The 56,616-nt window shown below is 39.3% G+C and carries 72 protein-coding genes and 2 other annotated features (1 of these 74 only partly in view); of the genes, 70 read left to right on the top strand and 2 right to left on the bottom strand.

Annotated elements, in window-relative coordinates; translation table 11 throughout:
* The 68 genes from BAMA_RS19855 to BAMA_RS19520 all read left to right on the top strand — a co-directional run.
* On the top strand, positions 1-40 hold the final stretch of the coding sequence (locus BAMA_RS19855; RefSeq protein ID WP_034642667.1) for a protein-arginine kinase activator protein McsA. 509 nt of this gene lie to the left of the window's left edge; the window shows 40 of its 549 coding nt (coding positions 510-549); the start codon falls outside the window, past its left edge; the stop codon is at positions 38-40.
* A gap of 4 nt (positions 41-44) precedes the next feature.
* Positions 45-1,118, top strand: coding sequence for a protein-arginine kinase McsB (locus tag BAMA_RS19850; protein WP_034642665.1), 1,074 nt, complete (start codon positions 45-47; stop codon positions 1,116-1,118).
* A gap of 13 nt (positions 1,119-1,131) precedes the next feature.
* On the top strand, positions 1,132-3,567 hold the full coding sequence (gene clpC, locus BAMA_RS19845; RefSeq protein ID WP_034642662.1) for an ATP-dependent protease ATP-binding subunit ClpC: 2,436 nt from the start codon (positions 1,132-1,134) through the stop codon (positions 3,565-3,567).
* 95 nt (positions 3,568-3,662) lie between these two features.
* Positions 3,663-5,039: a DNA repair protein RadA gene (gene radA, locus BAMA_RS19840; RefSeq protein ID WP_034642660.1), complete on the top strand. Its 1,377-nt coding sequence runs from the start codon at positions 3,663-3,665 to the stop codon at positions 5,037-5,039.
* A gap of 3 nt (positions 5,040-5,042) precedes the next feature.
* Positions 5,043-6,116, top strand: coding sequence for a DNA integrity scanning diadenylate cyclase DisA (gene disA / locus BAMA_RS19835; RefSeq protein WP_034642657.1), 1,074 nt, complete (start codon positions 5,043-5,045; stop codon positions 6,114-6,116).
* Positions 6,117-6,274: 158 nt separating this feature from the next.
* On the top strand, positions 6,275-7,381 hold the full coding sequence (locus BAMA_RS19830; RefSeq protein WP_034642653.1) for a PIN/TRAM domain-containing protein: 1,107 nt from the start codon (positions 6,275-6,277) through the stop codon (positions 7,379-7,381).
* A 16-nt stretch (positions 7,382-7,397) separates the two neighbouring features.
* Positions 7,398-8,075 carry a 2-C-methyl-D-erythritol 4-phosphate cytidylyltransferase gene (gene ispD, locus BAMA_RS19825; RefSeq protein ID WP_034642651.1) on the top strand — a complete coding sequence of 226 codons (678 nt, stop codon included), beginning with the start codon at positions 7,398-7,400 and terminating at the stop codon, positions 8,073-8,075.
* 119 nt (positions 8,076-8,194) lie between these two features.
* Positions 8,195-8,671: a 2-C-methyl-D-erythritol 2,4-cyclodiphosphate synthase gene (gene ispF / locus BAMA_RS19820; RefSeq protein ID WP_034642681.1), complete on the top strand. Its 477-nt coding sequence runs from the start codon at positions 8,195-8,197 to the stop codon at positions 8,669-8,671.
* 89 nt (positions 8,672-8,760) lie between these two features.
* A complete protein-coding gene (gene gltX, locus BAMA_RS19815; RefSeq protein ID WP_034642677.1) occupies positions 8,761-10,218 on the top strand; it encodes a glutamate--tRNA ligase in 1,458 nt (485 codons plus the stop codon).
* A gap of 47 nt (positions 10,219-10,265) precedes the next feature.
* Positions 10,266-10,492, top strand: a binding site (T-box leader).
* Positions 10,493-10,670: 178 nt separating this feature from the next.
* Positions 10,671-11,333, top strand: a complete 663-nt coding sequence (cysE, locus tag BAMA_RS19810) for a serine O-acetyltransferase (RefSeq protein WP_034642649.1) — start codon at positions 10,671-10,673, stop codon at positions 11,331-11,333.
* Positions 11,314-12,711 carry a cysteine--tRNA ligase gene (gene cysS, locus BAMA_RS19805; RefSeq protein ID WP_034642647.1) on the top strand — a complete coding sequence of 466 codons (1,398 nt, stop codon included), beginning with the start codon at positions 11,314-11,316 and terminating at the stop codon, positions 12,709-12,711. Before cysE ends, cysS begins: the two co-directional genes overlap by 20 nt.
* A 6-nt stretch (positions 12,712-12,717) precedes the next feature.
* Complete coding sequence (locus BAMA_RS19800; RefSeq protein ID WP_034642645.1) at positions 12,718-13,119, top strand: Mini-ribonuclease 3; 402 nt, start codon at positions 12,718-12,720, stop codon at positions 13,117-13,119.
* A gap of 1 nt (position 13,120) precedes the next feature.
* The gene (rlmB, locus tag BAMA_RS19795; RefSeq protein ID WP_034642643.1) at positions 13,121-13,864 is read left to right on the top strand and encodes a 23S rRNA (guanosine(2251)-2'-O)-methyltransferase RlmB; all 744 of its coding nucleotides are present in this window, start codon (positions 13,121-13,123) and stop codon (positions 13,862-13,864) included.
* A gap of 3 nt (positions 13,865-13,867) precedes the next feature.
* Positions 13,868-14,380, top strand: a complete 513-nt coding sequence (locus tag BAMA_RS19790; RefSeq protein WP_034642640.1) for an NYN domain-containing protein — start codon at positions 13,868-13,870, stop codon at positions 14,378-14,380.
* Between the two features lie 67 nt (positions 14,381-14,447).
* Entirely contained in the window at positions 14,448-15,122 is a 675-nt protein-coding gene (locus BAMA_RS19785; protein ID WP_034642639.1) for an RNA polymerase factor sigma-70, read from the top strand.
* 136 nt (positions 15,123-15,258) lie between these two features.
* Entirely contained in the window at positions 15,259-15,405 is a 147-nt protein-coding gene (gene rpmG / locus BAMA_RS24200; protein ID WP_084158064.1) for a 50S ribosomal protein L33, read from the top strand.
* 32 nt (positions 15,406-15,437) lie between these two features.
* Complete coding sequence (gene secE, locus BAMA_RS19780; RefSeq protein WP_034642637.1) at positions 15,438-15,617, top strand: preprotein translocase subunit SecE; 180 nt, start codon at positions 15,438-15,440, stop codon at positions 15,615-15,617.
* 122 nt (positions 15,618-15,739) lie between these two features.
* Entirely contained in the window at positions 15,740-16,273 is a 534-nt protein-coding gene (gene nusG, locus BAMA_RS19775) for a transcription termination/antitermination protein NusG (RefSeq protein WP_034642636.1), read from the top strand.
* A 163-nt stretch (positions 16,274-16,436) separates the two neighbouring features.
* Positions 16,437-16,862 (top strand): 50S ribosomal protein L11, encoded by a 426-nt coding sequence (gene rplK / locus BAMA_RS19770; RefSeq protein ID WP_001085872.1) that lies wholly within the window; start codon positions 16,437-16,439, stop codon positions 16,860-16,862.
* A gap of 174 nt (positions 16,863-17,036) precedes the next feature.
* Positions 17,037-17,729: a 50S ribosomal protein L1 gene (rplA, locus tag BAMA_RS19765; protein WP_034642634.1), complete on the top strand. Its 693-nt coding sequence runs from the start codon at positions 17,037-17,039 to the stop codon at positions 17,727-17,729.
* A gap of 49 nt (positions 17,730-17,778) precedes the next feature.
* Positions 17,779-17,919, top strand: a sequence feature (ribosomal protein L10 leader region).
* A gap of 40 nt (positions 17,920-17,959) precedes the next feature.
* Positions 17,960-18,460 (top strand): 50S ribosomal protein L10, encoded by a 501-nt coding sequence (rplJ, locus tag BAMA_RS19760; RefSeq protein ID WP_034642632.1) that lies wholly within the window; start codon positions 17,960-17,962, stop codon positions 18,458-18,460.
* Positions 18,461-18,527: 67 nt separating this feature from the next.
* Positions 18,528-18,890, top strand: a complete 363-nt coding sequence (gene rplL, locus BAMA_RS19755) for a 50S ribosomal protein L7/L12 (RefSeq protein WP_034642630.1) — start codon at positions 18,528-18,530, stop codon at positions 18,888-18,890.
* A gap of 63 nt (positions 18,891-18,953) precedes the next feature.
* Positions 18,954-19,553, top strand: a complete 600-nt coding sequence (locus BAMA_RS19750; protein WP_034642628.1) for a class I SAM-dependent methyltransferase — start codon at positions 18,954-18,956, stop codon at positions 19,551-19,553.
* 286 nt (positions 19,554-19,839) lie between these two features.
* Positions 19,840-23,373 carry a DNA-directed RNA polymerase subunit beta gene (gene rpoB / locus BAMA_RS19740; protein WP_034642626.1) on the top strand — a complete coding sequence of 1,178 codons (3,534 nt, stop codon included), beginning with the start codon at positions 19,840-19,842 and terminating at the stop codon, positions 23,371-23,373.
* A 37-nt stretch (positions 23,374-23,410) separates the two neighbouring features.
* Positions 23,411-27,022, top strand: coding sequence for a DNA-directed RNA polymerase subunit beta' (gene rpoC, locus BAMA_RS19735; RefSeq protein ID WP_034642625.1), 3,612 nt, complete (start codon positions 23,411-23,413; stop codon positions 27,020-27,022).
* Positions 27,023-27,408: 386 nt separating this feature from the next.
* Positions 27,409-27,831 carry a 30S ribosomal protein S12 gene (rpsL, locus tag BAMA_RS19730; RefSeq protein ID WP_034642624.1) on the top strand — a complete coding sequence of 141 codons (423 nt, stop codon included), beginning with the start codon at positions 27,409-27,411 and terminating at the stop codon, positions 27,829-27,831.
* Between the two features lie 29 nt (positions 27,832-27,860).
* Complete coding sequence (gene rpsG, locus BAMA_RS19725; protein WP_020062289.1) at positions 27,861-28,331, top strand: 30S ribosomal protein S7; 471 nt, start codon at positions 27,861-27,863, stop codon at positions 28,329-28,331.
* Between the two features lie 207 nt (positions 28,332-28,538).
* Positions 28,539-30,617, top strand: coding sequence for an elongation factor G (gene fusA, locus BAMA_RS19720; protein WP_034642623.1), 2,079 nt, complete (start codon positions 28,539-28,541; stop codon positions 30,615-30,617).
* Positions 30,618-30,736: 119 nt separating this feature from the next.
* Entirely contained in the window at positions 30,737-31,927 is a 1,191-nt protein-coding gene (gene tuf, locus BAMA_RS19715) for an elongation factor Tu (protein WP_034642622.1), read from the top strand.
* Between the two features lie 395 nt (positions 31,928-32,322).
* Complete coding sequence (gene rpsJ, locus BAMA_RS19710) at positions 32,323-32,631, top strand: 30S ribosomal protein S10 (RefSeq protein WP_001040596.1); 309 nt, start codon at positions 32,323-32,325, stop codon at positions 32,629-32,631.
* Between the two features lie 34 nt (positions 32,632-32,665).
* Positions 32,666-33,298, top strand: a complete 633-nt coding sequence (gene rplC / locus BAMA_RS19705) for a 50S ribosomal protein L3 (protein ID WP_034642620.1) — start codon at positions 32,666-32,668, stop codon at positions 33,296-33,298.
* A 25-nt stretch (positions 33,299-33,323) separates the two neighbouring features.
* Positions 33,324-33,947, top strand: a complete 624-nt coding sequence (gene rplD, locus BAMA_RS19700) for a 50S ribosomal protein L4 (RefSeq protein ID WP_034642618.1) — start codon at positions 33,324-33,326, stop codon at positions 33,945-33,947.
* A complete protein-coding gene (gene rplW / locus BAMA_RS19695) occupies positions 33,947-34,237 on the top strand; it encodes a 50S ribosomal protein L23 (protein ID WP_034642616.1) in 291 nt (96 codons plus the stop codon). Before rplD ends, rplW begins: the two co-directional genes overlap by 1 nt.
* A gap of 28 nt (positions 34,238-34,265) precedes the next feature.
* Positions 34,266-35,096: a 50S ribosomal protein L2 gene (rplB, locus tag BAMA_RS19690; RefSeq protein ID WP_034642614.1), complete on the top strand. Its 831-nt coding sequence runs from the start codon at positions 34,266-34,268 to the stop codon at positions 35,094-35,096.
* A gap of 60 nt (positions 35,097-35,156) precedes the next feature.
* Complete coding sequence (gene rpsS, locus BAMA_RS19685) at positions 35,157-35,435, top strand: 30S ribosomal protein S19 (protein WP_034642611.1); 279 nt, start codon at positions 35,157-35,159, stop codon at positions 35,433-35,435.
* A 17-nt stretch (positions 35,436-35,452) separates the two neighbouring features.
* A complete protein-coding gene (rplV, locus tag BAMA_RS19680; RefSeq protein WP_034642608.1) occupies positions 35,453-35,794 on the top strand; it encodes a 50S ribosomal protein L22 in 342 nt (113 codons plus the stop codon).
* Between the two features lie 3 nt (positions 35,795-35,797).
* Positions 35,798-36,457 (top strand): 30S ribosomal protein S3, encoded by a 660-nt coding sequence (rpsC, locus tag BAMA_RS19675; protein WP_034642607.1) that lies wholly within the window; start codon positions 35,798-35,800, stop codon positions 36,455-36,457.
* Position 36,458: 1 nt separating this feature from the next.
* Complete coding sequence (gene rplP / locus BAMA_RS19670; protein WP_034642604.1) at positions 36,459-36,893, top strand: 50S ribosomal protein L16; 435 nt, start codon at positions 36,459-36,461, stop codon at positions 36,891-36,893.
* Positions 36,883-37,083 (top strand): 50S ribosomal protein L29, encoded by a 201-nt coding sequence (rpmC, locus tag BAMA_RS19665; RefSeq protein ID WP_000855718.1) that lies wholly within the window; start codon positions 36,883-36,885, stop codon positions 37,081-37,083. Before rplP ends, rpmC begins: the two co-directional genes overlap by 11 nt.
* Positions 37,084-37,103: 20 nt before the next feature.
* Positions 37,104-37,367, top strand: coding sequence for a 30S ribosomal protein S17 (gene rpsQ / locus BAMA_RS19660; RefSeq protein ID WP_011983253.1), 264 nt, complete (start codon positions 37,104-37,106; stop codon positions 37,365-37,367).
* Between the two features lie 43 nt (positions 37,368-37,410).
* Complete coding sequence (rplN, locus tag BAMA_RS19655) at positions 37,411-37,779, top strand: 50S ribosomal protein L14 (protein WP_034642597.1); 369 nt, start codon at positions 37,411-37,413, stop codon at positions 37,777-37,779.
* A 37-nt stretch (positions 37,780-37,816) separates the two neighbouring features.
* A complete protein-coding gene (gene rplX / locus BAMA_RS19650; protein ID WP_034642596.1) occupies positions 37,817-38,128 on the top strand; it encodes a 50S ribosomal protein L24 in 312 nt (103 codons plus the stop codon).
* Positions 38,129-38,154: 26 nt separating this feature from the next.
* Complete coding sequence (gene rplE, locus BAMA_RS19645) at positions 38,155-38,694, top strand: 50S ribosomal protein L5 (RefSeq protein ID WP_034642594.1); 540 nt, start codon at positions 38,155-38,157, stop codon at positions 38,692-38,694.
* Positions 38,695-38,727: 33 nt separating this feature from the next.
* Complete coding sequence (gene rpsN, locus BAMA_RS19640) at positions 38,728-38,913, top strand: 30S ribosomal protein S14 (RefSeq protein WP_001085700.1); 186 nt, start codon at positions 38,728-38,730, stop codon at positions 38,911-38,913.
* 29 nt (positions 38,914-38,942) lie between these two features.
* The gene (gene rpsH, locus BAMA_RS19635) at positions 38,943-39,341 is read left to right on the top strand and encodes a 30S ribosomal protein S8 (RefSeq protein ID WP_034642592.1); all 399 of its coding nucleotides are present in this window, start codon (positions 38,943-38,945) and stop codon (positions 39,339-39,341) included.
* A 27-nt stretch (positions 39,342-39,368) separates the two neighbouring features.
* The gene (gene rplF / locus BAMA_RS19630) at positions 39,369-39,908 is read left to right on the top strand and encodes a 50S ribosomal protein L6 (protein WP_034642590.1); all 540 of its coding nucleotides are present in this window, start codon (positions 39,369-39,371) and stop codon (positions 39,906-39,908) included.
* 40 nt (positions 39,909-39,948) lie between these two features.
* Positions 39,949-40,311 carry a 50S ribosomal protein L18 gene (rplR, locus tag BAMA_RS19625; RefSeq protein ID WP_034642588.1) on the top strand — a complete coding sequence of 121 codons (363 nt, stop codon included), beginning with the start codon at positions 39,949-39,951 and terminating at the stop codon, positions 40,309-40,311.
* Positions 40,312-40,332: 21 nt separating this feature from the next.
* A complete protein-coding gene (rpsE, locus tag BAMA_RS19620) occupies positions 40,333-40,833 on the top strand; it encodes a 30S ribosomal protein S5 (protein ID WP_034642587.1) in 501 nt (166 codons plus the stop codon).
* A gap of 16 nt (positions 40,834-40,849) precedes the next feature.
* Positions 40,850-41,032, top strand: coding sequence for a 50S ribosomal protein L30 (rpmD, locus tag BAMA_RS19615; RefSeq protein WP_020062307.1), 183 nt, complete (start codon positions 40,850-40,852; stop codon positions 41,030-41,032).
* A gap of 33 nt (positions 41,033-41,065) precedes the next feature.
* Positions 41,066-41,506, top strand: a complete 441-nt coding sequence (rplO, locus tag BAMA_RS19610) for a 50S ribosomal protein L15 (RefSeq protein ID WP_034642585.1) — start codon at positions 41,066-41,068, stop codon at positions 41,504-41,506.
* Positions 41,506-42,807 carry a preprotein translocase subunit SecY gene (gene secY / locus BAMA_RS19605; RefSeq protein WP_034642584.1) on the top strand — a complete coding sequence of 434 codons (1,302 nt, stop codon included), beginning with the start codon at positions 41,506-41,508 and terminating at the stop codon, positions 42,805-42,807. The genes rplO and secY overlap by 1 nt, the downstream gene beginning before the upstream one ends.
* Positions 42,808-42,867: 60 nt before the next feature.
* Positions 42,868-43,518, top strand: coding sequence for an adenylate kinase (locus BAMA_RS19600; protein WP_034642582.1), 651 nt, complete (start codon positions 42,868-42,870; stop codon positions 43,516-43,518).
* Positions 43,518-44,264 (top strand): type I methionyl aminopeptidase, encoded by a 747-nt coding sequence (map, locus tag BAMA_RS19595; protein ID WP_034642581.1) that lies wholly within the window; start codon positions 43,518-43,520, stop codon positions 44,262-44,264. Before BAMA_RS19600 ends, map begins: the two co-directional genes overlap by 1 nt.
* A 67-nt stretch (positions 44,265-44,331) precedes the next feature.
* On the top strand, positions 44,332-44,550 hold the full coding sequence (gene infA, locus BAMA_RS19590) for a translation initiation factor IF-1 (RefSeq protein ID WP_001029884.1): 219 nt from the start codon (positions 44,332-44,334) through the stop codon (positions 44,548-44,550).
* Between the two features lie 35 nt (positions 44,551-44,585).
* Entirely contained in the window at positions 44,586-44,699 is a 114-nt protein-coding gene (gene rpmJ / locus BAMA_RS19585; protein ID WP_000868344.1) for a 50S ribosomal protein L36, read from the top strand.
* Positions 44,700-44,720: 21 nt separating this feature from the next.
* Positions 44,721-45,086, top strand: coding sequence for a 30S ribosomal protein S13 (gene rpsM, locus BAMA_RS19580; protein WP_034642577.1), 366 nt, complete (start codon positions 44,721-44,723; stop codon positions 45,084-45,086).
* A 25-nt stretch (positions 45,087-45,111) separates the two neighbouring features.
* Positions 45,112-45,501, top strand: coding sequence for a 30S ribosomal protein S11 (gene rpsK / locus BAMA_RS19575; protein WP_034642576.1), 390 nt, complete (start codon positions 45,112-45,114; stop codon positions 45,499-45,501).
* Positions 45,502-45,682: 181 nt separating this feature from the next.
* Positions 45,683-46,627 carry a DNA-directed RNA polymerase subunit alpha gene (locus BAMA_RS19570; protein WP_034642575.1) on the top strand — a complete coding sequence of 315 codons (945 nt, stop codon included), beginning with the start codon at positions 45,683-45,685 and terminating at the stop codon, positions 46,625-46,627.
* Positions 46,628-46,663: 36 nt separating this feature from the next.
* Complete coding sequence (gene rplQ, locus BAMA_RS19565) at positions 46,664-47,026, top strand: 50S ribosomal protein L17 (protein WP_000331490.1); 363 nt, start codon at positions 46,664-46,666, stop codon at positions 47,024-47,026.
* Between the two features lie 108 nt (positions 47,027-47,134).
* Complete coding sequence (locus tag BAMA_RS19560) at positions 47,135-47,977, top strand: energy-coupling factor ABC transporter ATP-binding protein (protein WP_034642574.1); 843 nt, start codon at positions 47,135-47,137, stop codon at positions 47,975-47,977.
* Positions 47,953-48,819, top strand: a complete 867-nt coding sequence (locus BAMA_RS19555) for an energy-coupling factor ABC transporter ATP-binding protein (RefSeq protein WP_034642573.1) — start codon at positions 47,953-47,955, stop codon at positions 48,817-48,819. Before BAMA_RS19560 ends, BAMA_RS19555 begins: the two co-directional genes overlap by 25 nt.
* 2 nt (positions 48,820-48,821) lie before the next feature.
* A complete protein-coding gene (locus BAMA_RS19550) occupies positions 48,822-49,616 on the top strand; it encodes an energy-coupling factor transporter transmembrane component T family protein (protein ID WP_034642572.1) in 795 nt (264 codons plus the stop codon).
* A gap of 14 nt (positions 49,617-49,630) precedes the next feature.
* Entirely contained in the window at positions 49,631-50,374 is a 744-nt protein-coding gene (truA, locus tag BAMA_RS19545) for a tRNA pseudouridine(38-40) synthase TruA (RefSeq protein WP_034642673.1), read from the top strand.
* Between the two features lie 157 nt (positions 50,375-50,531).
* On the top strand, positions 50,532-50,969 hold the full coding sequence (gene rplM, locus BAMA_RS19540; protein WP_034642569.1) for a 50S ribosomal protein L13: 438 nt from the start codon (positions 50,532-50,534) through the stop codon (positions 50,967-50,969).
* Between the two features lie 21 nt (positions 50,970-50,990).
* A complete protein-coding gene (rpsI, locus tag BAMA_RS19535; protein ID WP_011983273.1) occupies positions 50,991-51,383 on the top strand; it encodes a 30S ribosomal protein S9 in 393 nt (130 codons plus the stop codon).
* 168 nt (positions 51,384-51,551) lie between these two features.
* The gene (locus BAMA_RS19530) at positions 51,552-51,977 is read left to right on the top strand and encodes a DUF2521 family protein (RefSeq protein ID WP_034642565.1); all 426 of its coding nucleotides are present in this window, start codon (positions 51,552-51,554) and stop codon (positions 51,975-51,977) included.
* 67 nt (positions 51,978-52,044) lie between these two features.
* Positions 52,045-52,758 (top strand): N-acetylmuramoyl-L-alanine amidase CwlD, encoded by a 714-nt coding sequence (cwlD, locus tag BAMA_RS19525; protein WP_034642563.1) that lies wholly within the window; start codon positions 52,045-52,047, stop codon positions 52,756-52,758.
* A gap of 142 nt (positions 52,759-52,900) precedes the next feature.
* On the top strand, positions 52,901-53,968 hold the full coding sequence (locus BAMA_RS19520; protein WP_034642561.1) for an Mrp/NBP35 family ATP-binding protein: 1,068 nt from the start codon (positions 52,901-52,903) through the stop codon (positions 53,966-53,968).
* A 16-nt stretch (positions 53,969-53,984) separates the two neighbouring features.
* Here the strand turns inward: BAMA_RS19520 and gerD are convergent, their stop codons facing one another.
* Positions 53,985-54,572, bottom strand: coding sequence for a spore germination lipoprotein GerD (gene gerD, locus BAMA_RS19515; RefSeq protein WP_034642559.1), 588 nt, complete (start codon positions 54,570-54,572; stop codon positions 53,985-53,987).
* 138 nt (positions 54,573-54,710) lie between these two features.
* Between gerD and BAMA_RS19510 the strand changes: the two genes are divergently transcribed.
* Positions 54,711-55,322, top strand: coding sequence for a KinB-signaling pathway activation protein (locus BAMA_RS19510; RefSeq protein WP_034642557.1), 612 nt, complete (start codon positions 54,711-54,713; stop codon positions 55,320-55,322).
* A 12-nt stretch (positions 55,323-55,334) separates the two neighbouring features.
* Here the strand turns inward: BAMA_RS19510 and pdaB are convergent, their stop codons facing one another.
* Positions 55,335-56,096, bottom strand: a complete 762-nt coding sequence (gene pdaB / locus BAMA_RS19505) for a polysaccharide deacetylase family sporulation protein PdaB (protein WP_034642555.1) — start codon at positions 56,094-56,096, stop codon at positions 55,335-55,337.
* Between the two features lie 163 nt (positions 56,097-56,259).
* Between pdaB and BAMA_RS19500 the strand changes: the two genes are divergently transcribed.
* A complete protein-coding gene (locus BAMA_RS19500) occupies positions 56,260-56,478 on the top strand; it encodes a hypothetical protein (protein ID WP_034642553.1) in 219 nt (72 codons plus the stop codon).
* Positions 56,479-56,616 lie beyond the last annotated feature (138 nt).

Here is a 56,616-nt window from a genome sequence, read left to right as displayed (position 1 = left end):
TATTGAAACTCGGCTTAGTGAACATAGAGAGGAGGAATGATACTATGTCACTCGACCATATTATGAATGAAGCTATTAGTCCCTGGATGAGAGGAAGTGGCCCAGATTCGGATATTGTTTTAAGTAGTCGTATTCGATTGGCTCGTAATGTACAGCAGTATTACTTCCCAACTATGTTAGCAGAAGAAGCAGCGAAAGAAATGATTGATTCATTTCAATTGAAACTTGCAAAAGGTAATAATAATCCGTTTGGTACATTTGCTTTTTTTAAAATGGATGAATTAAGGCCTCTAGAGCGTAGGGTTTTAGTAGAGAAACATTTAATTAGCCCTGATTTAGCAGGGACTGAACAAGGGGCTTGTTTATTATCTGAGAATGAGCAAATAAGTATTATGCTAAATGAAGAAGATCATATACGTATTCAATGCTTGTTTCCAGGATTACAAGTGCTAGAGGCATTACAATGTGCAAACGAGATTGATAATTGGATAGAAAGTCAGTTGGAGTACGCATTCGATGAGCAAGTTGGTTATATTACAAGTTGTCCTACAAATATAGGAACTGGTCTACGTGCTTCCGTTATGATGCATTTACCAGCTCTTGTGTTAACAAGACAAATAAATCGAATTGTAGAAGTAATCAACCAACTGGGTTTAGTAGTTAGAGGTATATATGGCGAGGGTAGTGAGGCTCTAGGAAACTTATTTCAAATTTCTAATCAAATAACATTAGGTAAATCAGAACAAGATATTGTAGAAGATTTGAAGAGTGTAGTAAACCAATTAATTAATCAAGAAAGAGCAGCGCGTGATTCGATTATGCAAAGTTCAAGTATTGAGCTTGAAGATAGAGTACACCGTTCTTATGGTGTACTGGCAAATAGCCGATTAATTGAATCAGCAGAAGCGGCAACATGCTTATCAGATGTGAGGCTTGGAATTGATCTTGGATATATTCAAAATATATCACGCCATATTTTAACAGAGTTGATGGTGTTAACACAGCCAGGGATTTTACAACAGTATGCTGGTAGTCCATTACAACCAAAAGAAAGAGATTACCGAAGAGCGGCACTTATTCGTGAAAGATTACAAATTGAACAAAATCAAGCAAAATAGGAGTGTGATTGATATGATGTTTGGAAGATTTACAGAGCGAGCGCAAAAGGTATTAGCTTTATCACAAGAAGAAGCAATTCGCATTGGTCATAATAATATAGGAACGGAACATATTTTGCTTGGGCTTGTACGTGAAGGAGAAGGCATTGCTGCGAAAGCATTAATCGCACTTGGATTAAGCCCTGAAAAAGTACAAAAAGAAGTGGAAGCGTTAATTGGCAGAGGAACAGAAACAACCCAAACTGTTCATTATACGCCTCGTGCAAAAAAAGTAATTGAACTATCTATGGACGAAGCACGGAAGTTAGGTCATTCTTATGTTGGAACAGAGCATATTTTACTAGGTCTAATTCGTGAAGGAGAAGGTGTAGCGGCACGTGTATTAAATAATTTAGGTGTAAGTTTAAATAAAGCACGTCAACAAGTATTACAATTACTTGGAAGTAATGAAGCAGCATCTGGCCATGCTGGAGGTGCTTCTGCAAATGCAAACACACCAACACTTGATAGTCTAGCGCGTGACTTAACAGCTGTTGCTCGTGAAGAGCGTCTTGATCCAGTTATTGGACGTAGTAAAGAAATTCAACGTGTGATTGAAGTGCTAAGTAGAAGAACAAAGAACAACCCAGTATTAATTGGAGAACCTGGTGTTGGTAAAACAGCAATTGCAGAAGGTTTAGCACAGCAAATTGTAAATAATGAAGTTCCAGAAATTTTACGTGATAAGCGTGTTATGACTTTAGATATGGGAACTGTTGTTGCAGGGACAAAATATCGTGGTGAATTTGAAGATCGTCTAAAGAAAGTAATGGATGAAATTCGTCAAGCTGGTAACATTATTCTGTTTATTGATGAACTTCATACATTAATTGGTGCAGGTGGTGCAGAAGGCGCAATCGATGCATCAAATATTTTAAAGCCATCATTAGCACGCGGTGAATTACAGTGTATTGGTGCAACGACATTAGATGAGTATCGTAAATATATCGAAAAAGATGCAGCTTTAGAAAGACGTTTCCAACCAATTCATGTAGATGAGCCAAGTTTAGAAGAATCTGTACAAATTTTAAGAGGATTGCGCGATCGATATGAGGCTCACCACCGTGTTTCTATTACAGATGAAGCAATTGATGCAGCCGTGAAGCTTTCTGATCGTTATATTACAGATCGCTTCTTACCAGATAAAGCGATTGATTTAATTGATGAAGCAGCTTCAAAAGTACGTTTGCGTTCATATACAACACCACCAAACCTAAAAGAACTTGAAGTAAAGTTAGAAGAAGTAAGAAAAGAAAAAGATGCAGCTGTACAAAGCCAGGAGTTCGAAAAAGCAGCTTCTCTTCGTGATATGGAGCAACGTTTACGTGAAAAATTAGATGATACGAAGCGTCAATGGAAAGAGCAGCAAGGAAAAGAGAACTCAGAAGTAACTGTAGAAGACATTGCGAATGTTGTTTCGACTTGGACCCGTATTCCAGTCTCTAAACTGGCACAGACAGAAACAGACAAGTTACTAAACCTAGAAAATATTTTACACAATCGTGTAATTGGGCAAGATGAGGCTGTTGTGGCGGTAGCAAAAGCAGTAAGACGTGCTCGCGCAGGATTAAAAGATCCGAAGCGTCCAATCGGTTCATTTATTTTCTTAGGACCAACAGGTGTTGGTAAAACTGAACTTGCTCGTGCATTGGCAGAGTCTATGTTTGGGGATGAAGATGCGATGATTCGTGTTGATATGTCTGAGTACATGGAGAAACATTCTACGTCTCGTTTAGTTGGTTCTCCTCCGGGATATGTTGGACACGAAGAAGGTGGCCAATTGACAGAAAAGGTAAGACGCAAACCATACTCTGTCGTTTTACTAGATGAGGTTGAGAAAGCTCATCCAGATGTATTTAATATTTTATTACAAGTATTAGAAGATGGACGATTAACAGACTCTAAAGGCCGTACAGTTGACTTCCGTAACACAATCGTAATTATGACTTCTAACGTTGGTGCGGATGCATTAAAACGTAATAAACATCTTGGATTTAACGTGCAGGATGAAAGCCGTGATTATGCAGATATGAAAGGAAAAGTAATGGATGAGCTGAAAAAAGCGTTCCGTCCAGAATTCTTGAACCGTATCGATGAAATTATTGTCTTCCATACGTTAGAGAAAAAACATATTCGAGAAATTGTAACACTTATGGTAGATCAGCTAATCAAACGCCTGAAAGAGCAAGAAATTGAGTTAGAGTTAACAGAAAAAGCGATTGAATCTATTGCAGATAAAGGATTTGATCCAGAATATGGTGCACGTCCGCTTCGCCGAGCAATTCAAAAGCATATCGAAGACCATTTGTCAGAAGAATTATTAAAAGGTGCTATTGAGAAAGGTCAAAAAGTGATTTTTGATGCAGATGGTGAAACATTTGTCATCCGTAGTACAGAAAAGGTAAAATAAGTATAGATTAAAAAAGGGGCTAAACGATAGCCCCTATTTCTTGTATAAAGAAATAGAATTGCTACATAGGAAAGAGAAGTGAAGAATAAAATACAATGGCTAAAAAGAAAACAAAATTTGTATGTCAAGAGTGTGGATATCATTCGCCAAAGTATATGGGGAAATGTCCAGGTTGTGGTCAGTGGAATACATTAACGGAAGAAATGGAACAAGTTGTATCATCAAGACGTATTAATTATGCAAATGCAATTCAAACAGAGCTTACGAAACCTCGTCGTTTAAAAGAAGTAGAAACAAAAACGGAAGATCGTATTGAGACAAGCTTTCAAGAATTCAACCGTGTACTTGGTGGTGGGATTGTAAATGGATCTCTTGTATTAATTGGAGGGGACCCTGGAATTGGGAAGTCTACTTTGCTATTACAAGTATCATCTCAGTTAGCAGATCGTTCATATGATGTATTATATATATCTGGTGAAGAATCAGCGAAACAAATTAAGTTAAGGGCGGATCGCCTTCATGTAAATGGAGATAACTTATTTGTTGTTTCTGAGACGGATTTACAGCGAATTGCAGCATATATAGATGAAATGAACCCATCCTTTGTTGTCATTGACTCGATTCAAACAATTTATTTACCTGAGGTGACTTCAGCACCTGGTAGTGTCTCGCAAGTGCGAGAATGTACAGCCGAATTAATGAAACTAGCAAAAACAAAAGGTATACCTATTTTTATTGTTGGGCATGTAACAAAAGAAGGTGCAATTGCAGGACCACGTATGTTAGAGCATATGGTAGATGCTGTTCTTTATTTTGAAGGGGATCGTCATCACACATATCGTATTTTACGTGCTGTGAAAAACCGTTTCGGTTCTACAAATGAAATGGGCATTTTTGAAATGAAGGAACTTGGTTTGCATGAAGTGTTAAATCCTTCGGAAATCTTTTTAGAAGAAAGACCGGTTGGCGTAGCTGGTTCTACTGTTGTAGCTTCTATGGAGGGAACAAGACCTGTTTTAGTTGAAATTCAAGCGCTCATTTCACCTACAAGTTTTGGGAATCCAAGAAGAATGGCTACAGGGATTGATCATAACCGAGTTTCATTAATTATGGCAGTACTTGAGAAACGAGCGGGATTATTATTACAAAACCAAGACGCATATTTAAAAGTTGCTGGTGGTATGAAGCTTGATGAGCCAGCAGTTGATTTAGCGGTTGCGTTAAGTATTGCGTCAAGCTTTCGTGATAAGTCAACAGCTCCAACAGATGCAGTGATTGGAGAAGTTGGTTTAACAGGGGAAGTTCGAAGGGTATCTCGAATAGAACAGCGTGTACAAGAAGCAGCAAAATTAGGTTTTCAACGAGTTATTATTCCGAGAAAGAATCTAGGAGGCTGGACAATTCCTGAGGGGATTGAGGTGGTAGGTGTTTCAAATATAGGGGAGGCACTTCGCGTAACGTTAGGAGGATAGCATATGGAGGAAAACAAGCAGCGTGCCAAAAGCATCATTAATATTTTACAGCTGGTTGCACCAGGTACACCGCTTAGAGAGGGGATTGATAATGTACTTCGTGCACAAACAGGTGGACTTATTGTTTTAGGATATAATGACCAAATTAAGAGTATTGTAGATGGTGGATTTCATATTAATTGTGGGTTTTCTCCAGCGAGCTTGTATGAGCTTGCAAAAATGGATGGTGCCCTTATTTTAAACGAGACGGGGAGCAAAATCTTAATTGCAAATGCACAGCTAGCCCCGGACCCATCTATTGATTCAATTGAAACAGGGATGCGCCACCGTACTGCTGAACGGGTGGCAAAACAAACTGGAAGTCTTGTTGTAGCTATTTCACAAAGGCGTAACGTCATTACTTTATACCAAGGGAACTTACGTTATACGTTAAAAGATATAGGTGTGATCTTGACAAAGGCTAATCAGGCAATTCAAACATTAGAAAAGTATAAAGCGGTTTGGAATGAAGGTATTATTAACCTCGGTATTTTAGAGTTTGAAGAAGTAGTGACGATGTCGGAAGTTGTTCATTTGTTACATACGGTAGAAATGGTGCTGCGTATTAAAAATGAAATTAATAGTTATATTCATGAGTTAGGTACAGAAGGCAGATTAATTCGTTTGCAGTTAAGTGAGTTATTAGCAGATTTAGAAGCGGAAGCAGCTTTATTAATTAAAGATTATTCTCATGAGAAAACGCAAGATCATAAAAAAGTATTAAAGAAGTTACAGGAATTAGCAAATATACAGTTGTTAGAAGATAGTGATTTAGTGAAGCTCCTTGGTTACCCTGGTCAGACAAGTTTAGAAGAAGGTGTAACGCCACGAGGATATCGTATTGTAAATAAGATTTCGCGTTTGCCGCCTCTTATCATTGAAAATTTAATCGCTCGTTTTAAAACGTTACAAGGGGTTTGTAGAGCCACAATTGATGATTTAGATGATGTAGAAGGAATTGGAGAAGTACGAGCGAAGAAAATACGTGAAGGTTTAAAACGAATTCAAGAGCATTTGTATATGAATAGACATAACTAGAATATTACATTGATTTCACATTATGACGACAGTGACAGCTTTTTTATATGTGATATGATATATTGGTAAATAAAAGAATTTATAAAAAATGTGTCCGCTTTTGCATTCGACGTTTTGAGTAGCAAAATAATGGTTAATAATGAGTAGGAGGTGGTTGGATGTTAAGACGGATCGTACAGCTCTTCTTTTTAGTAATTGGAGGAGCACTAGGTATTTTTTTGATTCCTAAATTAATTGATATATTAAATATTGGTTCAGTACCGTGGCTTGAAGAATCTTATGCACGTGCGATTATTGGTGCAATTATTTTATTCTTAACAACGTTTTGGCTTGTAGATTATATCGTTCAGTTAATTAAACATATTGAAGAAGCTCTTGTAAAAGCTCCTGTTGGGGATGTTTTGTTTGGGACTTTAGGATTAATTTCAGGGCTTATTGTTGCATATTTGATTTTAATTCCAATCAGGGAATTTACAATCCCGGTAATTAGCACGGTGTTGCAGGTATTTTTCACGTTACTGCTTGGTTATTTAGGGTTTCAAGTTGGTTTTAAAAAGAGAAATGAATTATTAGGGTTATTTACGTTGCCGCAGCGCGCAGGGAAAAAGAAGAATACGAACAATGCAAGTGATGATGCAGAGGTGGATACACCTACATCTAATTGGAAAATTTTAGACACTAGTGTTATTATTGATGGTCGTATTGCAGATATTTGTCAGACAAAGTTTTTAGAAGGAACGATTGTTATCCCGCAATTTGTATTAGAAGAATTGCAACATATTGCAGATTCTTCTGACGCATTAAAAAGAAATCGTGGCCGAAGAGGATTGGATATTTTAAATCGCATTCAAAAAGAGTTACCGATACCGGTAGAAATTTATGAAGGTGATTTTGAAGAGATCCATGAAGTAGACAGCAAACTTATTAAATTAGGTAAATTAACAGGTGGTACAGTTGTTACAAATGACTTTAACTTAAATAAAGTCTCTGAATTACAAGGTGTAACCGTATTAAACATTAATGATTTAGCTAATGCAATTAAGCCAGTTGTCCTTCCTGGCGAAGAGCTAAGTGTATACGTTGTAAAAGATGGGAAAGAGCAAAATCAAGGTGTTGCATATTTAGATGATGGCACAATGATTGTTGTGGAAGACGGCAAGGAGTACGTTGGTTCTCAACTTGATGTTCTTGTTACAAGTGTTTTACAAACGTCTGCTGGCCGCATGATTTTTGCAAAGCGAAAGCTATTAGAAAAAGCATTATAAGCAGAGGAATACAAGTATGTATACATTAATTATTCCAGCAGCAGGACAAGGGAAGAGAATGGGTGCTGGCAAAAACAAATTGTTCTTATCAATTAACGATGTACCGATTATTGTACATACGTTACGTGCCTTTGAACAAGATGAAGATTGTAAGGGTATCGTTATGGCAATTAATGAAGCGGAGCGTCCTTATTTTGAAGAGCTTCTTCATACCTATCGTATTACAAAGCATGTGGAACTAATTAAAGGTGGAGCTGAAAGGCAAGATAGTGTATATCATGCACTGTTACATGTTAAAGATGTTGATTATGTTTTAGTACATGATGGAGCTCGCCCTTTTGTTACGAAGGAAATGATTAGCCATGTGCTAGAATGTGCAAAGCGAGAAGGTGCCTCTATTTGTGCAGTTCCTGTTAAAGATACAATAAAAAAGGTGAACGATGGGGTAGTAGTAGAAACTGTTGAGCGATCTGAGCTACGATCGGTTCAAACGCCACAAGGGTTTTATGTTCCACTTTTATTAGAAGCTCATGAAAGTGCAAAACAAGCAGGGTTTCTTGGCACAGATGACGCAAGTTTAGTAGAGCGAGCAGGAAAACGAGTAGGTGTAGTAGAGGGTAGTTACTATAATATTAAAGTAACTACTCCTGAAGATTTGTTGATTGCTGAAAACTTTATACGCGTTCAGAAGTGATACAAGCAATACTATAATGATTGACAGAAAAAGCTCGGTGGCTACCGGGCTTTTTCTCATAGAATCAAGAATATGATATGATACAACGTAGTAGTTTCGTTTAAGGAGGATTTATAATGATGTTTCGAATTGGACAAGGTTTTGATGTACATGAATTTGCAGAAGGACGACCGTTAATTATCGGCGGTATTACGATTCCTTATGAAAAAGGATTAATCGGTCATTCTGATGCGGATGTATTATTACATACAATTGCCGATGCATGTTTAGGTGCAATTGCTGCTGGAGATATTGGTAAGCACTTTCCGGATACAGATCCAGCTTTTAAAGATGCCGATTCAGCGGTACTCTTACAAAAAGTATGGGAATTTGTGAAGAGCCAAGGATATGAGCTTGGAAATTTAGATTGTACAATTATTGCACAAAAGCCGAAAATGGCGCCTCATATTGATAGTATGAGAAAACGTATTAGTGAATTGCTAGAAACATCAATTGAAAATGTAAATGTAAAAGCGACAACAACAGAGAAATTAGGTTTTACAGGTAGAGAAGAAGGGATTGCTTCTCAAGCTGTTGTATTGCTACAGAAAAAATAGTCGTTTTTTATTCCTGAGATGGATAATCGTATTTTTTTGGTGTACAATTAGAGAATATGTTGACATTAGAAATGGAAGGTGTACCAATTATGGAAAAGCAAGTGAGAGTGCGCTATGCGCCAAGTCCAACAGGACACTTACATATCGGAAATGCACGTACGGCACTGTTTAACTACTTATTCGCACGTAATCAAAACGGAAAGTTCATCATTCGTATTGAAGATACAGATGTAAAGCGTAATGTAGCTGGCGGTGAAGAAAGCCAATTAAAGTTCTTGAAATGGCTTGGCATCGACTGGGATGAGAGTGTTGACGTTCCAGGTGAATACGGACCGTATCGTCAAACAGAACGTTTAGATATTTATAAAGAGTTATATCAAGAATTACTAGAGCGCGGTTTAGCATATAAATGTTATATGACAGAGGAAGAGTTAGAAGCAGAGCGTGAAGGTCAAATTGCTCGTGGTGAAACACCTCGCTATGCAGGGAATCATCGTTCTTTAACAGAAGAACAAGTAGCAGCATTTGAAGCAGAAGGGCGTATTCCAAGTATCCGCTTCCGTGTACCTGCTGGTCGTGAATATAAATTCAATGACATGGTAAAAGGTGAAGTATCCTTTAATTCAGATGACTTCGGTGATTTTGTTATCGTAAAGAAAGACGGTATTCCAACGTATAACTTTGCAGTAGCAGTAGATGATCACTTAATGGAAATTTCTCACGTTCTTCGTGGAGATGATCACATCTCAAACACACCGAAACAAATGATGATCTATGAAGCGTTTGGTTGGGATGTGCCAGAATTTGCTCATATGACATTAATCGTAAATGAGAGTCGTAAGAAATTAAGTAAACGTGATGAGTCAATTATTCAATTTATTGAGCAATACGCAGAACTTGGATATCTTCCAGAAGCATTGTTCAACTTCATTGCATTATTAGGTTGGTCGCCAGTAGGAGAAGAAGAAATCTTCTCTCCAGCGGAATTTATCGAAATGTTTGATGCGGCTCGCTTATCTAAGTCACCTGCATTATTCGATTCACAGAAGCTAAAATGGATGAATAACCAATATATGAAAAAGCAAGAATTAGATCGTGTTGTAGAACTAAGTATGCCTCACTTAGTAAAAGCAGGTCGTATTAGTGAAAATGCAAGCGAGCAAGAATCAGCTTGGATTCGCGACGTAATTGCTTTATATCATGAGCAAATGAGCTTTGGTGCTGAGATTGTAGAGCTTTCTGAAATGTTCTTTAAAGATCATGTTGAATATGATGCAGAAGGACAAGAAGTATTACAAGGTGAACAAGTACCAGAAGTTATGCGTGCATTTGCAGCTGAAATTGAAGCATTAGAAGAGATGACACCTGCATCAGTAAAGACTTCAATTAAAGCAGTACAAAAGCAAACAGGTCAAAAAGGGAAAGCTCTATTTATGCCAATTCGTGTAGCGACAACTGGTCAAACACATGGTCCTGAGCTTCCAAACGCGATTGCACTTTTAGGGAAAGAAAAAGTTTTAAATCGTGTTCGTAAAGTAATTGGTTAACATTTTTCCGGTTTGGAAATATAATAAAATACTTTAAAATAATATAAGTAAAAGCGACGAAAAGGAGAAGTAGAAAATCAGGCTTTTCACAGAGAGAACCACCATTTGGCTGGGAGTGGTTTAAAAGCGGGTTTTTGAAGTGCCCCTTGGAGTCTTCTGCTGAACAACACGTTGTGAAAGTAAGCGGAAGCGGTGTATACCGTTATCATGGTTGAGTTTGAGGTCTTTTTTAGACCTAAACAGAGTGGAACCGCGCTGAAAAGGCGTCTCTGTCTAATGTACAGAGGCGTTTTTTTTATACCTTTTAAATGGAGTAAGGCATTTTATTGATCGTTTCACTTTATCTCGCATTAACGGGCTGTAAAAGCCCGATTGGTTCAACTAACACTCAGTGAGGGATGAAGAAAACCCCCACTGTGAAGGTTCACTTTATAAGAAGAGGGGGAACAACGATGTTTAAGAGGCTTCGTGAGGACATTGAAGTCGTCTTTGAACAAGATCCAGCAGCGAGAGGTTACTTGGAGGTTATCTTAACGTATTCTGGATTACATGCGATTTGGGCACATCGTGTTGCACACACTTTATATAAGCGGAAATTTTTCTTCTTAGCACGAGCTATATCGCAAATGGGACGCTTTTTTACTGGTATTGAAATTCATCCAGGTGCAACAATTGGCCGTCGTTTCTTTATTGACCATGGCATGGGAGTTGTCATTGGAGAAACATGTGAGATTGGAGATAATGTTACCATTTATCAAGGAGTCACATTAGGAGGTACCGGAAAAGAAAAAGGAAAACGTCATCCGACAATTCAAGATAATGTGCTAATTGCTACCGGGGCAAAAGTACTTGGCTCAATTACTATTGGAGAAAACTCTAAAATTGGTGCAGGGTCTGTTGTGTTGAAAGAAGTGCCACCGTGCTCTACGGTTGTTGGAATACCGGGTCGTGTTGTCGTCCAAAATGGTATTAAGATTGATAGAGACTTGAATCATTGCGATCTACCAGACCCAATTTTCGATAAACTAAAGATAATGGAACTAGAGATGGAACAATTAAAAGAGCAGTTATTAAAAAAAGAAAGGGAAGACAAAAATGACTATTCACATTTATAATACGCTAACTCGTCAAAAAGAAAAGTTTATTCCACTAGAAGACAATAAAGTGAAAATGTATGTGTGCGGACCAACAGTATATAACTATATTCACATTGGTAACGCAAGACCACCAATTGTATTTGATACAGTACGTCGCTACTTAGAACATCGAGGCTATGATGTGAATTATGTTTCAAACTTCACAGACGTAGATGATAAGTTAATTAAAGCGGCGAATGAATTAGGGGAAGATGTTCCAACGATTGCGGACCGTTTTGTAAAAGCGTATTTTGAAGATGTAACGGCGCTAGGTTGCAAACACGCAACAGTTCATCCGCGTGTAACAGAGAACATGGATATTATTATCGAGTTTATTGAAGAGCTAATTAATAAGGGTTACGCATATGAGTCTGAAGGTGATGTGTACTACAAGACGAAAGAGTTTGAAGGGTATGGAAAGTTATCGCATCAGCCGATTGCCGATTTACGTCACGGTGCACGTATTGAAGTTGGAGAGAAAAAGCAAGATCCACTAGATTTTGTTCTTTGGAAAGCGGCAAAAGAAGGAGAAATTTTCTGGGATAGCCCGTGGGGTAAAGGTCGCCCAGGTTGGCATATCGAATGCTCGGCTATGGCGCGTAAATATTTAGGGGATACAATTGATATTCATGCTGGTGGTCAAGATTTATCATTCCCTCACCATGAAAATGAAATTGCGCAGTCAGAAGCGCTAACAGGTAAAACATTCGCGAACTACTGGATGCATAATGGATATATTAATATTGATAATGAAAAAATGTCGAAGTCGCTCGGGAACTTCATTTTAGTCCATGACATGATTAAGCAGTACGACCCGCAATTGATTCGTTTCTTTATGCTTTCTGTTCATTATCGTCATCCAATTAATTTTAGTGAAGAGCTACTACAAAGCACAAATAATGGATTAGATCGCATTAAAACAGCTTATGGTAATTTAAAGCATCGTTTAGAAAGCAGTACAAATTTAACGGAGCACGATGAGAAATGGCTTGCTGAAATAAAGAAATTCCAGACTGCTTTTGAAGAAGCGATGGATGATGATTTCAATACGGCTAATGCAGTAACGGAATTATATAACTTAGCGAACCATGCAAATCAATACTTATTAGAACAGCATACGTCAGTTCGTGTTATTGAAGCGTATATGAAACAGTTTGAATTGCTATTTGCAATCTTAGGTTTAGAATTAGGTGCAGAAGAGTTACTTGACGAAGAAATTGAAGCGCTAATTCAAAAGCGTATTGAAGCTCGTAAAAATCGTGACTTTGCATTATCTGATCAAATTCGTGATGAATTGAAAGAGCGAAATATCATTTTAGAAGATACACCACAAGGAACGAGATGGAAAAGAGGCTAAAACAACATGATTGATGCAAAGCAGTTAAATAGCTTAGCGTTAGCTTATATGGGTGATGCGGTATATGAACAATATATCCGCTATCACCTGCTTCAAAAAGGAACAGTGCGCCCAAACCAGTTACATCGTTTAGGGACGAGCTTTGTTTCTGCAAAAGCACAAGCGAAAGTCGTCCATCATCTGTTAGAGGTTGCATTTTTTACAGAAGAAGAAGAGGCAGTATTAAGAAGAGGGCGTAATGCGAAATCAGGTACTGTTCCGAAAAATACAGATGTACAGACGTATCGATATAGTACAGCTTTTGAGGCATTAATTGGTTATCATTATTTATTACAGAACCATTCCCGTGTAGAAGAAATTGTTTTTACAGCAATTGATTTATTAGACGAGAAGGAAGGAGGAAAATAACGTGAGTAGTGAATACATTATCGGTCGTAACCCTGTAATTGAAGCGTTACGATCAGGAAGAGATATTAATAAAATTTGGATTGCAGAAGGTGCTGCAAAAGGGCAAGTACAAATTGTACTAGCGTTAGCAAAAGAAAATAAAATTATTTTACAACATGCGCCAAAGAAAAAGTTAGATCAGCTTGTTGATGGCAATCATCAAGGTGTCATTGCACAAGTAGCCGCATACCAATATGCGGAATTAGAAGATTTATTTGAGGTGGCTGCAAAGCGTAATGAAGATCCATTCTTCCTTATTCTTGATGAGATTGAGGATCCTCATAATTTAGGTTCTATTATGCGTACCGCAGATTCCGTGGGAGCGCATGGAGTTATTATTCCGAAGCGCCGAGCAGTTGGTTTAACAGCGGCGGTTGCGAAAGCTTCAACTGGAGCAATTGAATATATTCCGGTTGCACGTGTAACAAATCTATCGCGCACAATTGATGAATTAAAAGAACGTGGTCTTTGGATTGCTGGTACGGATGCAAAAGGGAAAACGGATTATCGTCAATTAGATGGTAATATGCCAATTGGTTTAGTAATTGGTAGTGAAGGAAAGGGTATGAGCCGTATCATTGGAGAGAAATGTGATTTCCTTATTCATTTACCGATGGTTGGAAAAGTTACATCTTTAAATGCGTCTGTTGCTGCTAGCTTGTTAATGTATGAGGTATATCGAAAACGAAATCCGATCGGTAAATAGAAAATGGACGATCTGTTAATTGTTGATGGTTATAACATCATCGGTGCTTGGAGCGACCTTAAAAAAATAAGGGATGTAAATTTGCAAGATGCTAGAGACTTACTCATTGATAAGATGGCAGACTACCAAGGGTATACAGGGACAAGAGTAATGATTGTATTTGATGCATACTCAGTCCACGGTATCGAGAAAAAGATGAAACAGGCACGTGTTGAAGTCATTTTCACAAGAAAAAATCAAACGGCTGATGAAAAAATTGAACAACTGGCAATTGAGCTTAGAAATATCAATACGCGTATTTATGTAGCAACATCAGATTATACACAGCAGTGGGCAATTTTTGGTCAAGGTGCCTTGCGGAAATCTGCGCGGGAGCTCGAACTTGAAGTGCAAGCAATGGAGCAACAAGTGCGCCGAAAAACGAGGGAAAAGAAAGAACAACAACCGGCTATGCGAACCATATTTAGTCCTGATATTGCAGAAAAATTAGAAAAATTAAGGCGAGGAGAGCGTTGAGTCATTGACGCTCTTTAAGTGCTTACTGTATAATATTTCTAAATAACTAGCGGTCGGAGGGATCAGAGTGGAGACAGACTTCGTAAGCATAAGTGACGTTACATTTCGAGAGTTAGAAGATGAGGAAGTAGTAGAGTTAGTGCGTCAAGGCAACATTGAGGCCCTTGAATATTTGATTCATAAGTACAAAAACTTTGTACGAGCGAAATCAAGATCTTACTTTTTAGTAGGTGCTGATCGCGAAGATATTATTCAAGAAGGTATGATTGGTCTTTTTAAAGCAATTCGTGATTATAAAGAGGACAAGCTATCGTCTTTTAAAGCTTTTGCGGAATTATGTATTACACGTCAAATCATCACAGCAATCAAGACTGCAACAAGACAAAAACATATTCCTTTGAATTCCTATGTTTCTTTGGATAAACCAATTTATGATGAAGAATCTGATCGAACTCTATTAGATGTGATTTCAGAGTCGAAAGTGACAGATCCTGAAGAAATGATCATTAGTCAGGAAGAATATATCGATATAGAATCAAAAATATCTGAATTATTGAGCGATTTAGAAAGAAAAGTTCTTTCCTTATATTTAGACGGGCGTTCTTATCAAGAGATTTCTGAGCAATTAAATCGACATGTGAAATCAATTGATAATGCCCTTCAGCGTGTAAAGCGGAAGTTGGAGAGATATATGGAAATGAGAGAAAGTACAGCTGTTAATTCGTCATCACTGAAACGTTAAGTCGTTTACAGTGATGTTTTTTTATCAAATAAATATAGCTTTCATTTGTGAGGATACACAAGGCATGTCATTGACATTGTCTTTTATTGTATGATACATTTTTAAAGACATAATGTTACAAGGTTGGTGTAACAAATTGAGAAAAAAAGTAGTACTCGCATGTGAAAAGTGTAATAATCGTAATTACTCGACTATGAAGGATACAAGCTCATTAGAGCGACTTGAGATAAAGAAGTTTTGTAAGACATGCAATATGCATTCGATTCATAGAGAAACAAAATAAAAAATCGAAATGATGCACTGGAGGTCCCATAGATGCGTTTGACGAACTTTTTTGGCGATGTAGGTCGCGAAATGAAAAAAGTGAGTTGGCCTAAAAAAGATGAATTACTTCGTTCTACAGTTACTGTAATCGCAACAGTTGTTTTCTTTGCAATTTTCTTTGCAATAGTAGATATGGGTATTTCTTCTTTAATTCGGTTAATTCTTGAATAAGAAGCACTTATACATGATATAATGTTATCTATACGAACTGTGTAAAAGCCCGGTGAACGGGTTTTTTCATTTGCACAAAAAAATGTACGTCAGGGAGGGAAAGGACACTCGTCCTAAAAATAATGGAAAAACGCTGGTATGTTGTCCATACTTATTCTGGATATGAGAACAAAGTAAAAACGAACCTAGAGAAACGTGTAGAATCGATGGGTATGCAAGATAAAATCTTCCGTGTTATTGTACCGGAAGAAGTAGAAGTAGAAATGAAAAATGGGAAAGAAAAGCTGACGAAGCGAAAAGTATTCCCAGGTTACGTGTTAGTAGAATTAGTTATGACTGATGATTCGTGGTATGTTGTTCGTAATACACCAGGTGTAACAGGTTTCGTTGGTTCTTCAGGTTCTGGTTCAAAGCCATCTCCTTTATTAGAAGAGGAAGTTGTTTCCATTCTTAAGCATATGGGAATGGATAATGAAGTGGTTGATTTCGATTTCGAGCTTCATGAAACAGTACGTGTAAATGAAGGTCCATTCGCGAATTACACTGGTGCAATTGAAGAAATTGATACAGAAAAACAAAAGGTTCGAGTTCTTGTTGATATGTTTGGTCGTGAAACTCCAGTTGAATTGGACTTCCACCAAATTGAAAAATTATAAAATGAAACTTGAAATGAATTGTAAAAAGTGATAATATCTTTAAGGTCAATACGTCTTCGATAACGGAGACGTTTTTTGAAAGCTTCTACTAGTGGTAGAAGTAAAGTGGGAGGGCAAATCACTGCCCAATTGACCACATCACGGACTTAAGGAGGTGTGTCTCGTGGCTAAAAAGGTAATTAAAATGGTAAAACTTCAAATTCCTGCAGGTAAAGCTAACCCAGCTCCACCAGTTGGTCCAGCATTAGGACAAGCGGGTGTTAACATCATGGGCTTCTGTAAAGAGTTCAACGCTCGTACAGCAGACCAAGCTGGTCTAATCATTCCTGTTGAAATTACGGTATTCGAAGACCGTTCATTCACTTTCATTACTAAAACTCCTCCTGCTGCTGTTCTTCTTAAGAAAGTAGCTGGTATCGAGTCTGGTTCTGGTGAACCAAACCGTAATAAAGTGGCAACTGTAAAGCGTGATAAAGTTCGCGAAATCGCTGAAACTAAAATGCCTGACCTAAACGCTGCTAGCGTAGAAGCTGCAATGCGCATGGTTGAAGGTACTGCACGCAGCATGGGAATCGTAATCGAAGACTAATTCGATTTGTTTTTAAGGAAGGTTGCGGGTCTGGAATTCCAATTCGCAACCTTTATTATCGTAAATGATTGTCGTTTTTTAAATAAAAGGGTTGCGCGCGCCCTCGGTCGTACCAAAATGAACGCGTAAACGTGGGAGGTTATTCCGCTAAAACCACATCGAGGAGGAAATGAAATGGCTAAAAGAGGTAAAAAGTACGTAGAAGCTGCAAAGCTTGTTGATCGTGCAACTGCTTACTCTGCAACAGAGGCAGTAGAATTAGTAAAAAAAACAAATACAGCTAAATTTGATGCGACTGTAGAAGTTGCATTCCGTTTAGGTGTAGACCCGAAGAAAGCTGACCAACAAATTCGTGGTGCAGTAGTTCTTCCACACGGTACTGGTAAAGTACAACGTGTATTAGTATTCGCTAAAGGTGAGAAAGCGAAAGAAGCAGAAGCTGCTGGCGCTGACTTCGTAGGCGATGCAGACTACATCAACAAAATCCAACAAGGTTGGTTCGACTTTGACGTAGTAGTAGCAACTCCAGACATGATGGGTGAAGTTGGTAAACTTGGTCGCGTATTAGGACCAAAAGGTTTAATGCCAAACCCTAAAACTGGAACAGTTACTTTCGACGTAACAAAGGCTGTTAACGAAATCAAAGCTGGTAAAGTAGAATACCGCGTTGATAAATCTGGTAACATCCACGTTCCAATCGGTAAAGTATCTTTCGAAGATGCAAAATTAGTTGAAAACTTACAAACAATCGCTGACACGCTTCAAAAAGCTAAGCCAGCTGCTGCAAAAGGTACTTACATGAAGAACGTAACAGTTGCTTCTACAATGGGACCTGGCGTACGTGTTGAAGTTTCAACAATCGCGTAAAAATTGGAAGTTGACTTCATAAAGAAGTTTTAATATAATCATTTATGTTGTGAATTTTAATAGTGTACCGTAGACAGTAGGTGCCGTTAAGGCTTAATTTCCTACCGAGGTGTGAATATATGAACGGAATATTTCTGTGACTATATGCCTCCATGTCTACACTTGGGCATGGAGGTTTTTTAGTGCACTTTCGGTACATCTTCTATATAATCTACAGGAGGTGTAATAACATGAGCAAAGCAATCGAGGCAAAACAACACGTTGTAACTGAAATCGCTGATAAACTTCGCGAAAGTAAATCTACAATCGTTGTTGACTACCGTGGTTTAACAGTATCAGAAGTAACAGAATTACGTAAAACATTACGTGAGGCTGGCGTTGAGTTCAAAGTTTACAAAAACTCTTTAACTCGTCGTGCTGCTGAAACTGCTGAAATGAGCGAGTTAAACGAATTCTTAACAGGACCAAACGCTATCGCATTCAGTAATGAAGACGTAGTAGCTCCTGCGAAAGTATTAAACGACTTCGCTAAAGAACACGAAGCTTTAGAAATTAAAGCTGGTGTAATTGAAGGTAAAATCGTAACAGAGGCTGAGGTTAAAGCAATCGCTACTCTTCCATCTCGTGAAGGATTACTTTCTATGCTTCTTAGCGTTCTTCAAGCTCCAATCCGCAATCTTGCACTTGCTACTAAAGCAGTTGCAGATCAAAAAGAAGAGCAAGGCGCTTAATTTTTTAAAAGATAATTATACGTTATCAATAAAACAATACAAACCTATCTAAGGGAGGATATTTACAATGACTAAAGAACAAATCATTGAAGCAGTTAAATCTATGACTGTTTTAGAACTTAACGACTTAGTAAAAGCTATCGAGGAAGAGTTCGGCGTAACTGCTGCTGCTCCTGTAGCTGTAATGGGTGGCGCTGCTGGTGAAGCTGCTGCTGAGAAAACTGAATTTGATGTAGTACTTGCTGATGCAGGCGCTCAAAAAATCAAAGTTATCAAAGTGGTTCGTGAAATCACTGGTCTTGGCTTAAAAGAAGCTAAAGAAGTAGCTGACAACACTCCAAAAGCTGTTAAAGAAGCTGTTTCTAAAGAAGAAGCTGAAGAAATCAAAGCTAAACTTGAAGAAGTTGGAGCTTCTGTAGAAGTTAAGTAATTTCGTTATTAAAAAAGCTCGCACTCATGCGAGCTTTTTTTTTAACTAGAAAGAGGTGGCCATATGGCAGACCATTATTTTTCTAACAATCCTTCTAGTAAAAGTGACCGTAAAAAAATTGAGTTTACTTTAAAGGGACATCGTTTTGTTTTTTTATCTGATTACGGTGTATTTTCTAAAAGTGAAGTGGATTTTGGTTCGCGTGTTTTAATTGAATCGTTCACTCCTCCGGATGTCGAAGGTAATCTATTAGATGTTGGTTGTGGATACGGACCAATTGGTTTATCGCTTGCGAAAGAATATCAAAAACGTATGATTCATATGATTGATGTGAACGAAAGAGCACTCGGCCTTGCGAAAGAAAACGCTGGTAACAACGGTGTAAGTAACGTTCGTATTTATCAAAGTAACGTATATGAACAAGTGGAGGGGCAGTATGCGGCGATTTTATCAAATCCGCCAATTCGTGCTGGGAAACAAGTTGTTCATGATATTTTGGAGAAGGCATATGATCATCTTTTACCTGATGGTGAGCTTTGGATTGTGATTCAGAAAAAGCAAGGTGCGCCGTCAGCGATGAAGAAATTAGAAGAAGTATTCTCAGAGGTTGAAGTGGTAGAAAAGAAAAAAGGATATTATATCATAAAATCAAAAAAACGTTGACGGTTTTTTTTGCTTGTGATACCATTATAAAATGCCAATATATGATTTTCTGGGCTGAGAACGATGTATAATTTTGTTTCTCTTGGAAAAGATAGTAAAATCAGCAGATCATGAAACAGAATGATGGTTTTCTTTAAGAAGCCATTTTTCTTTTTTGCGCAGTTGGAAATGACATCGTATCTATCTTTAAGAGGAAAGGCTAAGCAATATGCATTAGCTGTATTTATTTGTGATTTTGCACATTTTTTGTGCATTTATAATACTCATGATTTGAGGGGTGAAGCAGTTGACAGGTCAACTAGTTCAATACGGACGCCACCGCCAACGAAGAAGTTATGCCCGTATTAGTGAAGTATTAGAGTTACCAAATCTTATCGAAATTCAAACCTCTTCTTATCAATGGTTTCTTGATGAGGGTTTGCGAGAAATGTTCCAAGACATTTCTCCGATTGAAGACTTTACGGGAAATCTATCGCTTGAATTTATCGACTACAGTCTAGGCGAGCCGAAGTATTCTGTAGAAGAATGTAAAGAGCGTGATGTGACGTATGCAGCACCACTTCGTGTGAAAGTGCGTCTAATCAATAAAGAAACTGGTGAAGTAAAAGAGCAAGATGTGTTCATGGGAGATTTCCCACTCATGACAGAGACAGGAACATTCGTAATTAACGGTGCAGAACGCGTTATCGTTTCCCAGTTAGTTCGCTCACCAAGCGTATACTACAGTGGCAAAGTGGACAAAAACGGAAAGCGTGGCTTTACTGCTACTGTAATTCCAAACCGCGGAGCTTGGTTGGAATATGAAACAGATGCTAAGGATGTTGTTTATGTACGTATCGATCGTACACGCAAATTGCCTGTAACTGTTTTGTTACGTGCACTAGGGTTTGGCTCTGATCAAGAAATCATCGAGCTTTTAGGTGACAACGAGTACTTAAGTAACACGCTAGATAAGGACAACACGGATAGCACAGAAAAAGCATTGCTTGAAATCTATGAGCGTCTACGTCCAGGTGAACCACCAACAGTAGAAAATGCAAAGAGCTTGCTTGTTTCTCGCTTCTTCGATCCGAAGCGTTACGATTTAGCGAATGTAGGTCGCTATAAGATTAATAAAAAACTACACATTAAAAACAGATTGTTCAACCAGCGTTTAGCTGAAACGTTAGTAGATCCTGAAACAGGTGAAATTTTAGCGGCAGAAGGAACAATTTTAGATCGTCGTACATTAGATCGCATTTTACCTTACTTAGAAGAAAACATTGGTTTCAAAACAGCTAAACCAATGGGTGGAGTGGTAGAAGGCGCTGTTGAGCTGCAATCTATTAAGATTTATGCTCCAGATGCAGATGGAGAGCGCGTTATCAATGTACTTGGTAATGCAAATATCGAACGTGATATTAAAAATATTACGCCAGGAGATATTATCGCTTCTATCAGCTACTTCTTTAACCTTCTTTATAAAGTAGGGGATACAGACGATATCGACCATTTAGGAAATCGTCGTCTTCGTTCTGTTGGCGAATTATTACAAAACCAATTCCGAATTGGTCTTTCTCGTATGGAACGTGTAGTTCGTGAGAGAATGTCCATTCAAGATACAAATGCAATTACACCACAGGCGTTAATTAATATTCGTCCTGTTATTGCATCTATTAAAGAGTTCTTCGGTAGCTCTCAGTTATCACAGTTCATGGATCAAACGAACCCATTAGCTGAGTTAACACATAAACGAAGACTATCTGCATTAGGACCTGGTGGTTTGACGCGTGAGCGTGCAGGCTTTGAAGTACGTGACGTTCACTACTCTCACTACGGTCGTATGTGTCCGATTGAAACGCCAGAGGGACCAAACATCGGTTTAATTAACTCACTATCTTCGTTCGCGAAAGTAAATGAGTTTGGTTTCATTGAAACACCATACCGTCGTATTGATCCTGAAACTGGTCGTGTGACGAATCGCGTCGACTACTTAACAGCAGATGAGCAAGATAACTACGTTGTGGCACAGGCGAATTCACGTTTATCTGAAGAAGGAGACTTCCTTGATGAAGACGTTGTAGCACGCTTCCGTGACGAGAACGTTGTTGTAAAACGTGATCGCGTTGACTACATGGATATCTCTCCAAAACAAGTAGTTTCTGCTGCGACAGCTTGTATTCCATTCTTAGAAAACGATGACTCCAACCGTGCTCTAATGGGAGCGAACATGCAACGTCAGGCGGTTCCGCTTATGAATCCGGAATCTCCGATTGTAGGTACAGGTATGGAGTACGTATCAGCAAAAGACTCAGGTGCTGCAGTGATCTGTAAACACCCTGGTATTGTCGAACGTGTAGAAGCACGTGAAGTTTGGGTACGTCGTTATATCGAAGTAGATGGTCAAACTGTAAAAGGTGATTTAGATCGCTACAAAATGTTGAAATTCGTTCGTTCTAACCAAGGAACTTGTTACAACCAACGTCCAATCGTAAGTGTTGGCGATAAAGTTGTAAAAGGTGAAATCCTTGCGGACGGTCCTTCTATGGAAAAAGGTGAACTTGCACTTGGTCGTAACGTGCTTGTTGGCTTCATGACATGGGACGGTTATAACTACGAGGATGCGATCATTATGAGTGAGCGCCTTGTAAAAGACGATGTTTATACTTCTATTCATATTGAAGAGTATGAATCAGAAGCTCGTGATACAAAGCTTGGACCGGAAGAAATTACGCGAGATATTCCAAACGTTGGTGAAGATGCGCTTCGTAACCTTGATGAGCGCGGAATCATCCGTGTTGGAGCGGAAGTAAAAGACGGAGATCTTCTTGTTGGTAAAGTAACGCCAAAAGGTGTAACAGAATTAACAGCTGAAGAGCGTCTATTACACGCAATCTTCGGTGAGAAGGCTCGTGAAGTACGTGATACATCACTACGTGTACCACACGGTGGTGGCGGTATTATTTTAGACGTAAAAGTGTTTAACCGTGAAGATGGTGATGAATTACCACCAGGTGTAAACCAACTTGTACGTGTATATATCGTTCAAAAACGTAAAATTTCTGAAGGTGACAAAATGGCCGGTCGCCATGGTAACAAAGGTGTTATCTCTCGTATTTTACCAGAAGAAGATATGCCATTCTTACCAGACGGCACACCGATCGATATCATGTTAAACCCATTAGGGGTACCATCTCGTATGAATATCGGTCAGGTGTTAGAATTACATCTTGGTATGGCAGCAAGATACCTTGGTATCCATGTTGCAACACCAGTATTCGATGGTGCTCGTGAGGAAGACGTATGGGGAACTATTGAAGAAGCTGGTATGGCACGCGATGCGAAGACAATTTTATATGATGGACGTACTGGTGAACCGTTCGACAACCGCGTATCTGTTGGTGTTATGTATATGATCAAACTTGCGCACATGGTTGACGATAAACTTCATGCTCGTTCTACTGGACCATACTCACTTGTAACGCAGCAACCTCTTGGAGGTAAAGCACAGTTCGGTGGACAGCGTTTCGGTGAGATGGAGGTTTGGGCACTTGAGGCTTACGGTGCTGCTTATACTCTTCAAGAGATCTTAACAGTGAAGTCTGACGATGTTATTGGTCGCGTGAAAACATACGAAGCAATTGTTAAAGGCGAAAATGTTCCAGAACCAGGTGTTCCGGAGTCATTCAAAGTATTAATTAAAGAGCTACAAAGCTTAGGTATGGATGTTAAGATGATGTCTAGCGATGATACGGAAATTGAAATGCGTGATACTGATGACGACGATGATCATCAATCAGCAGATAAATTAAATATCGAAGTTGAGACAACGAAGGAATAATTGGGATAACCTGTAGACTAAAAGGGAGGTAGGCCCCTTGATAGATGTAAACAACTTTGAATATATGAAGATTGGACTTGCTTCACCTGACAAGATTCGTTCTTGGTCATATGGTGAAGTTAAGAAACCAGAAACGATTAACTATCGTACATTAAAGCCTGAGAAGGACGGTTTATTCTGTGAGCGTATTTTCGGACCACAAAAGGACTGGGAATGTCATTGCGGAAAATATAAACGTGTACGTTATAAAGGTGTAGTTTGTGATCGATGTGGCGTTGAAGTAACACGTGCAAAAGTGCGTCGTGAGCGTATGGGTCATATTGAACTTGCTGCTCCTGTATCTCATATTTGGTATTTCAAAGGTATCCCAAGCCGCATGGGACTTGTCTTAGACATGTCCCCTCGCGCGCTTGAAGAAGTAATTTACTTTGCTTCTTATGTTGTAACAGAGAGCGGAGATACACCACTTGATAAGAAGCAATTACTTTCTGAAAAGGAATACCGTGCATATCGTGAGCGTTATGGAAGCACATTCCAAGCTTCTATGGGTGCAGAAGCAATTAAGAAGTTATTACAAGATATCGATTTAGATAAAGAAGTAGACTTCTTGAAAGAAGAATTAAAAACAGCACAAGGACAACGTCGTACTCGTGCTATTAAACGTCTAGAAGTATTAGAAGCATTCCGTAACTCTGGAAATGAGCCATCTTGGATGATCCTAGATGTTCTTCCGGTTATCCCGCCAGAACTGCGCCCAATGGTACAGTTAGATGGTGGACGTTTTGCAACTTCTGACTTAAACGATTTATACCGTCGTGTAATTAACCGTAACAACCGTCTGAAACGTTTATTAGACCTTGGTGCACCAAGCATCATCGTTCAAAACGAGAAGCGTATGTTACAAGAAGCAGTTGACGCATTAATTGATAACGGTCGTCGTGGTCGTCCAGTTACTGGACCAGGTAACCGTCCGTTAAAATCACTTTCTCACATGCTAAAAGGTAAGCAAGGACGTTTCCGTCAAAACTTACTTGGTAAACGTGTTGACTACTCTGGTCGTTCTGTTATCGTTGTAGGACCGAACCTAAAGATGTATCAATGTGGTTTACCGAAAGAAATGGCGCTTGAACTGTTCAAACCTTTCGTAATGAAAGAGTTAGTGGAAAAAGGTTTAGCACACAACATTAAGAGTGCTAAACGTAAAATTGAGCGTGTACAACCAGAAGTTTGGGATGTTTTAGAATCTGTGATTAAAGAACACCCAGTACTTCTAAACCGTGCCCCAACACTTCACCGTCTTGGTATTCAGGCGTTTGAACCTACATTAGTAGAAGGTCGTGCAATCCGTCTTCACCCACTTGTATGTACAGCATACAATGCGGACTTTGACGGTGACCAAATGGCGGTTCACGTTCCATTATCATCAGAAGCACAAGCTGAAGCGCGTCTTCTTATGTTAGCGGCACAAAACATCTTGAACCCGAAAGATGGAAAACCAGTTGTAACACCATCTCAGGATATGGTATTAGGTAACTACTACTTAACACTTGAGCGTGAAGGTGCAATTGGTGAAGGTATGGTGTTTAAGGACACGAACGAAGCATTACTTGCATACCAAAACGGTTATGTTCACTTGCATACACGTGTTGCGGTTGCTGCAAATTCTTTAAACAACGAAACGTTTACAGAAGAGCAAAATAGTAAGCTTCTATTAACAACAGTTGGTAAATTAATATTTAACGAAATCTTACCAGAGTCGTTCCCTTATATTAATGAACCAACGAACTCAAACCTTGAAAAAGAAACACCAGCGAAGTATTTCGTTGAAAAAGGTGAGAACGTTAGAGAAATTATCGCTAGTCGCGAAGAAGTAGCACCATTCAATAAGAAAATTCTTGGTAACATCATTGCGGAAATCTTCAAGCGTTTCAAAATTACAGAAACGTCTCGTATGCTTGACCGCATGAAGAACTTAGGATTTAAACACTCTACAAAAGCTGGTATCACAGTTGGGGTATCTGACATTATTGTATTGGGTGAAAAGAATGAAATTCTTCAAGAAGCGCAGATAAAAGTAGATAACGTGATTAAACAGTTCCGTCGTGGTTTAATTACGGAAGAAGAGCGTTATGACCGCGTTATTTCTATTTGGAGTAATGCAAAAGATGTTATCCAAGGTAAATTAATGAAAACCCTTGATAAGCGCAACCCAATCTTCATGATGAGTGACTCTGGTGCCCGTGGTAACGCATCAAACTTCACTCAGCTAGCTGGTATGCGTGGTCTGATGGCCAACCCATCTGGTCGTATCATCGAACTTCCAATCAAATCAAGTTTCCGTGAAGGTTTAACAGTACTTGAGTACTTCATTTCTACTCACGGTGCGCGTAAAGGTCTTGCCGATACAGCACTTAAAACTGCCGATTCTGGTTACTTAACACGTCGTCTTGTTGACGTAGCACAAGATGTTATCGTTCGTGAAGATGATTGTGGTACAGATCGTGGATTATTAATCGGTGCAATTAAAGAGGGTAATGAGATAATCGAGTCTCTATATGATCGTCTTGTAGGACGTTTCGCTAGAAAAACTGTAAAACATCCAGAAACAGGTGAAGTATTAGTTCGTGAAAACGAATTAATCACAGAAGATATCGCACTAATTGTTGAAACATCCGGTGTGGAAACAGTTAACATCCGTTCAGCATTCACATGTAATACACGTCATGGTGTATGTAAGAAGTGTTACGGTCGTAACTTAGCGACTGGCACAGATGTAGAGGTAGGCGAAGCGGTAGGTATTATCGCAGCTCAATCTATCGGTGAGCCAGGTACTCAGTTAACGATGCGTACATTCCATACAGGTGGGGTTGCCGGAGATGATATCACACAAGGTTTACCTCGTATCCAAGAGATCTTCGAAGCGCGTAACCCGAAAGGTCAAGCTGTTATCAGTGAAATCGACGGTGTTATTGCAGCTATCAACGATGTAAAAGATCGTCAAGAAGTTGTGGTACAAGGTGAAGTTGAAGCTCGCACGTATGCGATTCCTTATGGTGCTCGCTTAAAAGTGATGCCAGGACAAAGAATCGATCACGGTCAAGAGTTAACAGAAGGTTCTATCGATCCGAAAGAATTACTAAAAGTAACGGACATTACAGCGGTACAAGAGTACTTACTGCGTGAAGTTCAAAAAGTATACCGTATGCAAGGGGTAGAAATTGGCGACAAACACGTAGAGGTAATGGTTCGTCAAATGCTGCGTAAAGTACGTGTGTTCGATGCTGGTGACACAGATGTATTACCAGGAACATTACTTGATATCCATCAGTTTACAGATGCAAATGCGAAAGTGCTTCTAGAAGGTAAACAACCTGCTACAGCACGTCCAGTTCTTCTTGGTATTACGAAAGCTTCACTTGAAACAGATTCATTCTTATCAGCAGCATCATTCCAAGAAACAACTCGTGTGTTAACGGATGCAGCAATTAAAGGCAAACGTGACGAACTTCTTGGTCTGAAGGAAAATGTTATCATTGGTAAACTTGTTCCAGCTGGTACAGGTATGAATCGCTACCGCAAAGTAGATCTTGTGAAGAATATGCAAGAAGAAGCAAATGTTGAAAGTGATGAGATTTACGTAGAAAACTAAAATTTTCCGTTTGGAAATTTGTATAAAAAAGATGAATGATAGTTGACATTGCCTAATCGGAAATGTTACTATAAGCAAGGTTGCTCCTGAATAACACTTTGAATAAAGGTTTTCCTTACTGAAGAAGTGTGAAAGGCTGGAGATGTAAAATTGAAGGCTAATCAAAATGGCATAGTTGAAAATATTGTTTCGCAACAATATAACATGCCCGTAACAATTTGAATGTTTATCATTCAAATAGGAGCTTCAGTGATAGAAATAATAAGTTAAAACTGTTTTTGTGAGGTGAGGGCATCATGCCCTTCCTTGCAAAAACTTTGTTTTCAACTAATAATGAACCACCTGGATATGTGGTCATACAAACATGCGAAGGGAGGATAAATCAAATGCCTACTATTAACCAATTAGTAAGAAAAGGTCGTACTGATAAAGTATGGAAATCTAAATCACCTGCGTTAAATAAAGGTTTTAACTCTTTGAAGAAAAAAGCAACTGATATCTCTGCACCTCAAAAACGTGGTGTATGTACTCGTGTTGGTACAATGACTCCAAAGAAACCAAACTCAGCGTTACGTAAATATGCTCGTGTACGTTTAACAAATGGTATCGAGGTTACTGCATACATCCCAGGTATCGGTCACAACTTACAAGAGCACAGCGTAGTATTAATTCGCGGTGGTCGTGTAAAAGACTTACCAGGGGTACGTTACCACATCGTTCGTGGTGCGCTTGATACAGCTGGTGTTGACAAGCGTATGCAAGGCCGTTCTAAATATGGTACTAAGAGACCAAAACCTGCTAAGAAATAATAATTTTAAACTGAAAGGAGGAACTCAATATGCCTCGTAAAGGACCTGTTGCGAAACGTGACGTGTTACCAGATCCAATGTACAATTCGAAACTTGTAACACGCCTTATCAACAAAATGATGGTTGACGGTAAAAAAGGTAAATCTCAAACAATTCTTTATAATGCGTTCGATATCGTTCGTGAACGTACTGGTAATGAACCAATGGAAGTATTCGAGCAAGCTCTTAAGAACATCATGCCTGTTCTTGAAGTACGCGCTCGTCGTGTTGGTGGTGCTAACTACCAAGTTCCAGTTGAGGTTCGTCCGGAACGCCGTACAACTTTAGGTCTTCGTTGGTTAGTAAACTACGCTCGTCTTCGTGGTGAAAAAACTATGGAAGAGCGTCTAGCTTACGAAATCTTAGATGCAGCTAACAACGCTGGTGCATCTGTTAAGAAGCGCGAAGACACTCATAAAATGGCAGAAGCTAACAAAGCATTTGCTCATTACCGTTGGTAGGATTCAACGAAAAATAAATGTAAGCATAAACCGCTTTATTTGTCGCTTGTGGAAGTGTGGAGAGGGAGAATGCCTCTCCCTTTCATTGGGCGCTCGTTTTACATAATGAGGGTACTGAACATACTGACATGTGTAACATATAAAGTGGCTTTTTTGCTACTTAAAATAAAATAATCCAATCCATATTTGGAAGGAGCGAGACACCAAATGACAAGAGAGTTCTCTTTAGAAAACACTCGTAATATTGGTATCATGGCTCACATCGATGCTGGTAAAACAACAGCTACTGAACGTATCCTGTACTACACAGGCCGTATTCATAAAATCGGTGAAACTCACGAAGGTGCATCTCAGATGGACTGGATGGAGCAAGAGCAAGAGCGTGGTATCACAATTACTTCTGCTGCAACTACAGCACAATGGAAAGGTCATCGTGTAAACATCATTGACACTCCAGGTCACGTAGACTTCACAGTAGAAGTAGAACGTTCTTTACGCGTACTTGATGGCGCGGTAGCAGTTCTTGATGCACAATCTGGTGTAGAACCACAAACAGAAACTGTTTGGCGTCAGGCTACTACTTATGGCGTACCTCGTATCGTATTCGTTAACAAAATGGATAAGATCGGTGCAGACTTCTTATATTCTGTAGGTACAATCCATGATCGTTTACAAGCAAACGCACATCCAATTCAGTTACCAATCGGTGCTGAAGACGAGTTCAATGGTATCATTGACCTTGTTGAAGAGTGTGCTTACATGTACGGTAACGATTTAGGAACTGACATTACACGTGTTGAGATTCCTGAAGAGCACAAAGAACTAGCTGAAGAATACCGTGGAAAATTAATCGAAGCGGTAGCTGAGCTTGATGAAGAAATGATGATGAAGTACCTAGAAGGTGAAGAAATCACTATTGAAGAGCTTAAAGCTGGTATCCGTAAGGCTACAACTTCTGTAGAATTCTTCCCAGTAATCTGTGGTTCTGCATTCAAAAATAAAGGTGTTCAAATTCTGTTAGACGCAGTTATCGACTACCTACCATCTCCATTAGACGTACCTGCTATTAAAGGTATTCTTCCGGATACAGATGAAGAAGTAGAACGTAAGTCTAGCGATGAAGAGCCATTTGCAGCTCTAGCATTCAAAATCATGACTGACCCTTATGTTGGTAAGTTAACGTTCTTCCGTGTGTACTCTGGTGTGTTAAACTCTGGATCATACGTGAAAAACTCAACTAAAGGTAAGCGTGAGCGTGTAGGACGTATCCTACAAATGCACGCAAACAGCCGTGAAGAGATTTCAACAGTTTACGCTGGTGATATCGCTGCTGCTGTAGGTTTAAAAGATACTACTACTGGTGATACTCTTTGTGACGAGAAGAGTCTTGTTATCCTTGAGTCTATGGAATTCCCAGAGCCAGTTATCTCTGTAGCTATCGAACCTAAATCTAAAGCTGACCAAGATAAAATGGGTACAGCACTTTCTAAGCTTTCTGAAGAAGATCCAACATTCCGTGCTCACACTGACCAAGAAACTGGCCAAACAATCATCGCTGGTATGGGTGAACTTCACCTTGATATCATCGTTGACCGTATGCGCCGTGAATTCAAAGTAGAAGCAAACGTTGGTGCTCCTCAGGTAGCATACCGTGAGACTTTCCGCGCTGCTGCGAAAGTTGAAGGTAAATTTGCACGTCAATCTGGTGGTCGTGGACAATTCGGTCACGTTTGGATTGAATTTGCACCTAACGAAGAAGGTAAAGGATTCGAATTCGAAAACAAGATCGTCGGTGGTGTAGTTCCACGTGAATACATCCCAGCTGTAGGAGCAGGTCTTGAAGATGCACTTAAAAATGGTGTACTTGCAGGATATCCTGTAGTAGACATTAAAGCTGCATTAGTTGACGGATCTTACCATGATGTTGACTCCTCTGAGATGGCGTTCAAAATCGCTGCATCTATGGCGCTTAAAGCTGCGGTTTCTAAATGTAACCCAGTAATTCTTGAGCCAATGATGAAAGTTGAAGTTGTAATTCCTGAAGAGTACATGGGAGACATCATGGGTGACGTAACATCTCGTCGTGGACGTGTAGAAGGTATGGAAGCTCGCGGTAACGCTCAAGTTGTTCGCGCTATGGTTCCACTTTCTGAAATGTTCGGTTATGCAACGGCATTACGTTCTAACACGCAAGGTCGTGGAACATTCTCTATGGTATTTGACCATTATGAAGAAGTACCAAAGTCTGTTTCAGAAGAAATTATCAAAAAAAATAAAGGTGAATAATTGATTTTTATCGCTTGTTCACGTATAACTACTTATGTAAGCTAAAAAGCGGGGCTTATGCCCCCACGCTTTTTAGATTCAATATAAAATAACCTATATAACTTAAGGAGGAATTTAGAATGGCTAAAGCTAAATTCGAACGTTCTAAACCCCATGTTAACATCGGTACAATCGGCCACGTTGACCATGGTAAAACTACATTAACTGCTGCGATCACTACAGTTCTTGCAAAAGCTGGTGGTGCTGAAGCTCGCGGATACGATCAAATCGACGCTGCTCCAGAAGAAAGAGAGCGTGGAATCACAATCTCTACTGCACACGTTGAGTACGAAACTGAAACTCGTCACTATGCACACGTTGACTGCCCAGGTCACGCTGACTATGTTAAAAACATGATCACTGGTGCTGCACAAATGGACGGCGGTATCTTAGTAGTATCTGCTGCAGACGGCCCAATGCCACAAACTCGTGAGCACATCCTTCTTTCTCGTCAAGTAGGTGTTCCTTACATCGTTGTATTCTTAAACAAATGCGACATGGTTGACGACGAAGAGCTACTTGAATTAGTAGAAATGGAAGTTCGTGACCTATTATCTGAGTATGACTTCCCAGGCGATGACATCCCTGTAGTTAAAGGTTCTGCTCTTAAAGCTCTTCAAGGTGAAGCTGAGTGGGAAGAAAAAATCATCGAGCTTATGGCTGAAGTTGATGCTTACATCCCAACTCCAGAACGTCAAACTGACAAACCATTCTTAATGCCAATCGAGGACGTATTCTCTATCACTGGTCGTGGTACAGTTGCTACTGGTCGTGTTGAGCGTGGAATCGTTAAAGTTGGTGACGTAGTAGAAATCATCGGTCTTGCTGAAGAGAATGCTAACACAACTGTAACTGGTGTAGAAATGTTCCGTAAGCTTCTTGATCAAGCTCAAGCTGGAGACAACATTGGTGCTTTACTTCGTGGTGTATCTCGTGAAGATATCCAACGTGGACAAGTTCTTGCGAAAACTGGCTCTGTAAAAGCTCACGCTAAATTCAAAGCTGAAGTTTACGTTCTATCTAAAGAAGAAGGTGGACGTCACACTCCATTCTTCGCTAACTACCGCCCACAGTTCTACTTCCGTACAACTGACGTAACTGGTATCATCCAATTACCAGAAGGTACTGAAATGGTAATGCCTGGCGACAACATCGAAATGACTGTTGAACTAATCGCTCCAATCGCAGTTGAAGAGGGAACTAAGTTCTCTATCCGTGAAGGCGGACGTACTGTAGGTGCTGGTGTAGTTGCTACAATCATCGCTGAGTAATCTTTAAATAGATTCCATAAAAACTCAAGGGGAGTTCCCCTTGAGTTTTTATTTTTATAATAGAAGAAACATGGATTTTTTTCTTTTACCGAGTTTCTTCTATAGTATATAACCAAACGAAAAAGAACCCAAAAACTGTAAAGAGAATAAGAGTAGCTCAAAACTTGAAATTCTCGAAAGTGCAATGTATAATAGCAAAAGTAGAGAAAAGCTGATGCAAACAAAATTAGTGTTGCATCTAGGCGAAAAACATTGTATAATAAACAATGTTGGTCTTTGACTGCGATGAAGTGGAAGGTTGCTGACACACCCGGCCGCTTTGCCATGGCATGGTGTGAGGAAATTTCCATGGAGAAGGTCTATTTTAGAAATAGGCGAACGAAGGAGGGAAAATAATGGCAAAAGAAAAAATCCGTATCCGTTTAAAAGCTTACGATCACCGTATTCTTGATCAGTCAGCTGAGAAAATTGTAGAAACAGCTAAGCGTTCTGGAGCGACAGTTTCTGGTCCGATTCCATTACCAACTGAAAAGACTGTTTACACAATTCTTCGTGCTGTTCATAAGTACAAAGATTCTCGTGAGCAATTCGAAATGCGCACGCACAAACGTCTAATCGACATCGTGAGCCCTACTCCACAAACAGTAGATAGCTTAATGCGTTTAGACTTACCATCTGGTGTAGATATCGAAATCAAACTATAATTTATATAACTTAAACATGTAGGAGGTGTAACTCATGACCAAAGGAATCTTAGGAAGAAAGATCGGTATGACTCAAGTATTTGCTGAAAACGGTGAACTAATCCCTGTAACGGTAATCGAAGCGACTCCAAACGTTGTTCTTCAAAAGAAAACAACTGAAACTGATGGCTACAATGCAATCCAGTTAGGTTTCGCTGACAAGCGTGAAAAATTAGCTAACAAACCTGAACAAGGCCACACTGCTAAAGCATCTACTACTCCTAAGCGCTTCATTCGCGAAATCCGCGATGCAGACGTGGACGGACTAGAGGTTGGTCAAGAGGTAAAAGTAGAAGTTTTCACTGCAGGTGAAATCGTTGATGTAACAGGAATTTCTAAGGGTAAAGGTTTCCAAGGTGTTATCAAACGCCACGGACAATCTCGCGGACCAATGTCTCACGGTTCTCGTTACCACCGTCGTCCTGGTTCAATGGGACCAGTTGCTCCAAACCGCGTATTCAAAGGCAAAAAGCTTGCTGGACGCATGGGTGGAGATCAAGTTACGATTCAAAACTTAGAAATCGTTCAAGTTGACGCTGAGCGCAACTTAGTGTTAGTAAAAGGTAACGTTCCAGGTGCTAAGAAGTCTCTTGTAGTCGTTCGTGGCGCTGTGAAGGCTAGCAAATAATTCACTAAAGGAAGGAGGAATTCCAATGCCAAAAGTTACTGTATATAACCAAACTGGTTCTCAGGTTGGTGAAATCGAATTAGCGGAAGCTATTTTCGGTATCGAACCAAATGAAGCTGTACTTTTTGAAGCTGTAATGATGCAACGTGCATCTTTACGTCAAGGTACACATAAAGTAAAAGGTCGCTCTGAAGTACGCGGTGGAGGCCGTAAACCATGGCGTCAAAAAGGAACTGGACGTGCTCGTCAAGGCTCTATCCGTTCTCCTCAATGGCGTGGTGGTGGTACGGTATTCGGACCTACACCAAGAAGCTATGCTTACAAACTTCCTAAGAAAGTTCGTCGCTTAGCTATTAAATCTGCATTAGCAACAAAAGTGGTAGAGAGCAACGTTGTAGTTCTTGAAGACTTAGTGTTAAATGCACCAAAAACAAAAGACATGGTAGCGGTACTTAAAGGTCTATCTGTTGAGAAGAAAGCTCTTATCGTAACTGCTGACTTAAACGAAGCTGTTGAGTTATCTGCTCGCAATATTCCTGGAGTAACAGTAATCACTGCTGATGGCGTAAACGTTTTAGACGTGCTTCATCATGATAAGCTAATCATGACAAAAGCGGCAGTGGAAAAAGTAGAGGAGGTGCTTGCATAATGAAAGATCCTCGTGATATCATTAAGCGCCCAGTTATCACTGAACGTTCTATGGAAATGATGGCTGAAAAAAAATACACGTTCGATGTGAACGTTAAATCTAATAAAACAGAAGTTAAAGACGCTATCGAAGCGATCTTTGGTGTTGAAGTAGAGAAAGTAAACATCATGAACTACAAGCCAAAAGCTAAGCGCGTAGGTCGTCATGCTGGTTTCACTAACCGTCGCCGTAAAGCGATCGTTAAACTTACTGCAGACAGCAAAGAAATCGAAATCTTCCAAGGCGTTTAATTCTTACTAAAGAAGGAGGGAAATTGAGATGGGAATCAAAAAGTATAATCCAACGACTAACGGTCGTCGTAACATGACTACAAATGATTTTGCTGAAATTACGACTGACAAGCCGGAAAAATCTTTACTTGCTCCTTTAAGCAAGAAAGCTGGTCGTAACAACCAAGGTAAAATCACTGTACGTCATCAAGGTGGCGGACACAAACGTCAATACCGTATCATCGACTTCAAACGTAACAAAGATGGAATTCCAGGACGCGTTGCTACAATCGAATACGATCCAAACCGTTCTGCGAATATCGCATTAATTAACTACGTTGACGGTGAAAAGCGTTACATTCTTGCTCCTAAGAACTTAGAAGTAGGTATGGAAATTATGTCTGGCGCTGAAGCTGACATCAAAATCGGTAACGCATTACCATTAGTGAACATTCCAGTTGGTACTGTAGTTCACAACATCGAGCTTAAGCCAGGTCGTGGCGGACAATTAGTTCGTTCTGCTGGTACATCTGCTCAAGTACTTGGTAAAGAGGGTAAATATGTACTTGTACGTTTAAACTCTGGCGAAGTACGTCTAATTCTTGCTACTTGCCGCGCTACTGTAGGTCAAGTAGGTAACGAGCAACATGAACTTATCAAAATCGGTAAAGCAGGTCGCTCTCGCTGGTTAGGTAAACGCCCAACTGTTCGTGGTTCTGTAATGAACCCAGTTGATCACCCACACGGTGGTGGTGAAGGTCGTTCACCAATCGGACGTAAGTCTCCAATGTCTCCATGGGGTAAACCAACTCTTGGATTCAAGACTCGTAAGAAAAACAAAGCGTCTGATAAATTCATCGTTCGTCGTCGCAAAAAATAATGGGATTGTAGTACGGTTCATTTCTAGAACCGTACGGCAATCACGAAGGGAGGCCCTAAAATGGCTCGTAGCTTAAAAAAAGGACCATTCGTTGATGATCATTTAATGAATAAGATTGAAAAGTTAACTGAAACTGAGCAAAAGCAAGTTGTAAAAACTTGGTCTCGTCGTTCAACAATCTTCCCTCAGTTCATCGGTCATACAATTGCTGTATATGACGGTCGTAAACACGTACCTGTATACATCACTGAGGACATGGTTGGCCACAAGTTAGGTGAATTCGCACCAACTCGTACGTATAAAGGTCATGATGCTGACGATAAGAAAACTAGAAGATAATGAGAGGAGGCACTTCAATGCAAGCTAAAGCAGTAGCGAGAACAGTTCGTATTGCTCCTCGTAAAGTTCGTTTAGTAGTAGACTTAATCCGAGGTAAGCAAGTTGGTGAAGCGATCGCAATCCTTAACCATACACCTAAAACTGCTTCTCCAGTTGTAGAGAAGGTATTAAAATCTGCAATCGCAAATGCAGAGCATAACTATGAAATGGACATCAATAACTTAGTTATTGAGAAAGTTTTCGTTGACGAAGGTCCAACGTTAAAACGTTTCCGTCCACGTGCAATGGGCCGTGCAAGCCAAATCAACAAACGCACAAGCCACATCACAATTGTGGTATCAGAAAAGAAGGAGGGATAATCGATGGGTCAAAAGGTTAATCCAATTGGTCTTCGTGTCGGCGTTATTCGTGATTGGGAATCTCGTTGGTTCGCTGAGAAAGATTACGCTACATTTCTTCATGAAGACATCAAAATTCGTGAGTACATCGCAGCTCGCTTAAAAGATTCTTCTGTTTCTAAAGTAGAAATCGAGCGTGCAGCAAATCGTGTAAATGTTACAATCCACACTGCAAAACCTGGTATGGTAATTGGTAAAGGTGGTACAGAAGTTGAAGCACTTCGTAAAGCTCTTAACCAATTAACAGGCAAGCGTGTACACATCAACATCTTAGAAGTTAAGAGAGCTGATCTTGACGCTAAGTTAGTAGCGGATAATATCGCTCGTCAATTAGAAAACCGTGTATCTTTCCGTCGTGCACAAAAGCAAGTTATCCAACGTGCAATGCGTGCGGGCGCTAAAGGTATTAAAACACAAGTTTCTGGTCGTCTAGGCGGAGCAGATATCGCTCGTGCAGAATCTTACAGTGAAGGAACTGTTCCACTTCATACACTTCGCGCTGATATTGACTATGCAACAGCTGAAGCTGATACAACATACGGTAAGTTAGGCGTAAAAGTATGGATCTACCGTGGAGAAGTCCTTCCTACAAAAAAGAAAGCTTCTGAGGAAGGAGGAAAATAATATGTTAATGCCAAAACGCGTAAAATATCGTAGAGAGCATCGTGGTAAAATGCGTGGTCGTGCTAAAGGTGGCGCTGAAGTAGCTTTCGGTGAGTTCGGTCTTCAAGCTCAAGAGGCTTCTTGGATCACTAACCGTCAAATCGAGGCAGCTCGTCGTGCAATGACTCGTTACATGAAACGTGGCGGTAAAGTATGGATTAAAATTTTCCCTTCTAAACCTTACACTGCAAAACCTCTAGAAGTTCGAATGGGTTCCGGTAAAGGTGCTCCTGAAGGCTGGGTAGCAGTAGTAAAACCTGGGAAAATTATGTTCGAAATCGCGGGTGTATCTGAAGAGGTAGCACGCGAAGCATTACGTCTTGCAGCTCACAAGTTACCTGTGAAATGTAAATTCGTAAAACGTGAAGAAAATGGTGGTGAATCTAATGAAAACTAATGATATTCGTGAATTAACCACTGCCGAAATCGAAACAAAAGTTAAAGCGTTAAAGGAAGAGTTATTCAACCTACGCTTCCAACTTGCTACAGGACAATTAGAGAATCCAACACGCATCCGTGAAGTGCGTAAGGCAATTGCTCGTATGAAAACTGTAGTTCGTGAAAGAGAGATCGGAATTAATCGATAAATTGAGGGGAGGTTTGCAAAGTGAGCGAACGTAACCAACGCAAAGTTTATACTGGTCGTGTTGTATCTGACAAAATGGACAAAACGATTACAGTTTTAGTTGAAACTTACAAAACTCATTCCTTGTACGGAAAGCGCGTTAAGTATTCTAAGAAGTACAAAGCGCATGATGAGCAAAACCAAGCAAAAGTTGGCGATATCGTTAAAATCATGGAAACTCGCCCGCTTTCTGCTACTAAGCGTTTCCGTTTAGTTGAAATCGTTGAAGAAGCGGTTATTATCTAAATAGACGAATCGGAATTTTAAGTCCGAAGGGAGGTTTCATAACATGATCCAACAAGAATCTCGTTTGAAAGTTGCTGACAACTCTGGTGCACGTGAACTTTTAACAATTAAAGTATTAGGTGGTTCTGGCCGCAAATATGCTAACATCGGTGATATTATCGTTGCTACGGTAAAACAAGCAACACCAGGTGGCGTTGTTAAAAAAGGTGACGTTGTTAGAGCAGTAGTAGTACGTACGAAGAGCGGTGCTCGTCGTCCGGATGGTTCTTACATTCGTTTTGATGAAAACGCAGCAGTTATCATTAAAGACGATAAGAGCCCACGTGGTACTCGTATCTTCGGACCAGTAGCTCGTGAATTACGTGATAGCAACTTCATGAAGATTGTTTCTTTAGCTCCAGAAGTTCTATAATTAAAGGTATTGCCTTGCTAAGGAGGTGCGAATTAAGATGCATGTAAAAAAAGGTGATAAAGTACAGGTAATCACTGGTAAAGACAAAGGAAAACAAGGCGTTATCCTTTCCGCTTTCCCAAAAGAAAACCGTGTTATCGTTGAAGGTGTTAACATCGTCAAGAAGCACTCTAAGCCATCTCAATTAAATCCACAAGGTGGAATCATCACGAAAGAAGCACCAATTCACGTATCTAATGTTATGGTATTAGATCCGAAAACTGGTGAACCTACTCGCGTAGGCTTCAAAGTGGAAGATGGTAAAAAAGTTCGTATTGCTAAAAAATCTGGTGAATTATTAGATAAATAATTTTCTTAAGAAAGGAGGTCACTTCATTGAATCGCCTTAAAGAGAAGTTCCAAAAGGAAATTACTCCTGCTCTAATGAGCAAGTTTAACTATAAATCTGTAATGCAGGTGCCAAAGATCGAAAAGATCGTTATCAACATTGGTGTTGGTGATGCGGTATCTAACTCTAAAGCATTAGACAATGCTGTAGAAGAATTAACTCAAATCGCAGGTCAAAAACCTGTAATCACTCGCGCTAAGAAATCTATCGCTGGTTTCCGTCTTCGTGAAGGTATGCCAATCGGTGCAAAGGTTACTTTACGCGGTGAGCAAATGTATGAGTTCTTCGACAAATTAGTATCTGTTTCTTTACCACGTGTACGTGATTTCCGTGGTGTATCTAAGAAATCTTTCGATGGTCGTGGTAACTATACATTAGGTGTTAAAGAACAGTTAATTTTCCCTGAGATTGATTATGATAAAGTAAACAAAGTCCGCGGTATGGACATCGTAATCGTTACTACAGCGAAAACTGACGAGGAATCTCGTGAACTTTTAACACAATTCGGTATGCCATTCCAAAAATAATGGAAGCCAACGCTAAGTAGAGGAGGCGAAAACGTGGCTAAAAAATCTATGATTGCGAAACAAAAGCGTACTCCTAAGTTTAAAGTACAAGAGTATACACGTTGCGAGCGCTGCGGTCGTCCGCATTCTGTATACCGCAAATTTAAACTTTGCCGTATTTGTTTCCGTGAACTTGCATATAAAGGTCAAATTCCTGGTGTTAAAAAAGCTAGTTGGTAAAACCCACAAATGGGAAGGAGGTAAAACACATGGTGATGACAGATCCAATTGCAGATATGCTTACTCGCATCCGTAATGCGAACATGGTACGTCATGAGAAATTAGAAGTTCCTGCTTCTAAAATCAAAAAAGAGATCGCTGAACTTTTAAAACGTGAAGGTTTCATTCGTGATGTAGAATACATTGAGGATAACAAACAAGGTATCCTACGTATTTTCCTGAAATATGGTGTAAACAACGAACGTGTAATCACTGGATTAAAACGTATCAGTAAACCTGGCTTACGCGTATACGCAAAAGCTGATGAAGTACCACGTGTACTTAACGGATTAGGTATCGCTCTTCTTTCTACATCTAAGGGAGTAATGACAGACAAAGACGCTCGTCAATTACAAACTGGTGGAGAAGTAGTAGCATACGTTTGGTAATATTTAAACGAACGGAGGTGTGACAACATGTCTCGTATTGGTAAAAAGATTCTTGAAATCCCTGCAGGTGTTACTGTAACTGTAGCAGAAGATAACACTGTAACAGTAAAAGGCCCTAAAGGTGAAATGACTCGTACATTTAATGCTGATATGGCTATCAAACTTGAAGAAAACATCCTAACAGTAGAGCGTCCTTCTGATCAGAAGGAACACCGTTCACTACACGGTACAACTCGTGCTTTACTAGGAAACATGGTTGAAGGTGTAACTACAGGTTTCACTCGTAACCTTGAATTAATCGGTGTTGGTTACCGTGCACAAAAACAAGGTGACAAACTTGTTTTAAACGTAGGTTACTCTCACCCAGTTGAAATGACTCCTGAAGCAGGTCTTGAGGTTGAAGTTCCTGCTCCAACTAAGATCGTAATCAAAGGTATCGACAAGCAACGCGTTGGCGAATTCGCTGCAAACGTTCGTGCTGTACGTGCTCCAGAGCCATATAAAGGCAAAGGTATTCGTTACGAAGGCGAAGTTGTTCGTCGTAAAGAAGGTAAAACTGCGAAGTAAACTCGCTAGCTAACATTGCTGAGAGAAAGGAGTGACAAGAATGATCACTAAAGCTGATAAAAATGCGACTCGTAAGAAAAGACATGCACGTGTACGTGCTAAACTTACTGGTACTGCTGAACGTCCACGTTTAAACGTGTTCCGTTCTAATCAACACATTTATGCTCAAGTTATTGATGATGTAAACGGTGTAACATTAGTAAGTGGATCTACTCTTGATAAAGACCTTGCTCTTAACGGTACTAGCAACGTTGAAGCTGCTACAAAAGTTGGCGAATTAGTTGCAAAGCGTGCTGTAGAGAAAGGCGTTAAAGAAGTAGTATTTGATCGCGGTGGTTACTTATACCATGGCCGTGTTAAAGCTCTAGCTGAAGCTGCTCGTGAGGCTGGCTTACAATTTTAATGGTCAAAGGAGGGAAAATTAATGCGTCGCATTGACCCAAGTAAATTAGAACTTGAAGAACGTGTAGTTACGATCAACCGTGTTGCGAAAGTTGTTAAGGGTGGACGTCGTTTCCGCTTTGCTGCACTTGTTGTAGTTGGTGACAAAAACGGTCATGTTGGATTCGGTACTGGTAAAGCGCAAGAGGTACCAGATGCAATCCGCAAGGCTATCGAAGATGCTAAGAAAAACTTAATCGAAGTACCATTAGTTGGTACTACAATTCCACACGAAATCATCGGTCGTTTCGGAGCTGGTGAAGTATTCCTAAAACCTGCTTCTGAAGGTACTGGAGTTATCGCTGGTGGTCCAGTTCGTGCGGTTCTTGAGTTAGCTGGTGTACAAGATATTCTTTCGAAATCTCTTGGAACGAACACACCAATTAACATGATCCGTGCTACTGTGAATGGATTAAAAGATCTTAAGCGTGCTGAAGATGTTGCAAAATTACGCGGTAAATCTGTAGAAGAGCTACTAGGTTAAGAAGGAGGGAAAACAAATGGCGAAAAAGTTAGAAATTACCCTCACTCGTAGTGTAATTGGTCGTCCGCAAGATCAACGCGCGACTGTAGAAGCTTTAGGTCTTAAAAAGTTGAATTCAACTGTAGTTAAGGAAGAAACTCCTGCTATTCGCGGTATGATCAACAAAGTTTCTCACCTTGTAACTGTAAAAGAAGCTTAATGATAACTCATTAATATAAGGAGGTGCCTGGGAATGAAACTTCATGAATTAAAACCTGCAGAAGGTTCTCGTAAAGTACGTAACCGTGTTGGTCGTGGTATCGGTTCTGGTAACGGTAAAACTGCTGGTAAAGGTCATAAAGGACAAAACGCACGTTCTGGCGGCGGTGTTCGTCTTGGCTTTGAAGGTGGTCAAACTCCATTATTCCGTCGTTTACCAAAACGCGGCTTCACAAACATTAACCGTAAAGAGTTTGCTATCGTAAACTTATCAGTGTTAAACCGTTTTGAAGATGGTACAGAAGTAACACCTGAATTATTGCTTGAGACTGGCGTTATCAGCAAATTAAATGATGGTGTTAAAGTTCTTGCAAGCGGTGCAGTTGAGAAAAAATTAACTGTGAAAGCTCACAAGTTCTCTTCAAGTGCAAAAGAAGCAATTGAAGCAGCTGGCGGAACAGTTGAGGTGATCTAATGTTTCGTACAATCTCCAACTTTATGCGCGTTGCTGAGATAAGAAATAAAATATTATTCACTTTAGCTATGTTAATTGTGTTTCGTATTGGTACATTTATCCCAGTACCACATACGAACGCAGATATGCTGAAAGCGCAAGACCAGTTGAATGTACTAGGTATTTTGAATACATTCGGCGGAGGAGCTTTGCAAAACTTCTCTATCTTTGCGATGGGAATCATGCCGTACATTACAGCATCCATCATTGTGCAATTATTGCAGATGGATGTTGTTCCTAAGTTTACGGAATGGTCAAAGCAGGGTGAAATGGGCCGTCGAAAGTTAGCTCAATTTACTCGTTACTTCACGATTGTTCTTGCGTTTATTCAAGCTATCGGGATGTCAATCGGATTTAACAATATGGCAAATGGACAATTAATTGTGGATCCTGGCTGGTCAACTTATTTATATATTGCTACGGTGCTTACTGCTGGTACTGCATTCTTAATGTGGTTAGGTGAGCAAATTACCGCAAAAGGAGTAGGAAACGGTATTTCTATTTTGATTTTTGCAGGTATTGCCGCAGCTATCCCAAATATTATAAATCAAGTGTATGCTCAGCAGTTCCAGAATGTGGGAGACCAATTGTTTATCAGCATTGTTAAAATTGTATTGATTTTACTTGCTATTTTAGCGATGGTTGTTGGTGTTATTTACATTCAACAAGCGGTGCGTAAGATCCCAATTCAATACGCAAAGCGCGTAACAGGAGGAAATAGTGGTCATACTGGAGCACAAAATACGCACTTACCACTTAAGGTAAATAGTGCGGGTGTTATTCCAGTAATTTTTGCTGTTTCATTCTTGATGACGCCCCCGCTAATTGCGCAGTTCTTCTCAGGTAACAAAGTCGCAGAGTGGATTATTACTAACTTCAATTATACTCACCCTGTGGGTATGACAATATATGTTGCACTTATTGTAGCATTCACTTATTTCTATGCGTTTGTACAGGTGAATCCTGAACAAATGGCAGAGAATTTAAGTAAACAAGGTGGATATGTTCCAGGTATTCGTCCGGGTAAGAATACAGAACAATATCTAACTACAATCTTGTATCGTTTGACCTTTGTAGGTGCGATCTTCCTGGCATTAATTGCAATCTTACCGGTAGTCTTTATCGAAATTGCAAATCTGCCACAGTCAGCGCAAATTGGCGGAACGAGCTTACTGATTGTTGTCGGTGTTGCATTGGAGACAATGAAACAACTTGAGAGTCAGTTAGTGAAACGTCATTACAAAGGATTTATCAAACAGTGAGTTTGTTGGGAAGAGAAATCTTCCCTCCACGCTCATTCATGACATGAGGGGGGAATACCGATGAACTTAATTTTAATGGGGCTTCCTGGTGCTGGTAAAGGCACACAGGCCGAACAAATTGTAGCCAAGTATAACATCCCTCACATCTCAACAGGAGATATGTTCCGTGCAGCAATGAAAGATGAGACTGAACTTGGTTTACAAGCAAAATCTTTTATTGATAAAGGTGCACTTGTTCCAGATGAAGTAACAATCGGAATCGTTCGTGAACGTTTAAGCCAAGAAGACTGTGTAAAAGGCTTCTTATTAGACGGTTTCCCACGAACAGTTGCACAGGCATCTGCTCTTGAAGAGATCATGAAAGATCTTGGTAAACAGATCAACTACGTGTTAAACATTAATGTTGATTCTGGACTTTTACTGAAGCGTCTTACAGGTCGTCGTATCTGTAAAGATTGCGGTTCAACTTACCACTTAGAATTCAATCCGTCAGCGAAAGAGGGCGTGTGCGATAAATGTGGTGGCGAACTGTATCAGCGTTCAGATGATAACGAGGAAACAGTAGCAAATCGTCTAGAAGTGAATATTAAGCAAACAAAGCCATTGCTTGATTTCTACGAAGAGCTAGGTTACTTGAAAAACATTAATGGTGAGCAACATATCGAGAAAGTATTTACTGATATCGATGTTCTCATCGGAGGCTTAGCGTAATGATCATTTGCAAAACTCCTCGCGAAATAGAAATTATGCGAGAAGCTGGCAAGATTGTTGCTTTAACTCATCAAGAGTTGAAGAAGCATATTGCCCCAGGAATTACAACGAAAGAGCTCGATCAAATAGCGGAAAAGATGATTCGAAAGTATGGTGCTACACCATCTTTTAAAGGATACAATGGATTTCCGGGAAGCATCTGTGCTTCTGTAAATGAAGAGCTCGTACATGGGATTCCAGGAAAGCGCAAGCTCCAAGAAGGCGATATTATAAGTATCGACATTGGTGCGAAATATAATGGATATCATGGAGATTCTGCATGGACGTATCCAGTAGGAAACATTTCAGAATCTGTTCAAAAGCTACTTGATGTCACAGAAAAATCGTTGTATCTTGGTCTAGAACAAGTAAAACCAGGCGAAAGATTATCTAACCTTTCTCATGCGATTGAAACGTATGTAGAAGGAGAGGGATTCTCGATCGTTAGGGAGTATGTTGGTCATGGAATCGGGCAAAACTTACATGAAGACCCTCAAATCCCGCACTATGGTCCACCGAATAAAGGCCCTAGATTAAAGCCGGGAATGGTGATTTGTGTTGAGCCGATGGTGAACCAAGGAAGACGATATGTTAAAACACTATCTGATGACTGGACAGTGGTAACGGTAGATGGTAAATGGTGTGCTCACTTTGAACACACGATTGCTCTTACAGAAGCAGGATACGAAATCCTTACCACTTTATAAGTAGCAGCTCTCCGGGATTTCAGAACAGTGTCAAACGTTACTGATTTGAAGAAGGGAGAACATTTGAATGGCTAAAGATGATGTAATTGAAGTCGAAGGTACCGTTCTTGAAACGTTGCCAAATGCTATGTTCAAAGTAGAATTAGAGAATGGGCATGTCGTATTGGCTCACGTTTCTGGTAAAATCCGTATGAACTTCATTCGTATTTTACCAGGAGACAAAGTTACGGTAGAATTATCTCCGTACGATTTAAATCGTGGTCGTATTACGTACCGTTTTAAATAATATAGCACTCCGTAATCTTTAAGGAGGTTCGAGACATGAAAGTAAGACCGTCAGTTAAGCCGATCTGCGAAAAATGTAAAGTTATTCGTAGACGTGGAAAAGTAATGGTTATTTGTGAAAACCCTAAACATAAACAAAAACAAGGTTAATCTGAAGGAGGTGTATTCGGAATGGCACGTATTGCAGGTGTAGATATTCCTCGTGACAAACGCGTTGTTATTTCTTTAACTTATGTATTCGGCATTGGTCGTACAACTGCTGAAAAAGTTCTAGCTGAGGCTGGAGTTTCTGAAAATACTCGTGTTCGTGATTTAACGGAAGACGAATTAGGTCGTATCCGTGACGTTATCGACCGCATTAAAGTTGAGGGTGACCTTCGTCGTGAAGTTTCTCTTAACATTAAGCGTCTAATGGAGATCGGTTCTTACCGTGGTCTTCGTCACCGTCGTGGTTTACCAGTTCGTGGTCAAAACTCTAAAAACAATGCTCGTACACGTAAAGGTCCACGTCGTACAGTAGCAAACAAAAAGAAATAATTAAGTAAAGGAGGTTGAACTAGTTATGGCACGTAAAACAAACACTCGTAAAAAACGTGTGAAAAAGAATATTGAAGCTGGTATCGCTCATATTCGTTCTACTTTCAACAACACAATTGTAACACTTACAGATACTCATGGTAACGCACTTTCTTGGTCAAGTGCTGGTGCTCTTGGTTTCCGTGGATCTCGTAAATCTACTCCATTCGCTGCACAAATGGCTGCTGAAACAGCTGCAAAAACAGCTATGGAGCACGGTTTAAAAACTTTAGAGGTTACTGTTAAAGGTCCTGGTGCTGGTCGTGAAGCTGCAATTCGTGCACTTCAAGCTGCAGGTCTAGACGTAACAGCAATTAAAGATGTTACTCCAGTACCTCATAATGGATGTCGTCCGCCAAAACGTCGTCGTGTGTAATTTTTCTGTATAGATTTTTCCCTATTGTCTATAATGGATATGATGCATTATCGAGAAATTTCGTACAGAAACATCGCTTGTTGTGCACAATCGGGAACTGCCTAAGGGGGACTTTCGGTTAGACAAAGGTGTTTTCCTGTGTCTAACCGAGGTTTCGACGTTTTGAAGGAGGGTTTAGTTAATGATTGAGATTGAAAAACCGAAAATCGAAACGGTTGAACTTAACGAAGATGCCAAGTATGGTAAATTCGTGATTGAACCGCTTGAGCGTGGATATGGAACTACTTTGGGTAACTCCTTACGTCGTATCCTGTTATCCTCACTCCCTGGTGCCGCTGTAACTGCTATCCATATCGATGGCGTTTTACACGAATTTTCGACAGTTGAGGGCGTAGTAGAAGATGTTACAACTATCATCTTAAACTTGAAAAAGTTAGCTCTTAAAATCTACTCTGATGAAGAGAAGACGCTCGAAATCGATGTACAGGGCGAAGGTGTTGTCACAGCTGCTGATATTACTCACGATAGTGATGTTGAAATCTTAAATCCAGATTTATACATTGCAACGTTAGCAAAGGATGCGCATTTCCGCGTGCGTTTAACTGCAAAGCGTGGCCGTGGGTATACGCCAGCTGATGCAAATAAAAGCGAAGATCAACCAATAGGAGTAATTCCTATTGACTCTATTTATACTCCAGTATCACGTGTGACTTACCAAGTGGAAAAGACACGTGTCGGACAAGTTGCGAATTATGATAAACTTACGCTTGATGTTTGGACGGATGGAAGCATCGGGCCAAAAGAAGCTATCTCTTTAGGTGCAAAGATCTTAACGGAGCATTTAAACATCTTCGTTGGTTTAACTGATGAAGCTCAAAATGCTGAGATCATGGTTGAAAAAGAAGAAGATCAAAAAGAAAAAGTTCTTGAGATGACTATCGAAGAGCTTGATCTTTCTGTTCGCTCTTACAACTGCCTAAAACGTGCAGGTATTAATACTGTACAAGAGCTTGCGAACAAGACAGAAGAAGATATGATGAAGGTTCGTAACTTAGGACGTAAATCCTTAGAAGAAGTAAAGCATAAACTAGAAGAACTAGGTTTAGGCTTACGTAAAGACGACTGAGGATTTTAGAATTACCAACAAAGGAGGGAACTACGAATGGCATACAGAAAATTAGGCCGTACAAGTGCGCAACGTAAAGCTATGTTACGTGACTTAGCTACTGATTTAATTATCAACGAGCGCATCCAAACGACAGAGACTCGTGCAAAAGAACTTCGTTCTGTAGTGGAAAAAATGATCACTTTAGGTAAACGCGGAGATCTTCATGCTCGTCGTCAAGCTGCAGCATTCATTCGTAATGAGGTTGCTAATGCTGAGACTGGTCAAGATGCATTACAAAAGTTATTCGCTGATGTAGCTCCACGCTACGCTGAGCGTCAAGGCGGATACACTCGTATTGCGAAAATTGGTCCACGTCGCGGTGACGCTGCACCAATGGTAATTATCGAGTTAGTATAATTATAACAAAAGGGCAGGACAGTACTTTTTAAGTAACTGGTCATGGCCCTTTTTTTTTAAATATGGAAATATAAGTACTTGATTCGATTATATAAAAGGGTGATTGAAGTGAAGAGAGAGAAACTCAGTGTGAAAAACATATCGTTTCAATACCCTGGAGCTAATTCTTATGCCTTGCAAGATGTCTCATTTTCCTTATATGAGGGAGAATGGGTGTCTGTTATTGGACAGAATGGATCAGGGAAATCTACGTTAGCAAAGTTATTAAACGGTTTGTTTTTATCAGAAGTAGGAACGATTACTGTAAATAATGAGACAGTTTTGTCTGAAGAAACGGTATGGGATATCCGAAAACAAATCGGAATGGTATTTCAAAATCCTGATAATCAATTTGTCGGTACGACGGTACAAGACGATGTTGCTTTTGGACTGGAGAACATTGGCGTGCCACGTGAAGAAATGATAGAGCGAATGGATAAGGCATTGCGTCTTGTGCGGATGGAAGAGTTTCAAAATGCCGAGCCACATACGTTGTCAGGGGGACAAAAGCAGCGCGTTGCAATTGCAGGAGTTTTAGCACTTCAGCCATCTATTTTAATTTTAGATGAGGCAACATCTATGTTAGATCCACAGGGGCGACGCGAAGTAATAGAAACTGTTAAAGAACTAGTTACAACAAAGGGGATAACAGTACTTTCAATTACGCATGATTTAGAAGAGGCCGCACAGTCAGATCGTGTTATTATTTTAAATCAAGGTGAAATTCTAAAAGAAGGAACACCAGAGCATATTTTTCGCTCACCACATATGCTTCAACAAATTGGTCTGGATGTACCATTTTCAGTGAAAATAGCAGAATTATTAAAAAGAAATGACATTCCTTTACAAACAACGCATCTTACAATGGAAAGTTTGGTGAACGAACTTTGGAGATTACATTCCAAACAGTAGAACATCGTTATCAATATAAAACCCCATTTGAAAGGCGAGCTTTATATGATGTGAATCTTTCTTTCTCAAGTGGCGGGTATTATGCTATTATTGGGCATACTGGTTCAGGAAAGTCTACGATGATTCAACATTTAAATGGATTATTGCAGCCAACAAGCGGAACAGTACAAATTGGTGATTATACGATTTCTGCTAAGAAGAAAGAAAAAAAATTAAAGCCTCTTCGAAAAAAAGTAGGGGTTGTTTTTCAATTTCCAGAACATCAACTATTTGAAGAAACAGTTGAAAAAGATATTTGCTTTGGCCCTTTAAACTTCGGAGTATCAGAAGAAGAAGCAAAGCAAAAAGCAAAAGATGCAGTCCGACTAGTAGGGTTAGATGAAGAGTTGTTAGAGCGCTCTCCATTTGAGTTGAGTGGGGGACAAATGAGACGTGTGGCCATAGCTGGTGTACTTGCAATGGAACCCGATGTACTCGTATTAGATGAGCCAACAGCAGGATTGGATCCAAAAGGTCAGCATGAGCTTATGGAAATGTTCTATCGCCTTCATAAAGAAAAAGGACTTACTGTTATTCTTGTTACCCATGATATGGAGGTTGCTGCAAAGTATGCGGATCAAATTGTCGTGATGCATAAAGGAACGGTCCTTTTGCAAGGAACATCAGAGGAAGTATTTTCGCATACGGAAAAATTAGAGCAAATTGGTGTCGCACTCCCAATGTCACTCCAGTATAAACATGCAATTGAGAAGAAATTTGGTATTTCAATTCCTAAAGCCACCTTATCTCTAGAAGAGCTTACAGAAGAAATCGAAAAAGTGTTACGAAAAGGTGGGCGCTAACGATGCAACAGTTGATTATTGGAAGATACATCCCGGGACAATCGATAATCCATAAATTGGACCCTCGTACAAAGCTGTTAATCGTTTTTTTATATGTATTTGTTGTATTTTTAGCAAACAATGCAATTTCATACGGGATTTTATTTTTATATGCTCTTATTGCTTTGTTTCTTGCAAAAGTGCCGATCCGGTATGTTATTTCCGGATTGAAGCCAGTTCTTTGGATATTTCTGTTCACGTTTTTCCTCCATATTTTCACAACAAAAGAAGGAGAAGTGTTACTTGAATTAGGCTGGTTTTCAATTTATGAAAAAGGATTGCAGCAAGGAATTTATATTTCCGTACGTTTTTTAGTTATTATTTTTATGACGACGTTACTAACATTAACGACAACACCAATTGAAATTACCGATGGAATGGAGACGTTGTTACATCCTTTAAAGAGTATAAAAGTACCCGTCCATGAAATTGCATTAATGATGTCCATTTCACTTCGTTTTATCCCTACCTTAATGGAAGAGACAAGTAAAATTATGAAAGCACAAGCTTCTCGAGGGATTGATTTCGCTGGCGGGCCATTAAAAGAACGTGTAAAGGCAATTATATCGTTGCTTGTTCCACTTTTTATTAGTGCGTTTAAGCGTGCTGAGGACTTAGCAATTGCAATGGAAGCGCGAGGATATCAAAGTGGTGAAGGGCGTACAAAGTTTAGACAGCTTCAATGGAAAATGCTTGATACGCTCACGATAATCAGTTTAGGTTGTTTAGTGTGTATTTTAGTATGGGTGCGGTCATAATGGAGAATAGAAAAATGGAAAGAATAAAATGTACAGTTGCATACGATGGTATGGGCTTTTGTGGGTTTCAAATCCAGCCTCAGCATCGCACCGTGCAGCAAGAGATAGAAAAAGCACTCCAAAAGCTTCATAAAGGAGAGCAAGTGCGTATACAGGCATCTGGAAGAACGGATTCTACCGTTCATGCCAAAGGACAAGTTATTCATTTTGATACACCATTGTCGCTCGATGAAAGGCAATGGGGGAACGCTCTGAATACACTTTTACCAGATGATGTCATTATTGTACAAGTAGAAAAGAAAACAGAGGACTTTCATGCAAGATATGGCGTAGTGAAAAAGGAATATCGCTATCGTGTACATGTATCAAAAATAGCGGATGTATTCCGGAGAAACTACGCATATCAGTATGGTTACCCACTTGATATACAACTTGTTCAAAAAGCAATTCCTTATTTAATTGGAACACATGATTTTACTTCTTTTTGTTCGGCAAAAACTGACAAAAAAGATAAAGTGCGCACAATTTATGAAATTGAACTAATCGAACAAGGTGATGAAATTATTTTCCGTTTTGTCGGGAATGGTTTTTTATATAATATGGTCCGAATTCTTGTTGGAACGCTACTTAGCGTAGGGCAAGGGAAGATAGATCCAGACAGTATTCCAGAGATTTTACAAAAGATGGATCGCCGCTTTGCTGGGAAGATGGTACCAGGTCATGGCCTTTATTTATGGGAGGTAAACTATAACAACTAATCCTGGTGTAACATTTGCTTGACATTAGATTCCCAGAAAGGTATCATAACATATGGTATTGTTTCTAAAACCGCGATTAGCCCCGGAAGGAAATCGTGTTTAAGAATAAACAATAGATTTTTTCTTATAGAAAAGATAATGATTAGGAGGGAAACAAATGCGTACGACTTTTATGGCAAAAGCTAACGAAGTTGAGCGTAAATGGTATGTGGTTGACGCTGAAGGTAAAACTTTAGGCCGCCTTTCTACTGAAGTAGCATCCATTTTACGTGGTAAAAACAAACCAACATTTACACCACACGTTGACACGGGTGATCATGTAATTATTATTAACGCTGAGAAAATTCATTTAACAGGTAATAAATTAAACGATAAAATTTACTACCGTCACACTAACCACCCAGGTGGACTTAAGCAAAGAACAGCTCTAGAAATGCGTACAAACTACCCTGTACAAATGTTAGAGCTTGCTATTAAAGGCATGCTTCCAAAAGGACGTTTAGGACGTCAAATGTCTAAGAAATTAAACGTGTATGCTGGATCTGAGCATCCACATCAAGCACAAAAACCAGAAGTTTACGAACTTCGCGGATAATCATTTAAAGGAGGGCTTACTTTGGCACAGGTTCAATACTATGGTACTGGACGTCGTAAGAGTTCAGTAGCACGCGTTCGCCTAGTTCCAGGCGAAGGACGCGTTATCATTAACGGTCGTGATTTTGAAAACTATATCCCATTTGCTGCATTACGTGAAGTAGTGAAACAACCTCTAGTTGCAACAGAAACTTTAGGTAACTACGATGTACTTGTAAACGTAAATGGTGGTGGATACACTGGTCAAGCTGGTGCAATCCGTCACGGTATCGCTCGTGCTTTACTAAAAGCAGACCCAGAATACCGTTTAACTCTAAAACGTGCTGGTCTATTAACTCGTGACGCACGTATGAAAGAGCGTAAAAAATACGGTCTTAAAGGCGCACGTCGTGCACCTCAGTTCTCAAAACGTTAATTTTTGCGAACAAAAACCTCAGTCTATTGGCTGGGGTTTTTTTATTTCTTCTTTTTTGAATTTCTTCTCATATTTCCCTCTTCTTTGGAATATTTTAGTGCTACCTTCTTGCGTATGCTTCCGATTTAGAAGTTTAGACTAATACGTACATAGGGAGGTTTAAGTACTATGAATGTCATTGTTAGCCTAAAAGAAAAACAAAAAGAAAAACAGATTAAATATGAACGTAAAATGTTACGTGAATTATCATTAAAAACATTAAGAGAAAATATACGTAATTCTTTTTCGATGGATACCTTCCATTGCCAACATGAAGATTATTGTATTGAACTTGGGATTGAATCCTATTTGCTCGGAGCACGTTATAGTAAATTTGGGTATTATGGAGAATCTTTTATAGATGTGAAAAGCAGATCTTCCCAAGAAGAGTTTCAATTAACAGAATTACTGTTTCATTTTTTGACAAGCATGCCATTTTTAAATGACACAAGTAAAGAAGAAAAGTTATATGAATCATGTCAACGTTTTATTAGTGCCTGGTGGCAGGAAGGGTACGAAAAAGGTGAGAGAAGATATCGTCTAAAGCTTCACTAAAGAAAATCATAAACTTTCCTCTTGTCCCATATAAGTAAGTAGAGGGACTAGCTGGAGGAGGAAAGTTATGAAAAGGATTCGGATTATCTCGTTTTTGTTAGCGGTAGTTGTATTTTTTTTCCTTATAAAAGAAGAATTTCAAATTACAGACTCATGGCGCGCTTGGAATTTACCGTTATCCGGGAAGGTGATTGTTTTAGATGCTGGACATGGCGGCCCAGATGGAGGAGCGGTTGGTGGTAAAGATATTGTGGAAAAAGATATTACACTTGAAATTACAAAAAAAGTACGTGACTATTTGCAAGAACAAGGTGCTCTTGTTATTTTAACGAGAGATGGCGATTATGATTTAGCAAATAAAGATACGAAGGGATATAGTCGTCGGAAGGTAGAAGATTTAAAAAAACGCGTCCAAATTGTTAATGATTCAGAAACAGATTTTTTTGCGAGTATTCACCTTAATGCGTTGCCGAAAGGAAATTCTCGAGGCGCTCAAACATTTTATTATCGTTCGTTAGGCGAGAATGAACGTGCGGCGAAATTTATTCAAGCAGAGCTTCGTACGAGCTTAGAAAATACGAACCGTTCAGCAAAAACAATTTCACATGTATATTTATTAAAGCATGCAAAACCTCCAGGCGTATTGATTGAAGCTGGTTTTTTATCAAATGTAAATGAGCGCTACTTGCTAAATTCAGAAAAATACCAGCAAAAAGTAGCAGCAGCTATATATCGTGGGATATTACGATATTTCACAGAAGAAGGAACTCCTCCAGAATAAGGGGGAGTTCCTTCTGTTAACGAAGTTTTCCGAAAATATGATATACTGAGAATGAAAACGCATTTATTTTAGGTTAACAATGACATGTGAATAAGAACCCAATTCATATCATTTTAATTTCGTACAGGGGGATGGGCTGATTATGATAACGAAAGAACAAGTAGTGGGAGTACTTGAAGGGATTACTGATCCGTTTCTACATAAAACATTACAAGAAACAAATGCGATTAAAGAAGTAACAGTAAAGGAAGACAAGCAGCATGTAAGTGTGAAAGTAGCGATTGTAAAAACAGGAACAGCTGAACAAATGCAACTGCAAACAAATATTGTAAAGCTTGTTAAGGAGCTTGGAGCAGCGACAGTTGGTTTAAGATTTACGGAGTTTACTGAAGAAGAGCTTGCTATACTTGCTCCACAAGAGGAGGAAGTGCAGAGTGAGTCTTTATTAGCACCAAATTCAAAAACAACATTTTTAGCGGTAGCAAGTGGTAAAGGTGGCGTTGGAAAGTCAACAGTATCTGTTAACCTTGCTATATCTCTTGCGCGTCTAGGGAAAAAAGTAGGGATTGTTGATGCTGATATATATGGATTTAGTGTGCCGGATATGATGGGAATTGAGAAACGTCCAATTGTACGTGGCGATAAGATTATTCCAGTAGAGCGTTTTGGAGTAAAAGTTATTTCAATGGGCTTTTTCGTAGAAGACAATGCTCCTGTCATTTGGCGTGGACCAATGCTTGGAAAAATGTTAAATCATTTCTTTACAGAAGTAGAGTGGGGAGATTTAGATTACTTAGTATTAGATTTACCACCAGGAACAGGAGATGTAGCATTAGACGTACATTCGATGCTTCCGGCTTGTAAAGAAATCATTATTACAACACCGCATCCAACAGCTGCTTTTGTAGCGGCAAGAGCTGGTGCAATGGCATTGCGTACAGAACACGAAGTTATCGGTGTTGTGGAAAACATGGCTTATTTTGAAAGTAAAGTAACCGGTGAAAAAGAGTATGTGTTTGGAAAAGGTGGAGGCGATAAATTGGCGGAGGAATTGCAAACGACAGTTTTAGGGCGTATTCCACTGCAGCAACCAGATTGGAACGAAGAAGACTTTGCGCCATCTGTGTATGAGGAAACACATCAAACGGGTGTCATTTATAGTAAAATTGCAGAACGAATAATTGAAAGAATAGAAGCAGTACAAAAATAAACCTCTCTAGAGAGGTTTATTTTTGTTCACTTTTTTGTTCGTCTTTACCGCCACTCTTTTCAGACTTTCCGATATTTTTACTAATTTCCTCAATCATTTTCGCTTGGAAAAGTGGGTTTTGAGCAGTATCAGCTAATACTTGTTGCAAATGTTGACGGTATTCTTTGCTTTTCATTGTTTGTAGCATTAGCTTTTCAACTTCAGGATTTTTCATAATCTCCATGACTCCGGCTTGATAATCAGGGTCTTTTAATAAAGATTTCATTAAGTTGGCTTGTTCTTTTTGCATACTCTTTGCAAAGTTTGCAGCGAATTTTGGGTCTTGAAATAATTTTTCCCAAAGTTGTTGGCCCTTTTCGGATACCATTGTATCTTCAATCGTTTTTTTTACGACTGCTTCATCTAATATAAGAGCTTGTTTCATTTTTTCATCTGTTAATACATCTTGGATTGCTTTTTTACCTTGATCGGTCTTTAAAATATCGACAATCATTTTCTTTGTTTGGTCATAGTCGAGCTCGGATTTCGCTTCTTTTTCTTGTGCACATGCGGTTATAGATATAAAGAGGATGGAAGAGACCAAAATGAGCAGAATCCGTTTCATGAATCAGGGCTCCTTTCAAGCGTTTCTCCTTTTTAATATAAATATCTTGAGGGAATTTATACATTTTCATGGGTAGCTTTTTAAAATTGTCGTTGTTACAATTTAATTAGGAAATATATAGATAATGGGGGATGTGTTGTGAATAGCCGAAAATGGGTACATCTATTTTTGACGACTTTACTTCTTGGAGGAAGCAGCACGGTTTTTATTGGGTTCGTTTTAGGGTGGGACAAATACGGTAAATTTTTTAAAGATTTTGACGGAATGGAAATTTTAATGGTTTCCTTCTGGTTTCTTGGTGTAGGTTTTATTTTTAGTGTAATTAGCCAAATGGGCTTCTTTGCATATTTGACCGTTCATCGTTTCGGGTTAGGGATGTTTAAATCAGCTAGATTATGGAATATGGTACAAGTATTTTTTATTATTTTTGTTTTGTTTGATTTTGTCTATTTACGGTCTGTATTAATTGAAAATGGGAGTGAATTTGTTTGGAATAACATTTTCATGGCAGCAGCTGTATTTATGTTTGGTATTATCGTTGCGTATATCAAAAGTAAAGAGACGAATAAAGGTGCCTTCATTCCAGCCCTTTTCTTTATGGTAGTTGTAACGATTGTTGAGTGGGTACCAGCGTTACGTATTAACGATACAGATTGGTTATACTTAATGGTTATACCGTTATTAATATGTAATACATATCAAATGTTAGTATTACATCGTTTAGTTGGGACAAAAAAAGCCGATGCTTAAGCATCGGCTTTTTTAATCTACATCTTTACTATTTGATTTTGTATTTGCGATAAGTTGTGAAACAGAAACATGTTCATATTTCTCATTTTCTAGTTTTTGAAGAAGGAGCGGTAATGCCTTATTTGTCTGTAAAGCTGAATCAGAAGCATGGAGTAAAATAATATCCCCACCTCGAAGGTTATCAGAAATGTTTGTTATAATTTTATTGACTCCAGGATTTTTCCAATCATGTGAATTGTTGCTCCAATGAACAACAGTATACCCAAGAGAATCTGCAATTTTTAAGACTGTTTTATTAAAATTACCATTTGGAGGGCGTAGTAGTTGTATCTCTTTTATGCCAAGTTTTTTGAAAACATCCTGCGCTTGAAGAAGATCTTTTCGAATCTCATTTGCCTCTAGTGAAGTATAGTCTTTATAGTTGTAGCCCATACTTCCAATTTCATGTCCATCTTTTACAATTCTTTCGACAATATCAGGGTGTCTTTCTGCCCAAGCAGCGGAGAGGAAAAATGTAGCGTTTTTAATGTTATTTTCTTTTAGTGTATTTAGTATAGGTAGTGCTTTTCTATCCCCCCAACTAATATCAAAAGTTAATGAGACTTGTTTTGAGGAATCTTCCCCTTTGTAAATTACTTTCGGACCGGTTTTTGTTGAAAAGGTAGATTGGTGAGAATAGGTTTGTAAAAATAAAAACCAAGCTGTAAATAGAGAAAGTAAGATAATTAAGCTTAATTGTTTCAACTTATGTTTATCTGTTACGGAGAAGAACAATGTGATATCCCCCCTTTGTCCAATTCTTTTCAGTTACTTATATGCATAAATAGGAGAAAAGAGAACTGAACGATTAACATTATAGGAAAAGGATATAATGAATGAGAGAAAAGAAATGCCACGATAGCAGAAAACATAGTTCCTAAAATATAGAGGTGGATGAATGATAGGATTATTAGTTACGAAAAAAGAAATGAAAGAAATGGAGTATATATTAAAACGTGAACTAGATGAATTGCTATTTGATTTTACAGATGATCGTATTCATGATGTTGTGAAAAAAACAATGGAAGAGCGTTATAAGATTGTGTTTACTTTGTTTACGAAGATTGCAAATCATGAAGAGTGTATACGTTATGTAAGAAAACGAGTTTTTTATTAAAAAGGTATTGACGATAGTATTTAATATATGGTAAATTAAATCTCGTCGCTGATGAACAAATACATCAAGCGAAAAAAGAAAAAAACTTGGTTGACATTAAATAACTAAGATGTTAACATAAGGAAGTCGCCAAATGAG

Origin of the sequence: Bacillus manliponensis, from assembly GCF_000712595.1 — a bacterium.
Taxonomy (GTDB): Bacteria; Bacillota; Bacilli; order Bacillales; family Bacillaceae_G; genus Bacillus_A; species Bacillus_A manliponensis.
This window is presented reverse-complemented; position numbering and strand designations above follow the sequence as displayed.

Bases quoted from the DNA above. Each gene is read 5' to 3' on its own strand.
- rplA (WP_034642634.1), top strand. From the start codon at position 17,037: ATGGCTAAAAGAGGTAAAAAGTACGTAGAAGCTGCAAAGCTTGTTGAT.
- secE (WP_034642637.1), top strand. From the start codon at position 15,438: ATGCGTTTGACGAACTTTTTTGGCGATGTAGGTCGCGAAATGAAAAAA.
- rpsE (WP_034642587.1), top strand. From the start codon at position 40,333: ATGCGTCGCATTGACCCAAGTAAATTAGAACTTGAAGAACGTGTAGTT.
- rpmC (WP_000855718.1), top strand. From the start codon at position 36,883: ATGAAAACTAATGATATTCGTGAATTAACCACTGCCGAAATCGAAACA.
- cysS (WP_034642647.1), top strand. From the start codon at position 11,314: ATGACTATTCACATTTATAATACGCTAACTCGTCAAAAAGAAAAGTTT.
- BAMA_RS19500 (WP_034642553.1), top strand. From the start codon at position 56,260: ATGATAGGATTATTAGTTACGAAAAAAGAAATGAAAGAAATGGAGTAT.
- ispD (WP_034642651.1), top strand. From the start codon at position 7,398: ATGTATACATTAATTATTCCAGCAGCAGGACAAGGGAAGAGAATGGGT.
- clpC (WP_034642662.1), top strand. From the start codon at position 1,132: ATGATGTTTGGAAGATTTACAGAGCGAGCGCAAAAGGTATTAGCTTTA.
- BAMA_RS19830 (WP_034642653.1), top strand. From the start codon at position 6,275: ATGTTAAGACGGATCGTACAGCTCTTCTTTTTAGTAATTGGAGGAGCA.
- rpmJ (WP_000868344.1), top strand. From the start codon at position 44,586: ATGAAAGTAAGACCGTCAGTTAAGCCGATCTGCGAAAAATGTAAAGTT.
- rplV (WP_034642608.1), top strand. From the start codon at position 35,453: ATGCAAGCTAAAGCAGTAGCGAGAACAGTTCGTATTGCTCCTCGTAAA.
- rplP (WP_034642604.1), top strand. From the start codon at position 36,459: ATGTTAATGCCAAAACGCGTAAAATATCGTAGAGAGCATCGTGGTAAA.
- rpmD (WP_020062307.1), top strand. From the start codon at position 40,850: ATGGCGAAAAAGTTAGAAATTACCCTCACTCGTAGTGTAATTGGTCGT.
- secY (WP_034642584.1), top strand. From the start codon at position 41,506: ATGTTTCGTACAATCTCCAACTTTATGCGCGTTGCTGAGATAAGAAAT.
- BAMA_RS19600 (WP_034642582.1), top strand. From the start codon at position 42,868: ATGAACTTAATTTTAATGGGGCTTCCTGGTGCTGGTAAAGGCACACAG.
- infA (WP_001029884.1), top strand. From the start codon at position 44,332: ATGGCTAAAGATGATGTAATTGAAGTCGAAGGTACCGTTCTTGAAACG.
- cwlD (WP_034642563.1), top strand. From the start codon at position 52,045: ATGAAAAGGATTCGGATTATCTCGTTTTTGTTAGCGGTAGTTGTATTT.
- rpsM (WP_034642577.1), top strand. From the start codon at position 44,721: ATGGCACGTATTGCAGGTGTAGATATTCCTCGTGACAAACGCGTTGTT.
- rpsH (WP_034642592.1), top strand. From the start codon at position 38,943: ATGGTGATGACAGATCCAATTGCAGATATGCTTACTCGCATCCGTAAT.
- fusA (WP_034642623.1), top strand. From the start codon at position 28,539: ATGACAAGAGAGTTCTCTTTAGAAAACACTCGTAATATTGGTATCATG.
- rplD (WP_034642618.1), top strand. From the start codon at position 33,324: ATGCCAAAAGTTACTGTATATAACCAAACTGGTTCTCAGGTTGGTGAA.
- BAMA_RS19800 (WP_034642645.1), top strand. From the start codon at position 12,718: ATGATTGATGCAAAGCAGTTAAATAGCTTAGCGTTAGCTTATATGGGT.
- cysE (WP_034642649.1), top strand. From the start codon at position 10,671: ATGTTTAAGAGGCTTCGTGAGGACATTGAAGTCGTCTTTGAACAAGAT.
- BAMA_RS19530 (WP_034642565.1), top strand. From the start codon at position 51,552: ATGAATGTCATTGTTAGCCTAAAAGAAAAACAAAAAGAAAAACAGATT.
- BAMA_RS19790 (WP_034642640.1), top strand. From the start codon at position 13,868: ATGGACGATCTGTTAATTGTTGATGGTTATAACATCATCGGTGCTTGG.
- ispF (WP_034642681.1), top strand. From the start codon at position 8,195: ATGTTTCGAATTGGACAAGGTTTTGATGTACATGAATTTGCAGAAGGA.
- rplM (WP_034642569.1), top strand. From the start codon at position 50,532: ATGCGTACGACTTTTATGGCAAAAGCTAACGAAGTTGAGCGTAAATGG.
- BAMA_RS19520 (WP_034642561.1), top strand. From the start codon at position 52,901: ATGATAACGAAAGAACAAGTAGTGGGAGTACTTGAAGGGATTACTGAT.
- gltX (WP_034642677.1), top strand. From the start codon at position 8,761: ATGGAAAAGCAAGTGAGAGTGCGCTATGCGCCAAGTCCAACAGGACAC.
- rpsC (WP_034642607.1), top strand. From the start codon at position 35,798: ATGGGTCAAAAGGTTAATCCAATTGGTCTTCGTGTCGGCGTTATTCGT.
- rplW (WP_034642616.1), top strand. From the start codon at position 33,947: ATGAAAGATCCTCGTGATATCATTAAGCGCCCAGTTATCACTGAACGT.
- tuf (WP_034642622.1), top strand. From the start codon at position 30,737: ATGGCTAAAGCTAAATTCGAACGTTCTAAACCCCATGTTAACATCGGT.
- BAMA_RS19850 (WP_034642665.1), top strand. From the start codon at position 45: ATGTCACTCGACCATATTATGAATGAAGCTATTAGTCCCTGGATGAGA.
- rplJ (WP_034642632.1), top strand. From the start codon at position 17,960: ATGAGCAAAGCAATCGAGGCAAAACAACACGTTGTAACTGAAATCGCT.
- rplX (WP_034642596.1), top strand. From the start codon at position 37,817: ATGCATGTAAAAAAAGGTGATAAAGTACAGGTAATCACTGGTAAAGAC.
- rplL (WP_034642630.1), top strand. From the start codon at position 18,528: ATGACTAAAGAACAAATCATTGAAGCAGTTAAATCTATGACTGTTTTA.
- map (WP_034642581.1), top strand. From the start codon at position 43,518: ATGATCATTTGCAAAACTCCTCGCGAAATAGAAATTATGCGAGAAGCT.
- rpsG (WP_020062289.1), top strand. From the start codon at position 27,861: ATGCCTCGTAAAGGACCTGTTGCGAAACGTGACGTGTTACCAGATCCA.
- rplC (WP_034642620.1), top strand. From the start codon at position 32,666: ATGACCAAAGGAATCTTAGGAAGAAAGATCGGTATGACTCAAGTATTT.
- gerD (WP_034642559.1), bottom strand. From the start codon at position 54,572: ATGAAACGGATTCTGCTCATTTTGGTCTCTTCCATCCTCTTTATATCT.
- rpsK (WP_034642576.1), top strand. From the start codon at position 45,112: ATGGCACGTAAAACAAACACTCGTAAAAAACGTGTGAAAAAGAATATT.
- truA (WP_034642673.1), top strand. From the start codon at position 49,631: ATGGAAAGAATAAAATGTACAGTTGCATACGATGGTATGGGCTTTTGT.
- rplN (WP_034642597.1), top strand. From the start codon at position 37,411: ATGATCCAACAAGAATCTCGTTTGAAAGTTGCTGACAACTCTGGTGCA.
- rpsJ (WP_001040596.1), top strand. From the start codon at position 32,323: ATGGCAAAAGAAAAAATCCGTATCCGTTTAAAAGCTTACGATCACCGT.
- rplO (WP_034642585.1), top strand. From the start codon at position 41,066: ATGAAACTTCATGAATTAAAACCTGCAGAAGGTTCTCGTAAAGTACGT.
- BAMA_RS19550 (WP_034642572.1), top strand. From the start codon at position 48,822: ATGCAACAGTTGATTATTGGAAGATACATCCCGGGACAATCGATAATC.
- radA (WP_034642660.1), top strand. From the start codon at position 3,663: ATGGCTAAAAAGAAAACAAAATTTGTATGTCAAGAGTGTGGATATCAT.
- rplF (WP_034642590.1), top strand. From the start codon at position 39,369: ATGTCTCGTATTGGTAAAAAGATTCTTGAAATCCCTGCAGGTGTTACT.
- BAMA_RS19750 (WP_034642628.1), top strand. From the start codon at position 18,954: ATGGCAGACCATTATTTTTCTAACAATCCTTCTAGTAAAAGTGACCGT.
- rpsS (WP_034642611.1), top strand. From the start codon at position 35,157: ATGGCTCGTAGCTTAAAAAAAGGACCATTCGTTGATGATCATTTAATG.
- nusG (WP_034642636.1), top strand. From the start codon at position 15,740: ATGGAAAAACGCTGGTATGTTGTCCATACTTATTCTGGATATGAGAAC.
- disA (WP_034642657.1), top strand. From the start codon at position 5,043: ATGGAGGAAAACAAGCAGCGTGCCAAAAGCATCATTAATATTTTACAG.
- rplR (WP_034642588.1), top strand. From the start codon at position 39,949: ATGATCACTAAAGCTGATAAAAATGCGACTCGTAAGAAAAGACATGCA.
- BAMA_RS19570 (WP_034642575.1), top strand. From the start codon at position 45,683: ATGATTGAGATTGAAAAACCGAAAATCGAAACGGTTGAACTTAACGAA.
- rplQ (WP_000331490.1), top strand. From the start codon at position 46,664: ATGGCATACAGAAAATTAGGCCGTACAAGTGCGCAACGTAAAGCTATG.
- rplB (WP_034642614.1), top strand. From the start codon at position 34,266: ATGGGAATCAAAAAGTATAATCCAACGACTAACGGTCGTCGTAACATG.
- rpsL (WP_034642624.1), top strand. From the start codon at position 27,409: ATGCCTACTATTAACCAATTAGTAAGAAAAGGTCGTACTGATAAAGTA.